The sequence below is a fragment of the Hanamia caeni genome (assembly GCF_003721595.1).
GTDB classification, from domain to species: domain Bacteria; phylum Bacteroidota; class Bacteroidia; order Chitinophagales; family Chitinophagaceae; genus Ginsengibacter; species Ginsengibacter caeni.
Map to the genome: position 1 here is coordinate 1 of NZ_RJJR01000006.1, position 57,671 is coordinate 57,671.

At 38.5% G+C, this 57,671-nt stretch carries 58 protein-coding genes and 2 tRNA genes (1 of these 60 running past the window's edge); 37 read left to right on the forward strand and 23 right to left on the reverse strand.

Going from position 1 to position 57,671, the window contains the following annotated elements:
- Window positions 1-253: 253 nt before the first annotated feature.
- Together EFY79_RS08955 and EFY79_RS08960 are read left to right on the forward strand one after the other, a co-directional pair.
- Entirely contained in the window at window positions 254-1,135 is an 882-nt protein-coding gene (locus EFY79_RS08955; RefSeq protein ID WP_123120367.1) for an inositol oxygenase family protein, read from the forward strand.
- Window positions 1,136-1,369: 234 nt separating this feature from the next.
- The gene (locus EFY79_RS08960; RefSeq protein WP_123120368.1) at window positions 1,370-2,437 is read left to right on the forward strand and encodes an AOC03_06830 family ribosome hibernation factor; all 1,068 of its coding nucleotides are present in this window, start codon (window positions 1,370-1,372) and stop codon (window positions 2,435-2,437) included.
- Window positions 2,438-2,570: 133 nt separating this feature from the next.
- Here EFY79_RS08960 and EFY79_RS08965 read toward each other — a convergent pair whose 3' ends face one another.
- Both EFY79_RS08965 and EFY79_RS08970 read right to left on the reverse strand, forming a co-directional pair.
- The gene (locus EFY79_RS08965) at window positions 2,571-2,915 is read right to left on the reverse strand and encodes a GIY-YIG nuclease family protein (RefSeq protein WP_123120369.1); all 345 of its coding nucleotides are present in this window, start codon (window positions 2,913-2,915) and stop codon (window positions 2,571-2,573) included.
- Between the two features lie 38 nt (window positions 2,916-2,953).
- Window positions 2,954-3,025 (reverse strand) — tRNA-Met (locus tag EFY79_RS08970).
- A gap of 77 nt (window positions 3,026-3,102) precedes the next feature.
- On the opposite strand from EFY79_RS08970, the gene EFY79_RS08975 reads away from it, so the two are divergent.
- Window positions 3,103-3,882, forward strand: a complete 780-nt coding sequence (locus EFY79_RS08975; RefSeq protein ID WP_123120370.1) for an alpha/beta hydrolase-fold protein — start codon at window positions 3,103-3,105, stop codon at window positions 3,880-3,882.
- A gap of 6 nt (window positions 3,883-3,888) precedes the next feature.
- Here EFY79_RS08975 and EFY79_RS08980 read toward each other — a convergent pair whose 3' ends face one another.
- Entirely contained in the window at window positions 3,889-4,596 is a 708-nt protein-coding gene (locus EFY79_RS08980; RefSeq protein WP_123120447.1) for a head GIN domain-containing protein, read from the reverse strand.
- Between the two features lie 244 nt (window positions 4,597-4,840).
- Here EFY79_RS08980 and EFY79_RS08985 point away from each other — a divergent pair, with 244 nt between their 5' ends.
- The 3 genes from EFY79_RS08985 to EFY79_RS08995 all read left to right on the forward strand — a co-directional run bounded on the left by EFY79_RS08985 (window position 4,841) and on the right by EFY79_RS08995 (window position 7,908).
- Entirely contained in the window at window positions 4,841-7,003 is a 2,163-nt protein-coding gene (locus EFY79_RS08985; RefSeq protein ID WP_233577962.1) for a TonB-dependent receptor, read from the forward strand.
- A 198-nt stretch (window positions 7,004-7,201) separates the two neighbouring features.
- On the forward strand, window positions 7,202-7,519 hold the full coding sequence (locus EFY79_RS08990; protein ID WP_123120372.1) for a nucleotidyltransferase domain-containing protein: 318 nt from the start codon (window positions 7,202-7,204) through the stop codon (window positions 7,517-7,519).
- Entirely contained in the window at window positions 7,516-7,908 is a 393-nt protein-coding gene (locus EFY79_RS08995; protein WP_123120373.1) for a HEPN domain-containing protein, read from the forward strand. The genes EFY79_RS08990 and EFY79_RS08995 overlap by 4 nt, the downstream gene beginning before the upstream one ends.
- 45 nt (window positions 7,909-7,953) lie before the next feature.
- Here EFY79_RS08995 and EFY79_RS09000 read toward each other — a convergent pair whose 3' ends face one another.
- Entirely contained in the window at window positions 7,954-8,607 is a 654-nt protein-coding gene (locus EFY79_RS09000) for a protein-L-isoaspartate(D-aspartate) O-methyltransferase (RefSeq protein ID WP_123120374.1), read from the reverse strand.
- Window positions 8,608-8,791: 184 nt separating this feature from the next.
- On the opposite strand from EFY79_RS09000, the gene EFY79_RS09005 reads away from it, so the two are divergent.
- From EFY79_RS09005 to EFY79_RS09015, 3 genes are all read left to right on the forward strand, one after another.
- Window positions 8,792-9,787, forward strand: a complete 996-nt coding sequence (locus tag EFY79_RS09005) for a polysaccharide deacetylase family protein (protein ID WP_123120375.1) — start codon at window positions 8,792-8,794, stop codon at window positions 9,785-9,787.
- Between the two features lie 31 nt (window positions 9,788-9,818).
- A complete protein-coding gene (locus EFY79_RS09010; RefSeq protein WP_123120376.1) occupies window positions 9,819-11,060 on the forward strand; it encodes an MFS transporter in 1,242 nt (413 codons plus the stop codon).
- Window positions 11,061-11,197: 137 nt separating this feature from the next.
- Window positions 11,198-11,270 (forward strand) — tRNA-Gly (locus EFY79_RS09015).
- Window positions 11,271-11,280: 10 nt separating this feature from the next.
- Here EFY79_RS09015 and truB read toward each other — a convergent pair.
- From truB to EFY79_RS09045, 6 genes are read right to left on the reverse strand one after another with little or no spacing between them, the layout of a single operon-like run.
- Window positions 11,281-11,961 carry a tRNA pseudouridine(55) synthase TruB gene (truB, locus tag EFY79_RS09020; RefSeq protein WP_123120377.1) on the reverse strand — a complete coding sequence of 227 codons (681 nt, stop codon included), beginning with the start codon at window positions 11,959-11,961 and terminating at the stop codon, window positions 11,281-11,283.
- A 15-nt stretch (window positions 11,962-11,976) separates the two neighbouring features.
- Window positions 11,977-13,320: a DUF58 domain-containing protein gene (locus tag EFY79_RS09025; RefSeq protein WP_123120378.1), complete on the reverse strand. Its 1,344-nt coding sequence runs from the start codon at window positions 13,318-13,320 to the stop codon at window positions 11,977-11,979.
- 15 nt (window positions 13,321-13,335) lie between these two features.
- Complete coding sequence (locus EFY79_RS09030; protein ID WP_123120379.1) at window positions 13,336-14,313, reverse strand: AAA family ATPase; 978 nt, start codon at window positions 14,311-14,313, stop codon at window positions 13,336-13,338.
- Entirely contained in the window at window positions 14,313-15,551 is a 1,239-nt protein-coding gene (locus EFY79_RS09035; RefSeq protein WP_123120380.1) for a hypothetical protein, read from the reverse strand. Before EFY79_RS09035 ends, EFY79_RS09030 begins: the two co-directional genes overlap by 1 nt.
- A gap of 8 nt (window positions 15,552-15,559) precedes the next feature.
- Window positions 15,560-16,372 carry a hypothetical protein gene (locus tag EFY79_RS09040; protein ID WP_123120381.1) on the reverse strand — a complete coding sequence of 271 codons (813 nt, stop codon included), beginning with the start codon at window positions 16,370-16,372 and terminating at the stop codon, window positions 15,560-15,562.
- A complete protein-coding gene (locus EFY79_RS09045) occupies window positions 16,362-17,399 on the reverse strand; it encodes a stage II sporulation protein M (protein ID WP_123120382.1) in 1,038 nt (345 codons plus the stop codon). The genes EFY79_RS09040 and EFY79_RS09045 overlap by 11 nt, the downstream gene beginning before the upstream one ends.
- Window positions 17,400-17,541: 142 nt before the next feature.
- Between EFY79_RS09045 and EFY79_RS09050 the strand changes: the two genes are divergently transcribed.
- On the forward strand, window positions 17,542-18,336 hold the full coding sequence (locus tag EFY79_RS09050; protein ID WP_123120383.1) for an RDD family protein: 795 nt from the start codon (window positions 17,542-17,544) through the stop codon (window positions 18,334-18,336).
- 86 nt (window positions 18,337-18,422) lie between these two features.
- Here the strand turns inward: EFY79_RS09050 and EFY79_RS09055 are convergent, their stop codons facing one another.
- Entirely contained in the window at window positions 18,423-19,430 is a 1,008-nt protein-coding gene (locus EFY79_RS09055; RefSeq protein WP_123120384.1) for a mechanosensitive ion channel family protein, read from the reverse strand.
- 162 nt (window positions 19,431-19,592) lie between these two features.
- Here EFY79_RS09055 and EFY79_RS09060 point away from each other — a divergent pair, with 162 nt between their 5' ends.
- Both EFY79_RS09060 and dapA read left to right on the forward strand, forming a co-directional pair.
- Complete coding sequence (locus EFY79_RS09060) at window positions 19,593-20,561, forward strand: acetyl-CoA carboxylase carboxyltransferase subunit alpha (RefSeq protein WP_123120385.1); 969 nt, start codon at window positions 19,593-19,595, stop codon at window positions 20,559-20,561.
- A gap of 95 nt (window positions 20,562-20,656) precedes the next feature.
- The gene (gene dapA / locus EFY79_RS09065) at window positions 20,657-21,553 is read left to right on the forward strand and encodes a 4-hydroxy-tetrahydrodipicolinate synthase (RefSeq protein ID WP_123120386.1); all 897 of its coding nucleotides are present in this window, start codon (window positions 20,657-20,659) and stop codon (window positions 21,551-21,553) included.
- Between the two features lie 91 nt (window positions 21,554-21,644).
- Here the strand turns inward: dapA and EFY79_RS09070 are convergent, their stop codons facing one another.
- Both EFY79_RS09070 and EFY79_RS09075 read right to left on the reverse strand, forming a co-directional pair.
- Window positions 21,645-22,547: a ribonuclease Z gene (locus EFY79_RS09070; protein WP_123120387.1), complete on the reverse strand. Its 903-nt coding sequence runs from the start codon at window positions 22,545-22,547 to the stop codon at window positions 21,645-21,647.
- 68 nt (window positions 22,548-22,615) lie between these two features.
- Window positions 22,616-22,981, reverse strand: coding sequence for an STAS domain-containing protein (locus tag EFY79_RS09075; protein WP_123120448.1), 366 nt, complete (start codon window positions 22,979-22,981; stop codon window positions 22,616-22,618).
- Window positions 22,982-23,283: 302 nt separating this feature from the next.
- Between EFY79_RS09075 and EFY79_RS09080 the strand changes: the two genes are divergently transcribed.
- From EFY79_RS09080 to EFY79_RS09110, 7 genes are all read left to right on the forward strand, one after another.
- A complete protein-coding gene (locus EFY79_RS09080) occupies window positions 23,284-25,824 on the forward strand; it encodes an ATP-dependent Clp protease ATP-binding subunit (protein WP_123120388.1) in 2,541 nt (846 codons plus the stop codon).
- A gap of 92 nt (window positions 25,825-25,916) precedes the next feature.
- Entirely contained in the window at window positions 25,917-26,606 is a 690-nt protein-coding gene (cmk, locus tag EFY79_RS09085) for a (d)CMP kinase (RefSeq protein ID WP_233577963.1), read from the forward strand.
- Between the two features lie 122 nt (window positions 26,607-26,728).
- Window positions 26,729-27,103, forward strand: a complete 375-nt coding sequence (locus EFY79_RS09090; protein WP_123120389.1) for a hypothetical protein — start codon at window positions 26,729-26,731, stop codon at window positions 27,101-27,103.
- Between the two features lie 69 nt (window positions 27,104-27,172).
- A complete protein-coding gene (locus tag EFY79_RS09095; RefSeq protein ID WP_123120390.1) occupies window positions 27,173-29,452 on the forward strand; it encodes a TonB-dependent receptor in 2,280 nt (759 codons plus the stop codon).
- A 35-nt stretch (window positions 29,453-29,487) separates the two neighbouring features.
- On the forward strand, window positions 29,488-30,711 hold the full coding sequence (locus tag EFY79_RS09100) for a sialidase family protein (RefSeq protein WP_123120391.1): 1,224 nt from the start codon (window positions 29,488-29,490) through the stop codon (window positions 30,709-30,711).
- Window positions 30,712-30,908: 197 nt separating this feature from the next.
- Window positions 30,909-32,186, forward strand: a complete 1,278-nt coding sequence (locus tag EFY79_RS09105; protein WP_123120392.1) for a sugar MFS transporter — start codon at window positions 30,909-30,911, stop codon at window positions 32,184-32,186.
- Between the two features lie 142 nt (window positions 32,187-32,328).
- Window positions 32,329-32,784 (forward strand): DUF983 domain-containing protein, encoded by a 456-nt coding sequence (locus tag EFY79_RS09110; protein WP_123120393.1) that lies wholly within the window; start codon window positions 32,329-32,331, stop codon window positions 32,782-32,784.
- A gap of 2 nt (window positions 32,785-32,786) precedes the next feature.
- Here the strand turns inward: EFY79_RS09110 and EFY79_RS09115 are convergent, their stop codons facing one another.
- Entirely contained in the window at window positions 32,787-33,620 is an 834-nt protein-coding gene (locus EFY79_RS09115) for a CvfB family protein (protein WP_123120394.1), read from the reverse strand.
- A gap of 101 nt (window positions 33,621-33,721) precedes the next feature.
- Between EFY79_RS09115 and EFY79_RS09120 the strand changes: the two genes are divergently transcribed.
- A complete protein-coding gene (locus EFY79_RS09120) occupies window positions 33,722-34,018 on the forward strand; it encodes a DUF3175 domain-containing protein (protein WP_123120395.1) in 297 nt (98 codons plus the stop codon).
- Between the two features lie 9 nt (window positions 34,019-34,027).
- On the opposite strand, the gene EFY79_RS09125 is transcribed toward EFY79_RS09120, so the two are convergent.
- The 3 genes from EFY79_RS09125 to xth form a co-directional block, all read right to left on the reverse strand.
- Window positions 34,028-34,816 carry a hypothetical protein gene (locus EFY79_RS09125; protein WP_123120396.1) on the reverse strand — a complete coding sequence of 263 codons (789 nt, stop codon included), beginning with the start codon at window positions 34,814-34,816 and terminating at the stop codon, window positions 34,028-34,030.
- A 163-nt stretch (window positions 34,817-34,979) separates the two neighbouring features.
- Window positions 34,980-35,609: a type 1 glutamine amidotransferase domain-containing protein gene (locus EFY79_RS09130; RefSeq protein ID WP_233577964.1), complete on the reverse strand. Its 630-nt coding sequence runs from the start codon at window positions 35,607-35,609 to the stop codon at window positions 34,980-34,982.
- A 124-nt stretch (window positions 35,610-35,733) separates the two neighbouring features.
- Window positions 35,734-36,504 (reverse strand): exodeoxyribonuclease III, encoded by a 771-nt coding sequence (gene xth, locus EFY79_RS09135; RefSeq protein WP_123120397.1) that lies wholly within the window; start codon window positions 36,502-36,504, stop codon window positions 35,734-35,736.
- Between the two features lie 63 nt (window positions 36,505-36,567).
- Here xth and EFY79_RS09140 point away from each other — a divergent pair, with 63 nt between their 5' ends.
- The gene (locus tag EFY79_RS09140; protein ID WP_123120398.1) at window positions 36,568-36,849 is read left to right on the forward strand and encodes a hypothetical protein; all 282 of its coding nucleotides are present in this window, start codon (window positions 36,568-36,570) and stop codon (window positions 36,847-36,849) included.
- Between the two features lie 89 nt (window positions 36,850-36,938).
- Here EFY79_RS09140 and panD read toward each other — a convergent pair whose 3' ends face one another.
- Together panD and EFY79_RS09150 are read right to left on the reverse strand one after the other, a co-directional pair.
- Window positions 36,939-37,283: an aspartate 1-decarboxylase gene (gene panD, locus EFY79_RS09145; RefSeq protein ID WP_123120399.1), complete on the reverse strand. Its 345-nt coding sequence runs from the start codon at window positions 37,281-37,283 to the stop codon at window positions 36,939-36,941.
- A 65-nt stretch (window positions 37,284-37,348) separates the two neighbouring features.
- On the reverse strand, window positions 37,349-40,063 hold the full coding sequence (locus tag EFY79_RS09150; RefSeq protein WP_123120400.1) for an alpha-L-rhamnosidase-related protein: 2,715 nt from the start codon (window positions 40,061-40,063) through the stop codon (window positions 37,349-37,351).
- 236 nt (window positions 40,064-40,299) lie between these two features.
- Between EFY79_RS09150 and EFY79_RS09155 the strand changes: the two genes are divergently transcribed.
- From EFY79_RS09155 to EFY79_RS09180, 6 genes are all read left to right on the forward strand, one after another.
- Window positions 40,300-40,932 (forward strand): deoxynucleoside kinase, encoded by a 633-nt coding sequence (locus tag EFY79_RS09155; protein ID WP_123120401.1) that lies wholly within the window; start codon window positions 40,300-40,302, stop codon window positions 40,930-40,932.
- Window positions 40,933-40,944: 12 nt separating this feature from the next.
- Window positions 40,945-42,183 (forward strand): MFS transporter, encoded by a 1,239-nt coding sequence (locus EFY79_RS09160; protein WP_199727499.1) that lies wholly within the window; start codon window positions 40,945-40,947, stop codon window positions 42,181-42,183.
- Between the two features lie 195 nt (window positions 42,184-42,378).
- On the forward strand, window positions 42,379-42,849 hold the full coding sequence (locus EFY79_RS09165; protein WP_123120402.1) for a hypothetical protein: 471 nt from the start codon (window positions 42,379-42,381) through the stop codon (window positions 42,847-42,849).
- A 131-nt stretch (window positions 42,850-42,980) separates the two neighbouring features.
- Window positions 42,981-43,709 (forward strand): SIMPL domain-containing protein, encoded by a 729-nt coding sequence (locus tag EFY79_RS09170; protein WP_123120403.1) that lies wholly within the window; start codon window positions 42,981-42,983, stop codon window positions 43,707-43,709.
- A gap of 91 nt (window positions 43,710-43,800) precedes the next feature.
- The gene (locus EFY79_RS09175) at window positions 43,801-44,199 is read left to right on the forward strand and encodes a GNAT family N-acetyltransferase (protein ID WP_233577965.1); all 399 of its coding nucleotides are present in this window, start codon (window positions 43,801-43,803) and stop codon (window positions 44,197-44,199) included.
- A gap of 45 nt (window positions 44,200-44,244) precedes the next feature.
- Complete coding sequence (locus EFY79_RS09180) at window positions 44,245-45,147, forward strand: DUF5996 family protein (RefSeq protein ID WP_123120404.1); 903 nt, start codon at window positions 44,245-44,247, stop codon at window positions 45,145-45,147.
- A gap of 77 nt (window positions 45,148-45,224) precedes the next feature.
- Here EFY79_RS09180 and EFY79_RS09185 read toward each other — a convergent pair whose 3' ends face one another.
- The 4 genes from EFY79_RS09185 to hisS form a co-directional block, all read right to left on the reverse strand.
- Window positions 45,225-46,415, reverse strand: a complete 1,191-nt coding sequence (locus tag EFY79_RS09185) for an FtsX-like permease family protein (protein ID WP_123120405.1) — start codon at window positions 46,413-46,415, stop codon at window positions 45,225-45,227.
- Window positions 46,416-46,480: 65 nt separating this feature from the next.
- Window positions 46,481-47,122 (reverse strand): ATP-binding cassette domain-containing protein, encoded by a 642-nt coding sequence (locus EFY79_RS09190; protein WP_123120406.1) that lies wholly within the window; start codon window positions 47,120-47,122, stop codon window positions 46,481-46,483.
- Window positions 47,123-47,146: 24 nt separating this feature from the next.
- The gene (locus EFY79_RS09195; protein WP_123120407.1) at window positions 47,147-48,799 is read right to left on the reverse strand and encodes a DUF4836 family protein; all 1,653 of its coding nucleotides are present in this window, start codon (window positions 48,797-48,799) and stop codon (window positions 47,147-47,149) included.
- A 63-nt stretch (window positions 48,800-48,862) separates the two neighbouring features.
- Window positions 48,863-50,287, reverse strand: coding sequence for a histidine--tRNA ligase (gene hisS / locus EFY79_RS09200; RefSeq protein WP_233577966.1), 1,425 nt, complete (start codon window positions 50,285-50,287; stop codon window positions 48,863-48,865).
- A 257-nt stretch (window positions 50,288-50,544) separates the two neighbouring features.
- Between hisS and EFY79_RS09205 the strand changes: the two genes are divergently transcribed.
- The 10 genes from EFY79_RS09205 to nuoE form a co-directional block, all read left to right on the forward strand.
- Entirely contained in the window at window positions 50,545-50,796 is a 252-nt protein-coding gene (locus EFY79_RS09205) for a hypothetical protein (protein ID WP_148041891.1), read from the forward strand.
- A complete protein-coding gene (locus EFY79_RS09210; RefSeq protein WP_123120410.1) occupies window positions 50,793-51,725 on the forward strand; it encodes a PstS family phosphate ABC transporter substrate-binding protein in 933 nt (310 codons plus the stop codon). The genes EFY79_RS09205 and EFY79_RS09210 overlap by 4 nt, the downstream gene beginning before the upstream one ends.
- Window positions 51,726-51,770: 45 nt before the next feature.
- A complete protein-coding gene (locus EFY79_RS09215; protein WP_123120411.1) occupies window positions 51,771-53,447 on the forward strand; it encodes a tetratricopeptide repeat protein in 1,677 nt (558 codons plus the stop codon).
- Window positions 53,448-53,617: 170 nt separating this feature from the next.
- On the forward strand, window positions 53,618-54,019 hold the full coding sequence (locus EFY79_RS09220) for an NADH-quinone oxidoreductase subunit A (protein WP_233577967.1): 402 nt from the start codon (window positions 53,618-53,620) through the stop codon (window positions 54,017-54,019).
- 138 nt (window positions 54,020-54,157) lie between these two features.
- On the forward strand, window positions 54,158-54,742 hold the full coding sequence (locus EFY79_RS09225; RefSeq protein WP_123120412.1) for an NADH-quinone oxidoreductase subunit B: 585 nt from the start codon (window positions 54,158-54,160) through the stop codon (window positions 54,740-54,742).
- Window positions 54,743-54,768: 26 nt separating this feature from the next.
- Entirely contained in the window at window positions 54,769-55,299 is a 531-nt protein-coding gene (locus EFY79_RS09230; RefSeq protein ID WP_123120413.1) for an NADH-quinone oxidoreductase subunit C, read from the forward strand.
- A gap of 305 nt (window positions 55,300-55,604) precedes the next feature.
- Complete coding sequence (locus EFY79_RS09235) at window positions 55,605-56,825, forward strand: NADH-quinone oxidoreductase subunit D (protein ID WP_123120414.1); 1,221 nt, start codon at window positions 55,605-55,607, stop codon at window positions 56,823-56,825.
- A gap of 57 nt (window positions 56,826-56,882) precedes the next feature.
- Window positions 56,883-57,089, forward strand: a complete 207-nt coding sequence (locus EFY79_RS09240) for a hypothetical protein (RefSeq protein ID WP_123120415.1) — start codon at window positions 56,883-56,885, stop codon at window positions 57,087-57,089.
- On the forward strand, window positions 57,073-57,546 hold the full coding sequence (locus EFY79_RS09245) for a nucleotidyltransferase (protein ID WP_123120416.1): 474 nt from the start codon (window positions 57,073-57,075) through the stop codon (window positions 57,544-57,546). The genes EFY79_RS09240 and EFY79_RS09245 overlap by 17 nt, the downstream gene beginning before the upstream one ends.
- Window positions 57,543-57,671 carry the start of an NADH-quinone oxidoreductase subunit NuoE gene (gene nuoE, locus EFY79_RS09250; protein WP_123120417.1) on the forward strand. Its footprint extends 372 nt past the window's final position, so only the first 129 of its 501 coding nucleotides appear in the window; it begins with the start codon at window positions 57,543-57,545; its stop codon lies beyond the right edge, outside the window. The genes EFY79_RS09245 and nuoE overlap by 4 nt, the downstream gene beginning before the upstream one ends.

The window sequence follows — 57,671 nt, forward strand, 5'->3', positions numbered from 1 at the left end:
ACCAACGGTTGGAAAATCGGAGCGGTATAACGGGAGACTGTTACGTACCGTTCTAACAGAATCTCAGGCTGCGATGCCTGGGTTTACTTACTAGGAACGGCGGTTTAAAAAAAAGTTTAGAGTTTTTCTGAAGGTCTGTTAAGAGTCAGGATATTCAGAGTTATAATTTCCCGAAACCGGTTTCGTAATTAAAATCGAAACATATAACAAAAATGTGGAAATTGCCTTATAATTACTTTAAAATACCATAGTTATGCAAAATCAAAATAATTTTTCTTCTGTTGAAACAAATCCACTGAATAGCCTTGACGAATGGGAAGACGATGTGCTTGAAAGATATCCGGAGCCTGAGGTAAAGGCCAAGTCAAAAGAAGAATACAGAAATTATGAAACACCCGGCAGAGATACCGTGAAAGAATTTTACCGGCTGAACCACACGTATCAGACCTATGATTTTGTAAAAGAAAAGAAAAATAATTTCCTTCAGTTCAATAAAAAAGAAATGCCTGTTTGGGACGCTTTTAATTTTCTCAATCAGTTAGTAGACGATTCGGATCCGGATACCGATTTGGATCAGTTTCAGCATCTTCTTCAAACATCAGAGGCCATTCGCCAGGATGGTCATCCCGATTGGATGGTATTGACCGGCCTCATGCACGACATGGGAAAGGTGCTTTGCCTTTTTGGGGAGCCGCAATGGGCTGTGGTAGGAGATACTTTCCCTGTTGGATGCGCCTATTCGGATAAAATAGTTTATCCTGAATTTTTTCAAAATAATCCTGACTATAACAACCCGGCTTACAATACAAAATATGGCGTTTATGAAAAGAACTGCGGGCTAAAAAATGTGCATATTTCCTGGGGGCATGATGAATACATTTACCAGATGATGAAGGATTATATTCCTGAAGAAGGATTATACATGCTTCGCTATCATTCTTTTTACGCCTGGCACCGCGAAGGTGAATATGATTATCTGCTGGACGACCACGACAAGGAAATGCTGAAATGGGTAAAGCTGTTTAACCCTTATGATCTTTATTCAAAGTGCCCGGAACCGCCTGATATCAATAAGCTGAGGCCGTATTACGAAGATCTTATTAAAAAATATTTGCCGGCTACTTTAAAATTTTAAATGTAACAGTTTAAACTTTTCTTAATTAATATCTTCTTCCTTTACTTTAAAATTTTTAAGAAATACTTCGATATAGTTTGCTTTTTTGGCAGAATAAAAAAATCGATTAAAGTTTCGTTTACTGATTCACATACGATAAGCTGAATTTAAAATTATAAGTTAATAAAATTTCTTCCGCTCAATTCATAAGGTTATCTGGCATTTAAGGCTTAACTTAATGACAAAGCATAATTTATGAATACAACTTTAGAAGAATTAAAAAACGTGAAGTCTGATTGTTGCATTACAATCCTACTTCAAACACATCGTACGCTGCCGGAAAATGAAAAAGATCCCATCGTGCTAAAAAATCTTATAAAAGAAGCGGAACAGCGTTTAAAAGAAAGATTTTCTTCAGAATTTGTAGAACGGATGATACAGAAATTAAATCAGCTTGCTGAAAGTATCAATCATCGCCATAACAAAGAAGGCCTTGCGCTTTTTGTCAATGAAAACCTGGCAAAGTATGTTCGGCTACCGCTGAATGTGGAAAATAGAATAATTATAGATAAAACATTTGCTACAAGAGATTTGGTTCGCGCAGGGCATCGCCAAACGGGCTACTATGTTTTATTACTTAGCCGCGATAAAGCAAGATTAATTGAAGCCTTTAATGATAAAGTGGTTGAGGAAGTAAATACAGGATTCCCTTTGCTGAACCCCGATATCAATGAACTAAAGCGCCTGGAGGCTTCTTTTGGGAACCGCAGGACAAACCTCGCCAAAGAATTTTTTAACCAGGTTGGCAAACAATTAAATGAGATTCAGAAGCAAAATTTAATGCCCGTAATCATTATTACAGATGAATCAAATTATTCTGACTTTTTAAAAGTTACTGATAAGAAGGAAAGGATTGTTGCGAAACTTTTTGGAAACCGTATGAATGAAAAACCGCACAGTATCGTTGAAGCTGCATGGCCGGTAATGCAGAAATGGGTAAAAGATAGAAACAATGAACGGTTACAGGAACTTAAAAAAGCAGTGAACTCGCGAAATGTATTGACGGACTTTACTGAAATCTGGAAGGCTGTAAATAATGGCCGCGGCAAGACGTTGTTTGTGAAACAAGGTTATTTTCAACCAGCCAGGTTGCAAAATAACCACATTGAGCTGCTGCCACCGGATCAATCAGAAAATGCGGATATTGATGATGTAATAGATGAAATGATAGAGATAAATCTTCATCATGAGGGCGACTCAGTTTTCATTGAAGGAAATGAACTTGAAAAGTTCAATGGCCTGGCACTCATAACGAAGAATTAGAAAATTGCCTTTTGAAATCCTCTGGTTGGCTTATAAAATTACTCCGCCCAATTTTTTTAGTAATAGGGATTAGTGAGGCTGTCTCAAAAGGATAGCCTCTTTTTTGTGAACGGTAATAATTTCACAAAAAGATTTATAAATAAAAAGCCCCCGCAAAAAATTCCAGGGCTTTTGTTGCGAAGGGAGGGTTCGAACCTCCGTCCGCCAGCCGGCGGATATGAGCCCTTCGTTTATTTGCGAATAATTTTTTCCCGGATAAAATCTCTTGCTGCGCTGATTTTAATTGCTTTTCTCTTAAGAGTGCAAGAGCTTTCGAATCAAAAAGTTCCTGATGAACAATAATCCAGGGTCTAAAATTTTTTGTCCAGCCTTTTGTTGACAATTCATTATGAGAAAAGAATCGTTGCTCCATGTTGGAAGTCATTCCGATATAGATTTTATTAAACTTTTTTGAAAACAATACGTAAACAGTAAACATAGAAATAAAAAGCCCCGGAATTTTTTCCAGGGCTTTTGTTGCGAAGGGAGGGTTCGAACCTCCGACCTTCGGGTTATGAGCCCGACGAGCTACCGCTGCTCTACTTCGCGATTTAGGATTGCAAATGTAAGGGCTTAAGTACTTGCAACCAAATTTTAATACTTTAGCAAATCATAAATTTTTATCTATGAACCGTAGTATGAACTTCTTAATAGTGTTGGTTGTGGTAATATTTACATCCTGCCATTCTAAAATAAAGGAAAGAAGTGAGAAGATATATTCGCGACATCTGCAAAAGCACATTACGTTAACTATCATCAGTACGCCGCCTCCATCCAATAAAAGCGATTTTAATTTGTTGTTACTTAATAATGGTTTTGACCAGGACGGCACCATGAAAATTACAGACAGCCTTTACCGGAAAAAAGATATCAAAGCGTTATTAATAGTAGCCATCAAGGCATTTGATGCAAAGCAGCAATTTGGTGTTGCCGGCATAACGGATGGACAAAATAATGGGTCGCTCGCTTCAAAATATTCAGATTTTATAGTAAATGAATTGCTGCCTTATATCAAGAAAAAAGCAGCAGTCAGAAGTTTTAAATCAATAACTATTGCAGGCGTGGGCGATGGGGGCATTTCAGCATTTGATATTGCGTGGGACAATTGGCAAAAATTTGACAAAGTTGGAATTTTACAGGATTTTTCGAATCCAGGCAGGCTTACAGATTTTTCTGCTATAACAAACAAGATTGCGAAATCAAGAAAAAAACCGAAGCTTCAGTTTTGGCTGGAAGTAGAAAAAGAACAGGATGAATCTGTTAAGGAAGATTCTTCGCAAATCAATAATTTGATTGAGACGTTACGAATTAAGAATGTCACTCCATCTTCTGTCAATATCCAAACACCATTGAATAAACATCAGTCCCTTATTAATTTTTTGCTTTGGGTAAATAATGGCAATTAAAATTTTTTATTCTTTTGATGATATATTGCTGGCCCCATTGGAACTAATTTTTCTGACTTCCGGATTGCCTTTAAAATATAGATTGCTTGCACCACTTGCGGTTGCTGAAATCGATTTATTCACGGTCAGCTTTGCATCGCTTGCCCCTGAAAGCTGGGCAATGAGATTGCCAACCGTTAATTCATAATTCTTTAGATCACTGGCGCCACTTGCCTCCAGTTTTAAATTCGCAATTTTTCCACTTACAGAAATTGTAGAAGCGCCAGAAAGATCAAATTGAACATCCGAAATATTTACAATCCCTTTCATTTCGCAAGCCCCGCTCAACTTTACCTTTACGCTGGCTCCCGTTAAAGTACCTGTAATGATAAAATTGCAGGCGCCTGAACCTTCAATGCCTTCAATATTTTTAAAGGAAATATAGGCACGCAATCTTTTATTGCCGCGCAACCTAATGGAATTGTTATCATAATAAATATTCAATACGCCGTTCTTTACTTCTGTCCTGATATTATCGCGGTATTCCGGATCGGATGCGCTTACACCCACTGCATCTTCATTTCCCTGCGATAAATAAACATCGATGCCCCCGCTTACTTTTATTGCGGAAAATGAACCAATTTTTCTTACTTCAACATTTTTATCATTGATTACTGTCTGTGCGCTGATTTGCAAAGCCAATAATGAAAACAGGCAAACCAAAATAGATTTCATATTCTTTTTTTGTGTGTAACGAAATTGATGACAAAAAGTTACAAGTTTTTTTAAATGAATTTTCTGCACGTATCTTTGCTTTTCAAAAGTATTAAACCGGGGTGCACCTGGCCATTTTTATTATTAGGCCAGGTTGCTGAGAAAATACCCGCAAACCTGATCAGGATAATGCCTGCGAAGGAAGGACCAGATACCGATCCCCCTTTTCTTTTTCATGCATTGTATTGATCAAAAAATTACAAACATGAAAAAAGTCTTTTTAATTGCTTTACTGCTTATTTTACAACTTGCCACAAGAGCGCAAGACACTTCTACTCACAAGCTTAGTGATACATTGATGCTTGAAAATATTGAGATTACTTCTACACGTGCATCAGATAAAGCGCCGTTTACAAAAATCAACCTGGATAAAGATCAGATTAAACAAATGAACCTTGGACAGGATCTCCCATTTGTGCTGAACCAAACGCCTTCGGTAGTCGTAAATTCTGACGCGGGAAACGGTGTTGGTTACACCGGCATCCACATCCGCGGAACTGATGCTTCGCGCATAAATGTGACACTAAATGGAATACCTTACAATGATGCGGAAAGCCAGGGGACTTTTTTCGTAGACATGCCGGATATCTCTTCTTCAGTTAATTCTATTCAAATTCAGCGTGGCGTGGGCACTTCCACCAATGGCGCAGGTGCGTTCGGCGCTACTATTAATCTTTCAACCAATGTGGTGAACAAAGAAAAATATCTTGAATTAAACAATAGCTATGGTTCTTTCAACACCTGGAAAAACACATTAAAAATTGGCTCTGGTTTGATGGGCAATCATTTTTTGGTTGATGCAAGACTTTCACGCATCAGCAGCGACGGATATATTGACAGAGCTACCTCGAACCTTAAGTCTTTTTATGTAAGCGCTGCTTATATCAATGAAAAAAGCTCTTTGCGGTTCAATATAATCAGTGGTAAAGAAAAAACCTACCAGGCGTGGAATGGCGTGCCGCAAAGCTATCTGGATAGTGCGCGGACTTATAATTCGTCTGGTACGGAAAAGCCTGGCGCACCTTATGCAAATGAAACTGACAATTACATTCAAACACATTACCAGCTTTTTTACAATCACAAAATCAACTCTGTTTTGAGTTATAATATTGCTGCATTTCTTTCAAGGGGCAAGGGATATTATGAAAACTACAAGGCAGATCAGTCTTTCAAAGATTATTCTCTTTCGGATATTATTAACGGTAATGACACCATCACTTCAACAGATTTAGTGCAAAGACTTTGGCTTGACAATTATTTTTATGGGTCCATCTTTTCATTACAATATCATAAAGGAAAAACAAATATCACTTTTGGCGGCGGTTATACAGAGTATGATGGAAAGCATTATAATATTGTAACGTGGGCTCAGAAAGGTTTCCCAAAAAATTATAAATATTTCAATGCACCCGCTATCAAGAATGATTTTAATCTGTATGCTAAGCTGATGCAATCTTTTGGAGCAGGATTTACAGGTTTTTTAGATTTGCAGGGACATTTTATTCAATATAAAATTGATGGATTTGAAGATCGGCCCGACATCCGCATTAAAGAAAATTACAGCTTCTTTAATCCAAAAGCCGGAATTTCATTCAATCGAAATAATTACCAGGTGTATGCCTCATTTGCGGTAGCCACCAAAGAGCCTAACCGCGATGATTTTGAAGCCGGCGCCAACCAGATTCCAAAACCTGAAACGCTCTACGACCTCGAGCTTGGCCTTGAAAAAAAATATGCGTCATTTAATTATGGAGCTACATTATATTATATGAGTTATCATAATCAACTGGTTAATACAGGCAAAATCAATGATGTAGGCGCTTATACACGAACCAATGCGCCGCACAGTTACCGCGCCGGCATTGAATTACAGGGAAATTCAGTAATAAATCATTGGCTAAATATCGGAGGGAATATTGCCTTCAGCGAAAATAAAATAAAAGATTTTACGGAATATATCGATGATTATGACAATGGCGGCCAAAAACAAAATCATTACCAAAACACGGATATTTCATTTTCACCCGGTGTTGTCGGCGCAGCTTTAATAAATTTTATCCCGCTTAAGAATGCTGAAATCAATTTACAATCGAAATATGTGGGCAGGCAATTTTTGGACAACACCTCACATGTGAGCAGAAGTCTCGATCCTTATTTCGTAGAAAATGTAAAATTTTCTTACTCCATTTTTAGAAAGATTTTTAAAGAAGTAAATTTTATTTTCCAGGTGAATAATGTTTTCAATAATTTGTATGAGCCCAATGGCTACACGTATAATTATTTTTCGGACGGCAGGCTGCAAGTGGAGAATTATTATTTTCCTATGGCCGGGATAAATTTTATGGCGGCCATCAATATTAAGTTGTAGGGTGAAAGCAGGGTTTAGATTGATTAGAAGGTTTAGAAGGTTTAGATAGTTTAGATGGTTTAGTAATTCAGGTAATTATATTTTATAGTAAACGGATAAATAGGATTAATTTTTATTTTAGATTTAAGAATGATGAAAGATTGGGGTAAACCCAAAAGATACAGTTATCTTCTATACCAAAAAGCATAATTTTGAAGTATGCACAATGAATCTGACATCATAGAACGTATTAAATTGTCTCTAAATACAACAGAACCTGAAGCGACTGTTATTTTGTTTGGTTCTTATGCCCGCGGGGATCATAAAAGCGATTCGGATATTGACCTTCTCATTCTTCTTGATAAAGACAAAATTACTCATGATGATGCAAAAAGAGTGGCCTATCCACTATACGATATTGAGTTTGAAACTGGTAAAATTATCAGCCCTTTGATACTTTCAAAAAAAAGGTGGGAGACCAAACATAGAATTACTCCTTTTTATAAGAATATTTTAAAAGAGGGAGTGGTGCTATGACATCAAATGAGCGAAAAGAGTTGGTCAATTACAGGATGAATAAAGCCAGAGAAACCTTTGGTGAAATAGATTTACTTATTCAACACAAACTTTGGAACACCGCTATCAACAGATTATATTATGCTTGCTATTATGCAGTAATCGCATTGCTAATTGACAGGAAAATCGAAACGCTTACACATACTGGCACCAGGCAGATGTTTGGACTTCATTTTATAAAAAATGGATTAATCGAGAAAGATATTGGGAAATTTTATTCAAGAATATTTGATTTGAGACAGACGGGCGATTACGAGGACTTTGTTGATTTTTCGATGGAGCAAGTAATCGAACTTTTAGAGCCGGCTGAAAAGTTTATTAGTCATATCGAATCTATTTTAAAAACTTAATCGCCTGAAATAAATTATTAGTAAGAGTAGACATTAAAAACTATTTCAGCTTCTGCCTTTCAGCATTGGCACAAAAGAAAAATTTGAGAAAGCTTCTTCATCCAGCGTGCCATCGCTATTTTTTGTAATCCGCATCATTTTTTGAATGCCATTACCTTCAAGCGGAATCACCATTTTGCCGCCGGTTTTTAATTGGTCAATTAGTTTAGGCGGAATAAATGGAGCAGCAGCCGTAATGATTATTTTGTCAAAAGGAGCATAAGTGGGCAGGCCTTCAAAGCCATCACCATAAAAATATTTGATGGAGGGATAGCGTTGCCTTAATTTGAAATTCTTATTTGTATCAAATAATTTTTTTTGCCTTTCAATGGTGAAAACATTGGCGCCCATTTCTGCCAGCACCATTGCCTGGTAAGCGCTTCCGGTTCCTATTTCCAGAATTTTTTCATGAGGCTTCACCTGCAGCAGTTGCGTTTGATAGGCTACCGTGTAAGGTTGGGAAATCGTTTGACCTTCGCCGATAGGAAAAGCCCTGTCCTGGTAAGCGATATGTTCCAAAGCGGTATCCATAAAGAAATGGCGGGGAATATTCATCATGGCATTCAGCACGTTTTCATCCGTAATTCCTTTATCCCGAATAGAATCAATCAGTTTTTTTCGTAAACCTTTGTGGCGATAAGTGTCTTCAAAATTTCGCATGGCTGCAATTTAGAAATTGTATTGATGATTTCGAAAGAATAAAATCGGGATTATGTTATAAGTGCAACGACACGCAACCGGAAATATTTATTTTCTTACTTTCATGGATTGAAATTTTGCACCGGTTGAAGCTTATTATTAAATTTAACGCCGGATGTTTTAAACATCTCCTGAATTGCTTTTTATGAAAAAAATTTTTCTTTTTATTTTTCTTGTGGCAATTTCTTTTTGCTCCAAAGCGCAGGACAGCACTTATGCGCAACGCCTCGGATTTCCAAAAGATGCCCGCGTGATTATTCTTCATATGGATGATGCGGGTATGTCTTTAAGTTCTGATCGCGGCGTCGAAAAAGTTTTTGAAAAGGGCGTAGCTAATTCCACGAGCGTGATGATGCCCTGCCCGTGGGTGCCTCAAATGGTTCGTTATATCAAGGCTCATCCGGGCATTGACGCAGGATTACATCTGACGCTTACTTCAGAGTGGAAAGACTATCGCTGGGGGCCGCTGGCAGGCGCTGCGGTGGTTCCTGGCCTCGTGGATTCCACAGGTAGTATGTGGCGTGGTGTTGCCGACGTAGTTAAACATGCAAGTGCTGAAGAGGTAGATAAGGAAATGAGAGCGCAGTTGCAACGCGCAGAAAAAATGAATTTTCATCCTACCCATTTGGATTCGCACATGGGCACTTTGTTTGCCACGGATGCATTTCTTCAAAAATATATTCAATTAGGCATCGAAAAACAAATTCCCGTAATGTTTCCCGGTGGCCATGACACTTACATTAGTGATGAGATGAAAATTCCGGATAACGTACTTCATTCTTATCAAAACCTGGGAAAAAAAATTTGGGACGGCGGCTTGCCTGTGCTTGATGATTTGCTCAACAGTAGTTATGATTGGAACCCTCCGGCTGATATCGTAAAAAATGAGAAAGCTTTAGCCAAATGGAGAGTAGATCTTTATGAAAAAGCAATGCTTAAATTGAAGCCTGGCGTTACCATGGTAATCATGCATTGCACAGATCCTTCTTCAGTTTTTTCAGAAATTTCTGATAGCGGCGATAAAAGAAGGGCTGATATGCTGGCGATGCTGGATGCAGGATTTAAAAAATTTCTAAAAGATAATGGGTTCGTTTTAACTACCTGGCGCGAGCTTATGGAACGAAGACAAAAGATAAAATAAAGTTTTTAAAAAGAATCACACTTCCACGCTTATGAAAATTGTTCAGTCTGAAAGCCAGGGCAAATTTATGGTTACAGCCGCCGTGTTGGTAGCTGCTTTGGGCTATTTTGTAGATATCTATGATCTTCTATTGTTCAGCATCGTAAGAATTCCAAGTTTAAAAGGGCTTGGATTTTCGGGACAGACTTTAACGGACAACGGAATTTTTTTGTTGGATGTCCAAATGATGGGATTGTTGCTGGGCGGTATTTTCTGGGGAATTTTGGGCGACAAAAAAGGCCGGCTTTATGTTTTGTTTGGCTCAATATTTTTGTATTCAGTAGCCAATATTGCAAATGGATTTGTTAACTCAATCGAAAGTTATTCTGTTTGGCGTTTTGTTGCGGGCTTTGGATTAGCCGGTGAATTAGGCGCAGGCATTACATTAGTGGCCGAAATCATGCCTAAAGAAAAGCGTGGTTATGCTACGACCATCGTAGCGGCTGTAGGCGTTAGCGGTGCGGTGGTTGGTTTTTTTGTGGCTGAATTATTCAACTGGCGAACGTCATTTTTTGTGGGCGGAGGATTAGGGCTTTTATTATTGTTTCTGAGAATAGGCGTAAGTGAATCGGGTATGTTTGGAAAAGCGAAAACGCAGGATACCAGGCGCGGCGATTTTTTATCGTTATTCATCAACAGGAAAAGATTAATGAAATACCTGCGCATAATAGTTATCGGAATTCCAACGTGGTATGTAGTGGCTATTCTCATCACCTTATCACCTGAATTCGGAAATATATTAGGTGTAAAAGGAACTGTAAATGCAGGCGCTGCGGTAGCGTATTGCTACGGCGGCCTGGTGTTGGGCGATATTGTAAGTGGATTGCTAAGCCAGTTGCTTAAGAGCAGGATAAAAGTCGTTTACATATTTCTCGGGCTCACTGTCATTTCCAGCGCCGCTTATTTTTTGTTGCACAATATCAGCATGGCTGGCTTTTATGCTGTTTGTTTTTTCCTTGGATTTTCGGCAGGCTATTGGGTGGTTTTTATGACCATTGCTACAGAACAGTTTGGAACGAATATCCGGGCAACAGTTACAACAACAGTTCCCAATTTTGTAAGAGGTTCAGTGGTGCCTGTTACACTGCTATTTCAATACCTGCGCGGCTTGTTTAATGGCTCGCTGATATATGCCGGAGTGGTAGTAGGCGTGATAACCATTGGGCTATCTTTTTGGGCCTTGCATTATGTACAGGAAACCTTTCATAAAGATTTGAATTACCTGGAAGAATGATAATTGTAGTAAACGAATAAAAAATTAATTTTTTTATTTCGTAAATAATGAACAACGATTCTTCTAGGCAGCGATAAGATTTAAAGAACAGAAAATTAAAAATTTGTCCGACAAGAATTTTTTATATTGCACAAAAAGCGGAAGTAGCTCACCTGGTAGAGCGACAGCTTCCCAAGCTGTAGGTAGCGGGTTCGAGTCCCGTCTTCCGCTCAAAATAAATCTATTTTTCGTTTTCTAACGAAGCTTCAAACTTAACGATGCTCATAGCATCTTCTGCTTTAAAATTGCCAATGCGGGTTCTTCTCAGTTCTGACAAATGACCTCCACAACCAAGGGCCGCTCCAAAATCATTTGCCAGGCTTCGGATATACGTTCCGGTGGAACATACTACTTTGAAAGAAACAACGGGCATTTCAATTGCAGTAATTTCAAAGCTTTTAATCGAAATTTTTCTTGGTTCAATGATTACATCAATTCCCTTGCGGGCCTGAAGATACACAGGTTTGCCTTTTTGTTTTATCGCTGAATGGATAGGAGGAGTTTGTAAAATTTCACCAATAAAATTTTGGGCGGCTTCTGCAATCAGCTTGGGTGTTATGCCATCAATAGATTTAAAATCGCGCGGTTCACTTTCCAAATCGTACGTTGGCGTAACGGCTCCTAAAGTTATTTGTCCCGTGTATTCCTTTTCCTGGGCCATAAATTGATTTATCTTTTTGGTAAATTTTCCGGTGCATACAATTAAAAGGCCGGTAGCCAAAGGATCCAGTGTGCCGGCATGACCAACTTTTTTTATTTTTATTAAATTCCTGATTTTTCTTACCACATCAAATGATGTCCAGTGTAGCGGTTTATCAATTAATAAAACTTTTCCTTCCTCAAATGTTTCTTGTGTCGTCATCTTAATTTATTTTCATCAGATTGCCTGTCTTGCTTTCAGTTCTAAGTATTTGTTGATAGCGTTTATCGTAAGGTTCTTCGGGGAAGATAAAATAGAAAGTATCCCATATTTGGAAAGTTCCTTAGCGATAATTCTTTTTTCAAAAGCGAATTTTTCAGCAATCGTTTTTATATAAACTTCCTCAATGTTTTTCGCGTGCGAATTGCGCAGATGGTCCAATTCGGAATTTTCAAAAAATATTACCAGTAATAAATGATTGCGTGAAATGGAGCGCAGATACTCCATCTGCCTGTTTAACCCCGATAAAGATTCGAAATTGGTAAATAGTATCAGCAGGCTGCGATGCTTGATTTTCTTCCTGATTTGCAGATAAAGCATTTCAAAATCACTTTCGAGGAAATCAGTTTTTTGTTTATATAATAGTTGCAAAATATTTTCAGCCTGTGAAACTTTTCTGTCTGCCGCCAGGATGTTTCCAAACTTATTTGAGAAAGTGATGACGCCTATTTTGTCTTGTTTTTTTAAACAGACATTGCTGAGCACGAGGCAACTGTTGATGGCATAATCCAGGAGCGTCATTCCATCAAAAGACATTTTCATCAACCTTCCCTTATCAATTATGCAATACACCTGTTGCGACCTTTCTTCCATAAAGCTGTTAATCATCAAACCACCTTTTCGGGCAGAAGCTTTCCAGTTCAGCGTGCGGATATCATCGCCCGAAACATATTCCTTTATTTGTTCAAACTCCATGCTTTGCGCTATTTTACGCATTCGTTGATTTCCTGATTCAGCATTCAGAAAAGTACCTGAAAATAATTCGTAATTACGTAATTGTAAAAAGGCCGGGTAAACAGGAACATCCAGGGCCGCGCTGGTGGTAAATCTTCTTTTGAAAATTTGTAAAGGAGTTGAAATGAAAAGATGGATGTCGCCAAAATGATATTCCCCTCTTTCCAAAGGCTTAAATTTCCACGAAACTTTTCTTTGCCCCTTTGCTTTTAGCTTAATCTTTTTTCTGAGGTTTCTTATTTGTAATTGTTCAGGCAGCTCGTCTATCAGCTCTGCCGAAACAGGAAATCTAAAATCATTTTTTATTATCCATTGAATCGTATTAAAATCGCCATTGCTGAAACGGTGTGGGGTAATTCTTTGCGCTGTGGGAAACTTTTTGGTGAAAAATAAGAGCGAATAATCCAGGCAACAAAAAATGATAAATACAAAAAATATCGCTATGGAAAAAGATTGCAATGCCGGCACGTAAAATGAAAGAATAAATAATGCTACTAAGCTGCCCAGGCCAATAAAGAAGCGGTTACCGGGAAAAAGGTCGACAAAATATTTTTTTAATTTTTGCAAAATATGGCGCTAAAGTTAACGGGGTACTTCAATTTTTGAAATGATATCGTTTATCAGTTCGTCAGGTGACAACCCTTCCATTTCTTTTTCCGGCGTTAAAATAATCCGGTGCCTCATCACCGGAACTGCCATTTCAATGATGTCTTCCGGAGTAACGAAATCCCTTCCCATCATAGCCGCGTGCGCTTTCGCAGATTTTAAAATAGCAAGAGATGCGCGGGGAGAAGCGCCGAGATATAATGAAGAATTACTCCTGGTCTCATTCACAATTTTTGCAATAAATTCTACCAGTTTCGCATCGATAATTACCTGGCTTGTTATATTTCTATATTCTGTAATCTGCGCTGGAGTTACTAATGCCTTCACATTTTTCAGCAGCGTGGTTTGTGATACTGATTGCTGGTTCAGCAGGATATTAATTTCTTCTTCTACGGTGGGGTAGCTCATGATGATCTTAAACAAAAAACGGTCGAGCTGCGCTTCTGGCAATCGATACGTTCCTTCCTGCTCTATCGGGTTTTGCGTAGCAATTACTAAAAAGGGAAAGTCCATCGGATGCGTGACACCATCAATGGTTACCTGTCTTTCTTCCATTACTTCAAACAAGGCAGACTGGGTTTTTGCCGGTGCGCGGTTAATTTCATCTATCAAAATTATATTGCTGAAAACGGGCCCGCGCTTAAAATCAAATTCTGCTACTTTTGGATTAAAGACTGAAGTTCCCAATACATCACTTGGCATAAGATCGGGTGTAAATTGTATTCGCGAAAAATTAGTATTAATAATTTTCGAAAGCAATTTGGCGGTTAATGTTTTTGCCACGCCGGGCACGCCTTCTATCAAAACATGACCATCGCATAATAGCGCAATCAACAGAAGGTCTACCATTTTATGCTGGCCCACGATTACTTTGCTTATTTCGGTCCTGATATTAATGACGGCGTTGTTTAGCGCAGTGATGTCAACACGTTGTTCAAATAAATTTTCTTCCATCAACTTTTTACTTTTTTAAAATTTTCAATCTTTAAATTTAAGGCAAGTAATTCTTCATTGCTTACTTCCTCCTGTTGTTGAATATGAGTAATCAATTCAAATAATTCTGCAGTTTCTTTTTTATCAACGCCGCTTTTTCCTGAAACAGAAGTTATAAAATCGTTATCGATTACAGAGGTATTGATAAAATATTTTTTCCGAAGGTAATCGTAAAAATAGGTTATGATTTTTTCTGAAATATTTTGGTTGTTCTGGTGTTGTAAATAAAGCCTGCCCACTGTTTCTGTAAATTGAACCGCAGTGTTTTTATTAGTTTTTATTATATCAATTTGTTTTTGTTTTCTTTTCAGATTAAATAATACAAACAACAAAATTCCCACCAGCCCGGTGATGAAAGCCCAGAGCAACGGCGGATGCTGCTTTACCACCTGCAATGAAGAAAAATTATCATCATGCGTTATATTTTTTTTGTTTCTTGTTGAGGAAAATTCTTTATAATATTCATCCCAGTAAACATATTGCGGGCTAAACCGAAGATAAGCTGTGGCGTTCTCGAAATAATGATAGTTATCTTTTGTGAGTAAAAAATAATTGCTGAAAATGCGGGGCGCAAGATGGAGATACAATCTTCCCTGGCCTGAGAAAATTACGATGTAGTTCGGAAGATTCAATTCATTAACGCCCAAAACTCTTGTAATAGATTGATCATAGCTGGTAAAATAATTCAGGAAAGGAAAATAATAATAGCTGTATTTTTTTGAATTAAAATCATTTCCAAAAAACATGCTTACCCATGTGTCCTGCATCCTGCCATTTACTTCACTGATAATTTCTCCTTTCCGGTTTACGCTGCAGTTTGTGGCATCCAGTAATTTTGGGTCCACATAGTCGGCAGAAATAAACAAGTCGTTGCCTGCTTTCACATATTCAACCATTGCGTTCACTTCATCCACTGAGAGTAGAAGATTTTTAGTGATTAAAAAATAGAGCGAGTAGGTATTGTTTGCCTGGTTTTGCATGCTCTGCCAGGTTTTGGTGAATGGGCGCTCTGCAATATTTACCCAGTAATCCGGAAATTCTGACGTGAAGCCCTGGTAGGCAATGAAAGCCCCAAATGGAAGCTTATCTGTTTTGCGATAGCTTTCAGTGAGTGAAGGCAACTTTTTTTTATTTTGCCGGCAACCTGAAATAGTGATGAATGCCAGCAACAAGAGATTATATTTTAAAGCAGATTTCAAAATTTGAATTATACATTTTTATTGAAAAAATTGAAATCCTTTTTCAATTTTTGATAGGGTTCTTTATCTATAAAAAATTTTCCATACCATACATATTCGTAATCGCGCGTAAGTTTGCTGAAGTCCTCAAAATACCGGTGATGCTTCATTTCGGCCAGGTAATCATGATTCGTTTTTTCAGCAGCAAAGCTGATAATTTCTTTATCTGAAAGGTTTTTTAAAGTTTTCAAAAACAAGTAACGTGTTGCAAGGTTGAATTCATTTTTATTTTCCGCCTCAGATATGAGAGAATCATATTCCGATAATTCATTTAATTCCTGCAGCGAAATTTCTTCCGGCTCTATGTGCTCTTCCTTTTTCCTAACAAATAGACCGTTTTTAGAAAATATTTTATAGGAAAGAAATGCGATAAAAAAGATAGCAAGCGACCAGAAAAATATTGTAAGCGGCCAACTGTTAAGAGCGGCCGTGAGGGTTGTGGGCCGTCGTGATTGGTTAGGTTTTCTTTTAATCATTCCGCTTTTTTCGTCTACGCTAACCGTATCAAACCTCATATCTTTTTGATTTCGCAACAGGCTATCGAGATAATGCATGTAGGCAAATTCCCTGTTTTTTTTCCAATCCAAAATATCAAGGCTGTCTTTCAAATGCTGCATGGAAAGCGAGGTATCGCTATTTTCTGCAGAGTCATCCTGGAAAGATTGGTAAATTGAATCGCTGTGGTTGGTGTTTACAGAATCCCTCGTTTGTGCATTTGCGTTTACGAAAAAAAACATGCAGGCCGGCAGTAAAGCAATAAAAAAACAGGTTTTATATTTCATAAGCAATCCCATCCTTTAAGATTTTTCCATCCTGCAGGCTAAAGCCTGAATTGCGCAGCCTGATTGGATACAAAACAAAGTACCATAACATTAATAGCAATGAACCGGCGAGAATCATTATGCTGAAAGGAACCGGCAAGCCAATATCGCCAGAATTTTTTTCAAAAGTATTGCTCATAAGGTGAGTTACGTAGCTTTCAAAAAATGCAGCAATTATAAAAAAAGGGATGAGGCTTACACAAATCCTGACAGCATCTTTTGCGCCCCGTAAAAAGGATTCTTTCCGCGAATAGGTGCCTGGAAATAACCACCCCGTTCCTAAAATAATTCCTGCACAGCTTGCAATTACGATAGAAGAAATCTCAATTGTGCCGTGAATCCAGATGACTAACACTGACTGCCAGCCTAATCCCTGCGAAAAAAATATATATTGAAAGCAACCTAACATCATCCCATTGCTCCACATAAACAATATCGTACCAATGCCGAATATAATTCCAAAAATCACCGTTTTGAACGCCACGCTGATGTTGTTGTAAGCAATCATAACAAACATTGAAAATGGATTATCGTCTTTATATACCCCAAAGGGATCGCCTTTTTGGATGGACGCAATTGTCTGGTCATAATATCCGCGCTGAACCCGGTGGTCAAAATACTGGCGTGCAAATTCAGGGTCGCTGGCGGAAGAAACCACACCGATAAATACAAATGAAAGAAATAGTAAAAAAGTGAAAAGGAAAATTTTGTGATAACGGCGAAATAACAAAGGCAGCTCATACTTCCAGAATTGTATTATCCTTGCGAAATTGTGCCGTTTATTTTGAAAGATATTTTGGTAAATGGAAGCTGCGATTCCATTTATCCACCGCGTTACTTTGCTCCCCGGGTAAAAAGTTTTGGCGTAAGAAAGGTCATCCAGCAGCGTAATAAAGCGATCGGCCATTTCATCAGGGTCTTTTGTCTCTTCGTGCTGGTAACGGTTCCATTTGTCCACATTTTTTTTAATAAACCTTGCTTCACGCATAAAATAAAAATTGAAACAACCGTTTTATGGGTCGTTGTTGTCCTACAACGGATACGGCAAAAACTTATTTGAACCCAAAACAAATTAATCATTAATAGAAATAAAATGACAATTTTTATTTTAAAATAATAAATTGCTCCTGATGCCACTGATACAAATTGAAACTCCTTTTAATATTGAGCTTGAGTTTGAAATCGCCGAAGCCTATAAGCGGCTATTTGCTTACCTGGTTGATTTTGCCATTTTGCTGGTGTTTTTCATCAGCATGAAATATTTTTATTATGGCGGCTTTAACCTGGCGGGGGTAGAAAGTCTGAAAAGCCATGTGGGGCTGGATATACTTACTATTTCTATTCCTATGCTATTGTATTCGCTGGTTTGCGAAGTGATGATGCATGGGCAAACAGTTGGGAAAAAAATCTTCAACATAAGAATTATCAGTGTGGCAGGCGGCGAGCCATCTTTGAGCCAATATACCACGCGCTGGATTTTTAAAGTATTTGAATGGCCATTTTTTTTCGGCTATACATTTTTTAGCCTTCAGAATATTGCTGCTTATATTCTCCTTACCGGCTTTTGGGGAATGGTAGTGTTGATTTTTATTGCAGTGAGCAAAAAAAACCAAAGGTTGGGAGATATTGCCGCCAATACAGTGGTGATTAACACCGTTTCGCCCTTCTCTGTGAAGGATACTGTTTTTAGAGAAATCAGTGATACGAATTACCACGTGAGTTTTCCGCAGGTTTTAAAATTAAGTGACCGCGATATCAACACCATCAAAAACGTAGTGAATTCATACCACCAGGAACATAATGCCGATACCTGCGACCGCCTGGCCTGGAAGGTGCAGGAAGTTTTGCATATTCAAACGGATATGTATTCCATCAGTTTTTTAGAAACTCTTTTGGCTGACTATAACTACCTGGCTACAAAATAAGGCGATGTAAAAAATTTGAAATTTATCAGTAGAGCCATAAATACTTCAAATTATTATTTTGCTTCTTTGGTAAATTTTCATTGCGGCTATCTTGAATCTCCTTTTGGAAATAAGACTTTTTCAGGCGCTTTGTTCAATTCTGCTAATGTTTTATTTATGATAAGCGTACGAAACCGCGATGCTTTTTTTGGAGAAACCAGGTAAGTTACCGATACTTCAACCCAGGTGTTGGCGTTAATATTATAAGTTATATATGGGTATTCTTTTATTTCCAAATCATCCACCGGCGAATTTTTCACCATCTCTTTTAAGTTTTTGATATTGTCAGTCATTTGCGGCCCTAATTCTGCAGTGGTTATTCGCCTGATAGTTGTCGCTACAAAATCCAGGTCGCTTGTAAAGGCCACATAAAAAGGAATCTGGTTCCAGATGTATTCAAAATTTTCCCATGAATAATTAAAAACAGCGGCTTGAAGAACGAGGCTGTTTGGAAAGCGAATCAGGCGGCCACTGGGCAAGTCATTTGAGAGGTAATCGCCACCAAATTCCCAAAGCGTAGTATCCAGATAACCTATTTCTATTACGTCGCCTTTAAAGTCGTTGATCTGGATTCTATCGCCAATTCTGTAAGGATTCCTGATGATTATATATATCCAGCCGATGAACGAACTGATAGGATTTTGCAGGGCAAAGCCCAAAATAAGGGAAATCAACCCGAGAGAAACAGCCGCTGCATACCAATTGGTGAAAAGAAAGGATATAAATATAATTGCTACTAAAATAATACTAACGAGCCTTGTAAAATGAATGAGATTGTAGCGCGAATACCTGCCTGACTTTTTGTGAATCAATACTTCAACGAATTTAGCAAGTGCTAAAACCACCACGGCAAAAAATGTGGCGAGCGAAAGTCGTTGCAATAGCAGCCTGTATGTTCCCAGCAAATCAAAAATGTGTAACCGGAAAAGTATGTAGGCGGTGAGCGCTAAAAGTGAAATGGTGATATAGGTTCCAAACCAGATAAAAGAATTTTGCTTTTTAATTTGGCTTTCTTTGTTATCAGCATCAGCTACCTGGTTTTGATCAATTTTCATAAAGTGCTTTCTAATCCCAAATTTTAAAATTTACAATAATAAAGCCAGATTGGTTAGAAATTAAGCTTTTCAGCATTATTTAAATTTGGCGCCTTAACTTTATCGCCCGAAAAAAAGTGGGGATTAGATAAAAGTATTTATAGATAAAACTTTTTACAAAAAATGGCAGCACCGGCACGACAGTTTCTCGATTTTGAGCAACCGATAAAAGAACTTTACGACCAGATTGAAGAGAATCAAAAGCTCGCTTCAAAAACGGGTAAGGATAATTACAAAACAATCATTAAAGAGCTTGAAGAAAATATAATTCAGAAGAGAAAGCAGATAACCGAAAATCTTACGCCCTGGCAGAAGGTACAGTTGAGCCGCCACCCGGACAGGCCTTACACTTTAGAATACATTTTAAAAATGTTTACCAACTTCCAGGAGCTGCATGGCGACCGGAATGTGCGGGACGATAAAGCCATGATTGGTGGTTTTGCGCAAATGGATGGCGAAACGCTGATGGTAATAGGGCATCAAAAAGGAACCAATACCAAGATGCGCCAGATGCGCAATTTTGGAATGGCCAACCCCGAAGGATACCGGAAAGCACTGAGACTGATGAAACTGGCCGAAAAATTTAATAAACCGATACTGACATTGATAGATACTCCCGGCGCTTATCCGGGGCTGGAAGCGGAAGAACGAGGCCAGGGTGAGGCTATCGCCAGGAATATTTATGAAATGGTGCGCCTGAAGGTTCCTGTGGTTTGTGTAGTGATAGGCGAAGGCGCCAGCGGTGGCGCTTTGGGAATTGGCGTTGGCGATAAAGTTTTAATGCTGGAAAATTCATGGTACACTGTGATTTCGCCGGAAAATTGCAGCTCTATTTTGTGGCGAAGCTGGGCGCAAAAGGAAGTGGCTGCCGAACAATTAAAGCTTACATCGCATGATATGCTTGAGTTTGGCCTGGTGGATGGCGTAATTCGCGAACCGCTTGGAGGTGCACATTGGGATTATGATGAAGCGGCTGCCAACCTGAAATCGTATATCAAGCCCATTTTTAAAAGTCTCGAAAAAATCGATCCCGAAAAAAGGATAAAGAACCGGATTAATAAATATAATAAGATGGGTTTTTGGGATGAGTGATCTAAAAGATGAGTGATCTAAAATCTGATAATCATTAGCTTTTAACAAGAAGCAAATTTCAACCGAAAAATTACAGACTAACAACAAACAAAAAAATGTCTTTAATAAATATACTAACAGGCACCGGGGTTGCAATCGTAACTCCTTTTAAAAAAAACGCGGAAGTGGATTTGGATTCGCTGGGCAAATTGATTGATTTTATAATTGATAACGGCGTTGAATATATCGTATCGCTCGGCACTACCGGAGAAACTCCTACGCTGTCAAAAAAGGAGCAGGCTGAAATTGTTGATTTTACTTCAGAAAAAATTAACGGCCGTGTACCGTTGGTTTTGGGAATTGGTGGCAACAATACAAGTGCTATTATTGACCATTTTGCCGATTTCAAGCTGGAAAATATTACGGCCATTTTAAGCTCAAGCCCGAATTATAACAAGCCTTCGCAGGAAGGGATTTTTCAGCATTATAAGGCCATTTCACAACAATCGCCCTTACCGGTTATTTTATACAATGTGCCTGGCCGCACAGGAAGCAACATTACTGCAGAAACCACTTTGCGCCTCGCCAATGAGTGCGAAAACGTGCAGGGAATAAAAGAAGCCAGTGGCAATATGGTTCAGTGCATGCATATTCTGAAAAACAAGCCCGGCGATTTTTTATTTGTGAGTGGTGACGATCATATTTCTCTGCCCCTTGTTGCATGTGGTTCCAAAGGCGTAATAAGTGTTGTGGCAAATGCTTTTCCAAAAGATTTTTCAGAGATGATAAGGCTGGCATTAAAAAATGATTTCGAAAACGCGCAGAAGTTGCACTATAAACTGTTACCAGCGTATGATTTATTGTTCATCGAAAATAATCCCGCAGGTGTTAAATCATTTTTATCTGAATTGAAGTTATTAGAGAACGTTTTGAGGCTCCCGCTGGTTCCGCTTTCTGAGCCGAATCTGAAAAAGGTTAAAGATTTTTTGAGCGCTGTTTCAGACGTGAATTAACACAATAAAATCCCCGGTATTTATTGGTTTACTGCTTTGCCCGTGCAACTGCATGGCCAACTCATATTTTGCTAAACCGGTTATACCCGTATCAGGCTAAATAGCAAACACCTTCCTCCGCAATTTCGGTATTCTCAAAAGTGCTTTGCGCTTCAGTTTTGAACTCATCAAGGTTTTCGTACATAGAGGAGAAATGTCCTAGTAAAAGTTTTTTTGCTCCGGCTTTGGCAGCAATCATTGCTGCCTGCCTGGAAGTTGAATGGAATCGTTCGCCTGCTTTTTGTGAAAGCTCGTCCAGGTAAGTACTTTCATGATACACTAAATCAACACCATGTATTTTTTCGGCAATCGGATCGTAAAAAGCGGTATCCGCGCAATAGGCATACGACTTTGGAGGTTCTACGGCCACGGTCAATATTTCGTTTTTTATCACCTGGTTATGCTCATTAATAAAATCCAGTCCTTTGTGCAATTGTTCGTAGAACGATTGTGGCACATTGTATTTTTTTGTTTGTTGTGGAATTATCTTCCTCAGATTTTTCTTTTCCCTGAACAAAAATCCCCAACATTCTATGCGATGGTTTACTTTAAAGCATTCAACAGATAACGTTTTGTCATCAAACAAAATTTCTTCCTTCTCTAAATTATGAAACAAAAGTTGATAGGGAAACCGCGTTTCTGTTACCTCCATTTGTATTTCTATAATTGATTTCAATTTTGCGGGGGCATAAATATGAAGGTCATTCGTTCGATGGTTTAGGGCGAAAGTATTTAATAAGCCCACCAAACCAAAGTAATGATCGCCATGCAAATGCGAAATGAATATATGATTGATCCTGCTTTTTCTGATTTTATACTGTCTCATTTGCATCTGCGTGCCCTCACCGCAATCAATAAGCACAAAATGTTCAGCGGTTTGCAAAACCTGCGCGGTTGGGTGTCGGTTGTGAGCGGGAACAGCAGAATTATTTCCTAATATAGTTACTGCAATCACTTGGTGGAATGGTTTTCTATGGGTATTGTGTTTTTCAAAATATGTACAGGGTTTACACAAAAAGTTATTTAAAGATATTCCCTTTCAATCTCTTCCATCTGCACAATATCTGAGGCTTCACTTTCTGTGGGGGTCACGTTCAGAATCTCCAACACATCTATGCTATCTAAAAAATCAGCAACTTCCGGCTTAAGGTGGCAGTACACCAGGGAATGATTTTCATCGTAAAACCTTTGTTGGATCACAGCCAGCAATTTAGCTATTTCCAGTTCCATTTCATTTACCTGCCTGAAATTAATAATAACATTCGCCGGCGTTTCTTTCAGGTAATTGAGAAGTATTTTACGTAAGTCTTCTGTCATATTAGCAGTCAATTTGTTCTCCTGTAATGTAATGACGTACATTTTTTCTTTGGTATCAATTTTGACTTTCATTTTTACCGTTTTAATGATCACCCGAAGGTTATATTCAAAGGTATTAAAATTAAAAACGAAAAATGAGGGGCAGTTTTCTGAGAATGAAGTGAATCGTGAAATTTCCGAAAAAGTTTAAGTTGTTCAATTCGCCCACAATTACCACCTGCATTTTTTAATTTTAAAAGTTTAGTTTTTTTCCTTTAAATAAACATGCTTTTTAACAACCTGTGATTCTTTTAAACGTTATTTAGTAAAATTTATTTATTATTATTGTATAGGCTTATCGTTATTGAAAAGCGTTACATTAAATTGTTAATTAAATGGACAACAATTTTTCAACACAAGTAAAAGAAATTATTTCTTATAGCCGCGAAGAAGCTTTGCGCCTTGGAAATGACTTTATTGGAACAGAACATTTGGTGCTGGGCCTTATAAGGGATGGCGAAAATACTGCAATGAAAATCCTGAAATCGCTGAACGTGGATTTATATGAATTACGCAAAGAGATTGAGCTTGCAGTAAAGGATAAAACCGGTAAAAATATCGCTAACATTAACTCGCTACCGCTCACCAAACAAGCTGAAAAAGTAATAAGGATTACGGTTTTGGAAGCCAAGACCAACAAAAGCCCCCAGGTGGAAAGCGAACACCTGATGCTTTCGATTTTGAAGAACAAAGAGAATATCGCTACACAGATTTTAAACCAGTTTGATGTGGATTATGACATGTTCAAAAGTGAGTTGGGATATGTAAAAACAGATCCAAAGGCTGACTTTCAGGATGAGGAAAGTGAAGATTTTGAAGAAGAAAGAAAATCGTATTCCCAGCAATCGCGTGCTTCAAAGGGTTCTTCGGCCCAGGCAAAAACAAAAACGCCGGTGCTGGATAATTTTGGCCGGGATATTACCCGCCTTGCAGAAATGGGAAGCCTTGATCCGATTGTAGGACGGGAAACAGAGATCGAAAGAGTTTCGCAAATACTTAGCCGTCGTAAAAAGAACAATCCTATCCTGATTGGCGAACCAGGCGTTGGTAAAACGGCTATTGTAGAAGGCCTGGCGCTACGAATTATCCAAAGAAAAGTAAGCCGGGTTTTGTTTGACAAGCGGGTCGTTTCCCTTGACCTTGCTGCGCTCGTGGCCGGTACCAAATATCGTGGCCAGTTTGAAGAAAGAATGAAAGCGATAATGAACGAACTCGAAAAAAACCGGGATGTAATATTATTTATCGATGAAATTCATACCATCGTTGGCGCAGGGGGGGCGAGCGGTTCGCTTGATGCCTCCAATATTTTTAAACCTGCACTCGCACGTGGAGAGCTTCAATGCATCGGCGCTTCAACTTTGGATGAGTACAGGATGTATATCGAAAAAGACGGAGCATTGGATCGCCGTTTTCAGAAAGTAATAGTTGATCAGCCAAGCGTTAATGAAACCATTGAAATTTTAAACAACATTAAAAGTAAATACGAGGATTATCATAATGTAATTTATGATAACGAGGCGATTGATGCTTGTGTGAAATTAAGTGATCGGTACATGACTGACAGGTTGCTGCCTGATAAAGCGATCGACGTTCTTGATGAAGTTGGCGCACGTGTTCACCTGAAAAATATCAATGTACCCCAGGAAGTTATTGAACTTGAGAAAAAAATTGATGAGATAAAACACGAAAAAAATAAAGTAGTAAAAAGCCAGCGTTTTGAAGAGGCCGCTTCGCTTCGCGATACAGAGAAGCATTTGCAGGAGCAATTGGAAAAAGCAAAAGCGGATTGGGAAGAAGAAAGCAGGAACAAAAGATATCCGATAAACGAAGAAGCCATTGCAGAAGTAGTAAGCATGATGACTGGAATTCCCGTAAAACGGATGGTGCAGGAAGAAACAGACAAACTTCGCAAGATGGGAGAAGATCTGAAAGGCGCGGTAGTAGGCCAGGATGAAGCTATCACGAAAGTGGTGAAAGCTATTCAAAGAAACCGCGTAGGTTTAAAAGATCCTAAAAAACCTATAGGTACATTTATTTTCCTTGGCCCTACCGGTGTGGGTAAAACTGAACTGGCAAGAGCATTAGCTAAATACATGTTCGACAGTGAAGAGGCATTAATACGGATCGACATGAGTGAGTATATGGAAAAATTCACTGTTTCAAGATTGATAGGCGCCCCTCCCGGATATGTTGGTTATGAAGAGGGCGGCCAGTTAACTGAAAAAGTAAGGCGCAAGCCATACTCTGTAATTCTTTTGGATGAAATAGAAAAAGCACACCCCGACATTTATAATATTTTGTTGCAAGTGTTGGATGATGGCGTTCTTACAGATGGCCTTGGAAGAAAGATTGATTTTAAAAACACCATGATCATTATGACTTCCAATATTGGGGCGCGACAGCTTAAAGATTTCGGCGCGGGTGTTGGATTTACAACAGCATCCAGAATTCAAAACGCTGAAGAAAACAATAAGGCGGTGATTGAAAAAGCGCTGAAACGCACGTTTAGCCCTGAATTTTTAAACCGGATTGATGATGTTGTAATCTTCAACTCACTTTCAGAAGATAATATTTTTGAAATTATAGATATTTTAATGAAAAGTGTGACGATAAGATTAAATAACCTTGGTCTTAAACTTGAATTAGCTGAAGAAGCGAAAAAATTTATTTCTGAAAAAGGGTATGATTCGCAATTTGGCGCAAGGCCATTGCACAGGGCCATTCAGAAATATCTTGAAGATCCTTTAGCGGAAGAAATATTGAACATGAACGTGAAATCCGGAGATGTTTTAATCGCTTCTCTTGATAAAGAAAATTCAAAAATTGTTTTCCGGGTGAAAGGCACACCGGCCACTAAAAAGAAATCAGAAGTATAAGCTACGACGTAATTTAGCATCATAAATACCACCCGGGCAGGGTGGTATTTTTTTTAATTTGATATTTTATTCTATTTTTAATTGATTTTTTTATGATGCTACCAGATATTATTATAACAATAGATGGCTTTTCATCCTGCGGAAAAAGCACTTTGGCAAAACAGCTTGCCCGCAAATTACATTACACCTACATAGACAGCGGAGCAATGTACCGGGCCATCACTTTATATTTTTTACGGAACAATGTCAATTGGGCAAACGAAAATGAAATCGTGAGTGCGCTTGATAATATTACAGTCGAATTTCTGCCAAACATCCATACCGGCAATACCGAAATATACCTCAATAATGAAAACGTGGAATACATTATCCGCGACCTTGTGGTAGCGGAAAAGGTGAGTGAAATTGCTGCCTTGCCGGAAGTCAGAAAGTTTGCTGTTGCAGCTCAACAAAAGATCGGCGCAAAAAAGCGTATCGTGATGGATGGAAGGGACATTGGAACTACCGTATTTCCGGATGCTGAAGTAAAAATTTTTATGGTAGCAGATGAGGCAGTACGGGTAGAAAGAAGATTCACTGAAATGTTTGACAAAAATCCAAATATTACGCTGGAAGAAGTGAGGAACAATATTGCGATGCGTGATTATATCGATGCGAATCGGAAAGTAAGCCCGCTAACCAAGGCAGAAGATGCTATTGAGCTGGACAATACAAATCTTACCCCGAAAGAACAGTTGGATTTCGCACTGCAATTGGTTCAAAAGGTGGTTGAACCGGTATAGCCTCATTTCAAATTTCTTTTGAATCATTCCGATTCCTGATTTCGATCAGGTTTAAAAAATATCCTGTTTATTTTTTCTGATTTACCTTTGTGCCATTCCAATGATTTTTATTTCAAAGCCAATTGAAAGTTTTTTCTACCATATTTTTATTAACTACCATTTTCATACAAACGTTCAGCACGTATTTTATTAAAGCAGAATTTTATCTGAATCAATCTTACATAGCCGAAACTTTGTGCGTGAACCGCGATAAACCTATGATGCATTGCAACGGTAAATGTTATCTGTCTAAAAAAATTACGGAACAGCAAAAAAAAGATCATTCACCGGTTTCAACAACAGAAAAGTTTGACGTGCAGGTGTATTTTCTGCCTGTAGAAATTGAAGTGCCGCATTCCTTTACAATTCTTTCCAAAACTGGATATTTAATGCAGGAACCAAACCTTGCTACAGCCAGGCCTCATTCCATATTTCATCCACCCACAGCTATTGTTTAATTATTTTTTAATTAATGTGTGACTCTCTGCAAAGGAGCCACGGTATTTATTACTTCAAATTAAACAACGATGAATAAGCGTGTATGCTTAACTGTGATGTCATGGATGATATTCAGCATTGCATTTTCTCAACATAGGATTGATGTGACTGTGGTTGACGGCTCTACCAATCAGCCTTTACAAGGTGCAACCATCTCAGATTTACAAAACCACGTACAAACCATCAGTAACGTAAAAGGAATTTTTACTTTACCGCAACCCAGTGACAGCGTCAAAATTTCTTCAATAGGTTATACGCCGATAACCAGTGCAGTAAGCGAACAAAAAAACCTGATTTATATTTTTCCTTCTTTTGCAAATCTGAACGAAGTGATTGTATCCGGAAACAGGGAGGTTCAGAAGAGAACCGAAGTTCCCGTAGCGATTGATGTCATTTCGAAAACCCAGATAAATGATACAAAAGCATCCCGGTTAGATATGCTGGTAAATAAAGTTCCAGGTGTTTTTATGGTAGACCTTGGAAATGAGCAGCACAGTATGTCTGTCCGACAGCCATTAGGCTACAGCAGTATTTTTCTTTACCTGGAAGATGGCATTCCGATAAGAGCAGTTGGTGATTTCAATCACAATGCTTTGATAGAGATTAACCAGGCTTCTCTGCAAAGAATAGAAGTTATCAAAGGCCCGGCCTCATCATTATATGGCAGCGATGCGATTGGCGGTGCGTTGAATTTTATCACCCAGTCTCCTTCTCCATTTTTGTCCGGTAAAGTACAGGTAGAAGCAGGAACGAGGGGTTATAAGCGCACTGACTTTAGCCTCAGCAATACATATAAAAAATTGGGCCTTTACCTTGGAGGATATTATGCAGATCAACGTCAAAATATTAAAGAGCACAACAATTTTGACAAAACCGCGCTGACAGCAAGGGCTGATTATGATTTTAATAATAAAACAAAGCTAACGACCGTAGCGGATTATATCAATTATTATACAGATCAGAAAGGCGGACTTGATAGTGCTCATTTTTATAATGAAGATTATCTGAGCTTTTACCGTTTTACCTACAGGAAGGTAAATGCCTTCAGGCTCAGAAGCACGCTTTCAAAAAAATGGAACGATAACAGCCACACTAATTTCACGCTTTTTTATCACCATTCTGCAATCGGTCAAAATCCTTTTTATTCTATTGCAGACAGCCGCGAGAATCCTTCCAAAGCCAGAGGCCAGGTAAATGTAGATGCCTTTAACAGCTATGGTGCAATCGTGCAACATACCATGAAATTTGATGCGATTCGAACAAAGTGGATTACAGGTATCAGCGCTGATTACAGCCCCGCAACCTACCTGGCTAAATACATCAATATTCATAAAAATGATGAAGGGGTATATGATCATTACAATGTAACAGACAGTCTTTTGACAGATTACCGGGTGGATTTATTAAACACTGCAGTTTATACCCAGTTGGAATATAATCCATTGTCAAAACTGCGTGTAGTGCTGGCCGCGCGGTATGATCGCCTTGATTATAATTTTAATAATCATCTTTTGCCTGGCGCTTACACAGGCGCTCCTGATGCAGTAAATCATTATGATCATTTTACGCCTAAGCTGGGCTTCACGTATGACTTTGGAAACAATCGCGGAGTGTATGCAAATTACAGCGTTGGTTTTTCTCCGCCTGATATTACTGATTTATATCGAGGTGTGCAGGTGCCGGTATTACAACCTTCTACCTATAAAAATTATGAGGTCGGCGGATGGATTGCGTTTGCTCAAAATAAAGGCGCCATAGAATTGTCGCTTTACCAGTTAAATGGAAAAAATGAAATTGTGAGCACCAGGTTATCAGACGGAAGCTATATCAATGCCAATGCCGGTGCTACAAGTCATAAAGGCATTGAGTTGAATATTAAATACAGCCCTGTAACTCAGGTTAATTTTCGTGTAGGCGGCACCGTTGCAAGGCATGAATATGTAGATTATGTTGAAAAAGGAACTTCTTATTCCGGAAATAAAATGCCGCAGTCACCGGCCTATATTCTAAATGGTGAAATTTCTTATAAGCCGCATTACATAAAAGGTTTCAGGATTTCACTGGAAAGCGAAAGCATGGGCTCTTATTTTACAGATCCGCAAAACACTTCCAGGTACAAAGGCTTTACAGTATTCAATGTACGCTCAGGATATAAATTCAGCCACTTCGAAACTTTTATAAACTGGATAAACATCCTGAATAAAAACTACGCAGTTACGGTTGAGAAAAGTGCATACGGAACTTCGTACAGGCCGGGCCAGCTATCGACTGTGAATGTCGGAATTGCGTATCATTTTAATAAACAATAGAACAGGATTGCCCTGTTGTTTTAAAATTGTCAATCATGAAAAAAATCATATTCTTTGTTCTTATTTTTTCAGCGGTATTGTTGTCATCATGCAATGAGGATAATTCAAAAGTAAAGATAACCGCTTCAAACGCCACGCAAATAGACGCATCAGAGGGTTCGTGTCCTTATCTTTCTAAAGACAATAAAGGAAATATTGTGCTAAGCTGGATAAAAAAAGTGGATACTGCTACATCTGAATTTTGTTATGCGGTTTCCACTGATGGTGGTAAATCGTTTGGGAAAACTACCATCATTCCGGGCAGCACCAACATTCATCCGCACGGTGAAAATATGCCTAAGATTATTTTTAAGCCTTCGGGAGAACTCATCGCGGCGTGGGCATCTGCAAATGCCAACCCTAAAAATGCTTACTCGGATATAGTGTATTATTCCAAATCATTCGACAACGGAAAATCATGGACAAATCCTGAAAAGCTGGTGAAAGATACAGCAGGGTATGATCAGCGGTATTTTGATATGGCTATTTTATCAAACGGCGAAGCAGCCATTATATGGCTCGATAACAGGAAGCGTACGCCGGAAGATGGGTCCGCTTTATATTTTGCTGAAACCAATGGCGATTCCGGTTTTCGAAATGAGCGGCTCATTACAGAACCGTGCTGCCCGTGTTGCCGCACAGATTTGTTTGTGGATAAAGCAAAAAATATTCATATTGTTTACCGGGCCATCATACAGGATAGTATTCGCGATATGGAACATATTGTATCTGCGGATGATGGAAAAACATTTTCCAATCCAGAAAGAATCAGTGATGATAATTGGGTAGTTTTTGGATGCCCGCACACGGGCCCGGCAATGACGGAAAATAAAGACGGCATCCAGTTTACCTGGTTCACCGGCGGAAATGAAGGTGGAATTTATTATTGCAGTTCGCCTGATAACGGTAAATCATTCTCAAGCCGCCAGATGGTGAGTGGAAAATCTTCAAAACATTGCCAGATAGTTTCGCTGAATGAAGATGATTTGGCAATTGTGTGGAATGAAAATTTTATGGAAAAAACCGGCCCCTGTTCGCGCATAGGAATAGAAATCAGGAATGCAGACGGAGCTGATCCGGTGAAAAAATATATTACATCAGAAACTGGTAATGCAACTTTCCCTACCATAAAAAGTATCAATAAAAACACAGCATTAGTGGCCTATACGGAATCTGAAAATAATAAAGATTTTGTTAAGTATAAACTCGTGAGCTTGTAGATTGAAACATATTCATTGACTGTGCTGACAGTAAACGAACAAATAAATGTGTTTTATTCTCAGATGATGCCAGATGGATGGTTTAAAGATGTTTCTTTGAATCGAAAAATAATATTGTCTTTTCTATTATTAAATTACCCGGATAAGATTAAATATTATATTTTCACAAATCAGGATATTACTAAAAAAGATACATCATGGACCAAAATCTTTCCGATTCCCAAACCAACTACACGCCGCAAATCGTAATTATAGGAATCCTGTTTTTTATATTTGGATTTGTTACCTGGCTCAACAGTACGCTGATCCCGTATTTACAGATAGCCTGTGAATTAGAAACCTCGCAAGCTGTTCTGGTAACTTTTGCTTTTTATATTTCCTATGCGTTAATGGCATTCCCTTCTTCATGGGTTTTAAAAAAGACCGGCTTCAAGAATGGGATGATGTGGGGATTGGTTTGCATGGCTATCGGCGCCCTGATATTTATTCCCGCGGCCATGTCAAGAACCTACGGCACTTTTTTAACGGGCTTATTTGTAATTGGTACCGGCCTGGCTTTATTGCAAACTGCCTCTAATCCCTATATCACTATTCTTGGCCCGATGGAAAGCGCAGCAAAAAGAATGAGCGTAATGGGTATTTGTAACAAAGGTGCAGGCGCTCTGGCGCCTTTAATTATGGGTGCATTCTTACTCAAAAATTCAAATGAGCTGATTGAAAAATTAAAAACGCTGGATGCTACGCAGAAGGCAATTGAACTGGATGCGTTGGCGTCAAGGGTTATCGTTCCTTACATTATTATTGCTACTGTGTTGATCGCGCTTGCAATATTTATTTATTTCTCCAACCTGCCTGAAGTAAAAGCAGAAGGCGAGGATGATGTGAAAGATGTGTCTAACGCCAACAGGCAAACGATTTTTAGTTTTCCCTATTTGTGGCTCGGTTTTATCGCCCTGTTTTTATATGTAGGCGTAGAAGTGATGGCAGGCGATATTATCCAGATTTACGGAAAGGCAATTGGTATCAGCCTCGATATCGCAAAACATTTTACCACCTACACTATGATTGGAATGCTCGTGGGATACCTGATTGGAATCGTAACAATCCCAAAATACATTTCCCAAACCACGGCGTTGAAATTTTCCTCTGTTCTCGGAGTTATTTTTGCAATATTGGCCATTTTTACGTCAGGATATACTTCTGTATTATTTATTGCTTTACTGGGCCTGGCCAACGCTATTATGTGGCCGGCCATCTGGCCGTTAACCATTCACGGTTTAGGCAGATTTACAAAAATGGGTTCAGCCTTGCTGGTAGTCGGTATCGCCGGGGGAGCCATTTTACCAAAATTGTGGGCAAGTATTGGCGAAAGCTATGGCTACCAGGAAGCATTTTGGATTATGGTGCCCTGCTATCTTTATATTCTTTATTTCGCCATTTCCGGCCATAAGGTAGGAGTAAAAAGTAAAAAGTAAAAAGTAAAAAGTAAAAAGTGGAAAGTGGAAAGTGAAAGAAACAGTATCCACAACAGCCTGACAAATGTGATTGGATTGAATGTTAATTCTCTTAACTTCTTTGCTCAAAATCTTAAATTTGCATTTGGAAATACCAATCGAAATGAGTAAACATCGCGACGCAGAAAGGCCTGGAATTTTAAATCTATTGCAGAGCAAATGCCCGCGTTGCCGGATTGGTGATATGTTTGAGAAAAAAAATCCCTATTCCAGGGGGTTTATGAAAATGCACGACCGGTGCCAAGTTTGTGGGCAATATTTTGATTTGGAAGTTGGATTTTATTACGGCAGCGGCTATGTTAGTTATGGGGTTGGCGTGGCTATCAGCGTTGCTACTTTTATAGCCTGGTGGGTAATCATAGGGATTTCATATGATGACAACCGAATTCTCTATTGGCTTATTTTTAATTCAATATTAATTATCGCATTGCAACCCTGGCTGATGCGATTATCCCGAACGATATGGCTCGCCCTGTTTGTAAAATATGATCGCGAATGGGGAAATCATCCTGCAAAGGCGCCTGAACGAATCAACAATGAGCAAAAAAACAATTGGTAGCATCATGCTTCTGTTTGCATAATACCTGTTTTGGTAAAAGTGATAAGGTGTTGTTTATATAGCTTTCCGGTTGTCATCTTAAAAGTTTTCTTACTCATTCCAAAAAAGGAATAAATCTCTTCGGGAGAAGATTTGTCATGATAAGGAAGATATCCCTCGTTTTCCTTTAATAACCTGAGAATTTTATCAGCTTCGTCTTCTACCCGTTGATAGCCTGGTTTTCCTGCGGCTACATCTATTTTATTTTCAGGCAAAATGTTTTTAATAAATCCCCGGAACTTATCACCAATAGAAATATCTCTGTAAATTTCATTGTTATGCAATACCCCTTTATGCAGATTATTAATAATTACTTCGTAGCCGATATCTGTTTTGCGGTAAACAATAAGATCTACAATTTCTTTTTCTTTTACTGTTAACTGTTCATTTGATAAATAGGGTTCTAATTTTTCAGTGGCGGTAAGCCTTCCTGTCCGTTCGTCCATAATGATTTTTACCAGGTATTCGCCGTTTCTCACCATGAAGTTTTTCATATTAGATTTGGGAATAAAAAGATCTTTCATTAATCCCCAGTCTAAAAACGCACCGTGATTCATAACATCCACAACTTTTAGTTTTACAATATCCCCTAAGATTCCGTAAGGCTTTTGGGTAGTGGCTATTGGCCTGTCTTCACTGTCGTGATATAAAAAAACATTTAACTCATCTCCTGTTTTCGTTCCGGGGGGCACAAAGCGTTTTGGTAAAAGAATTCCATCATGCCCGTCATCCAAAAAAACACCCGGGGATTTTTCTTTAATCACTTTTAAAACATTGTATTTGCCTATTTCAATCATTATCTTATTTTGTTTATCGCGAAGTTAGGCCAAGGTTCTCTCAGGAGGCGACAAATATTATTCCTGGTAATTAGTGGTACTATCATTGTGTCTGATTTAACATGGCACATAAAAAAGAAACAAAAGAGAAGTGGTCATCTGAGGTGACCGAACACAGCGATGCGCTGGATTTGGAAGAAGGTGTTTTTACCTGGAACGATCCCAAAAAAATTGCTGAATCTTTAAAAAATTCTGCAGAAAAAAGTAAGCGCAAAAAGGGAACGCCTTATCAATCAGCAATGTCAATGCTTACGTTTTATATCAACCGGGATGGTAAAAACCTCAGTAAAAAACAAAAGAATATTCTTGAAGATGCCAAAGAGGAACTTCGCGAATTGTTTGGCAGAGAAAAAGAGTAATCAGCAAAATTATTTATTCGATTTTAAACGCTCATAATATTCAACGGTTTTTGAAGAATCCGGATGAGTGATTGTTTGAACATACTTGTCACTGCCATCAAATTTTACATCAATCAAAAATGATTCTCCGGCTATTATTGAATAGGAGGAGTTGAGATCTGTTTCTTTCATTTGATTATCGCCTTCCATCGAATAGGTTCCGAAACCCACGCCAGTGGTTACTTTGCCTGTGGAATCCTTATCAGTTAATCCAAACATAAAATAGCCATTGTAGAACGCTTTATATTCCGTCCGGTTGTAGGGAAGAGTGTCATTGCCTCTCAAATCGTATGATTTGGTTTGTTTCCAAACGCCATCAAGTGGTGTGCTTTGTTTTTTACCAACCGTTATGTAGGTTTCTGTCAGCTTGGATGGTGCATTATTAATAACTATATCGGGAATAATTTGATTATAGCCATCCGCAGTGGGCGTTATGGAAAGTTTGTACGTTCTGAGGCTATCATTAAAAGTAGTATCTGCAGATGTATAAGAAAGATTTTCTGTAACACCACTTGTGTCCGACGAATAAGTTCCCACTCCAAAGGAGGCAGTTGAGTCAGAAGGAATGACTTGCGAAAACATAAAATATTTATCTGTATAAATCTTTAATTGCTTCACCTCGGTAAGTTTTGTTTTAGTAGTTCCATCAAAAATGGTTTGAGATACCATTAAATACGCTCCGGGCATGTCAGGAGCTTTTTTGGTAGAAGAATTGCAACTGATTGCAAAGCCTACAAGTAAAAATTTTAGATATTTCATGACATAGGAGTTTATTTTAACATAAATTTAATGTTTATTTTTTATACTGCGAAATCGCTTCTGGGTTGGCAGTAAAAGAACAAATAGTATATTTTTTATTTAAAAAAAATATCCTTCCGGGGCCGAAAGGATATCTGAAGTTTAAAAATGTTAGATGTAAGAATTAAGCTTCCTGGTGCATTCCTTCTTTCACTTCCTCAATTAATTTCTTATTAAAAGCTTCCAAATCTTTTGGGCTGCGGCTTGTTACCAGGCCATTATCTACCACAACTTCTTTATCTACCCAAATTGCGCCGGCATTTTTAATATCGGTGCTTATGGATGGATAAGAAGTCATCTTTCTATCCCGCAGAAGCCCGGTTTCTATCAGCAATTGCGGGCCGTGGCAAATAGCGGCCACTGGCTTTCCGGCTTCCATGAAACTTTTTGCAAAATTCACATATTCATCCTGCGCACGCATCTTATCAGGATTAAGAACGCCTCCCGGAATCATCAAGGCATCGTAATCATCAGGGTTTGCATCTGATAGGTTTACGTCCACCGGCAAAGTGATGGACCAATGGTCGTGGTCCCACGCCTTTACATGGCCCGTTTCAGATGATACGATATCTACTTTAAATCCCGCATTTTCCATTGCTTTTTTGGGGCTCGTCAACTCCACTTCTTCGAAACCATCTTCGGTAAGAATAGCTACTCTTTTACTATTGTTGTCTTTCATAATGTATTTTTTTAAGATTAAATAATCAGGAAAGTAATCGCAACAAACATGCCCGATAGATTCTCGGAATGCCATTAAATACTTATAGATTCAAAATATAACAGGGATAGGAATCCCCCGGAAAAATTTGGTGAAAAATTTCCATAAAATATCCAGCGGGAGTAATCACTTCGATGGGAGATTTAAGAAAAACTGCCCATCACTTCAGCTCAATCCAAACCGGGGCGTGATCGCTGCTTTTTTCCCAGCCACGGACATCGCGATCAACGCCTGCGGCCACGAGGCGATCTTTTAGCTGCGGACTCAACAGAAAATGATCAATTCTCATTCCCGCGTTTCTGTCATAAGCATTTCTGAAATAGTCCCAGAAAGTATAAATATTTTCTGTAGGATATAATTCCCTGATGGCATCAGTCCATCCTTGTGACACAAGATTTTTAAAAGCGCTTCTTGTTTCGGGAAAAAATAAAGCATCTTTTTTCACCCGCTCCGGTTTGTACACGTCTGCCTCTGTAGGAATCGCATTATAATCACCGGTTAAAACCACCAGCTTACCGGATGAAAGCAGTTGTTCTGCATGTTTGGTAAGTCTTTCAAACCATTTTAATTTATAATCAAATTTAGGCCCTGGTGCAGGGTTACCGTTGGGAAGATAAAGGCAGCCAATAATAATTCCATCCACCGTCGCTTCAATGTACCTGCTATGCAAATCTTCTTCGTCGCCCGGAAGTGCGCGTCGAATTTCTTCGGGTTGGGAGTGGCGCGCCAGAATGGCTACTCCATTCCAGCTTTTCTGGCCATGCCAAATAGCATGGTAGCCTGCATCTTTAATAGCCTGTTCCGGAATTTTTTCCCCGGGAGCCTTCAATTCCTGGAGGCAAACCACATCGGGCTGTTTTTCATCTAACCAACGCAGCAAAACCGGCAACCGGCCATTTATGCCATTTACATTGTAAGTCGCTATTTTCATCGTAAATATTTTTAGTGTTTCTAATCTGCAATTTATGATCTTTAGCATACAGATATTAATTCGATGATAAAGTTAGAGCCGGATAAGAAAAAACATTTTTGGGTAGGGATGCTGATGGGCGCAATCTTTCACATTCTTGTCATTTTTTTTATTCCGCAAAATTTCTGGCTAGGTATATTAATCACATTTATTTTGATTGTCGCTTTGTGTTACGGCTTTGAGCTTTTTTCGCTCATCACTAAATTAGGCCATTATGAAGTGATGGATGCGGTAGTCGGAATCATCGGGGGAACCATTGGAATGGGCGTTATTGTATTGATACAATACGTTCGTATTACGGCTTAAAGCAAAGGCTTTGAGCCTCGACTTCTTTGGCAGTAAAGCAATATATAATGATGATTTTTATTCTGCTGATTGCAGATAGAAGTAATAAACTACAATTTATTTCCTTCTTTAGGAAACACCACTGAAGGTTGAAATTTTTTGGCTTCTTCAAAATCCATTTGGGCATAAGAAATGATAATAACTACGTCGCCTTCACTTCCTTTCCTGGCGGCAGGCCCATTCAGGCAAACCACGCCACTGCCTCTTTTTCCTTTAATAAGGTAGGTTTCGAGCCGCTCGCCGTTGTTGGCATTCACAACAGTTATCTTTTCGTTTTCAATCATATTGGCCGCATCCATCAGGTCTTCGTCAAGGGTTAAGCTGCCTATATAATTCAAATTTGCTTCGGTAATAACTGCCCTGTGAACTTTTGATTTGAGAATCTCTATTTGCATCCTGCAAAATTAGGAAATAAGGCTAAAAATGCTTTTCATTGATGATTTTCTTAACAAAATGCATCTTATTTTTTGTCAATCTGAATCAGCCGTGCGCAATCCAGCATTGCCTGGTTTACTTCACCATTCATATTTTCATTCCATGATTCTAAAAGAATGGAAAATTGATGCACACCTTTGGAAAGATGGATTTTTAATGAATTGCTCCAGCCCCAGTTGCTCCATTCGTCTTTGCCTCGTTGGGGAAAAACAAGCGTGCCCGCCTTTTTGGAATCAATAGCAATTGACCGGAAGGCACATTTATTTTCGGTATTTACCGGTCCGTTTCCGTTTGCATATTTTACATCAAAAATATAATCGCCGTCTTCATTAATGTTGATGGAAAAATTAAGCTGTTGATTTACCGACTTGCTGATTTCAACAAAACCATCTCCTGAAAAACCTTTATACCGGTTATTTGATTTGGAAGCAAATTTTTCTAACTGGATAATTTGTTCTTTTTGTGGTGGATAAATCTGCAAAGGTTCAGAGGCAAATGACTCAAATTTATTTTTGTCCACGGCAATGATTTGATAATCTCCATACGACCCTGAATCTATAGCCAGGGCGCTGTCTGCCTCATTTTTCAATAATTCTCCGTTTTTTAAAATTTTGATTGAAGCAATGTTTTTTGAAGTATCTGCCCATGAAATCCGGCCGTTTTGCCAGGTGACAGCAGGCATTTGGGGACTGAAAAGATTTTCAACACTATTGATTTCTCCAATGGGCAAAATGGTATTGGCTAATTTAATGGTAACGTGGTGAGGGCCTACCAGATTTGCCGGAACTGCATAATCAGACGATTCTTTGCCATCAATCATAAATGAAGCAATCCTGTTTCCATGCCCTGTCATTTCAATATTCAGAATCGCCTTTCTGTATTTGAAATTTGTAAGGGTTCTTTTTCCCTCAAAAGCTTTAGGGACAAATGGAGAAAATGAAAGTTTATTCGCGTTAAACCGCATACCAAATAAAAGCCTGTAAACAAGGCTGATATTTCCCGACAGGCTCCAAAGCATATTGCTCGAGTTAATTTGGGTGCCGGCATAATCGCCATCAGACGCTAAAAAATTTTCTTTGTTGGTAAGAAATAAAGCTGCCGGACGATATACCGCACACATCGCCCGCACCACCGATTGTTCATTTCCTGCTTTTGCTGAAGCGAGTGCCCAGTAAGACTCTACAAATGGCCATACCGCATCATTGTGGTAAGGAGGAATGCCGGGAATTTGAGGATAGATGCAGGTAATTCCAAAAGGCGTTACAGGCGTGTTTGAAATAATACTTTTTTGTTTCCCTTCATCTGCCAAATCAAAATAAACAGATAAAGCTTCGCCCAGCGCTTCTGATTTTGGCGAAAGAATCTTAAAGTTTCTTCCGTACAAATACTGGCCAAAATATCCTTTGTCTTTTTGCCACAAATATTGATTCACTCCTTTTTTGATTTTGTCAGCTACGTCACGGTATTTTTTTTCATCTTCCGTATTCCCGAGTAACGCAGCCATTTCGGACAACACTATGTTGGCTTTAAAATGAACTGCATTTGTTCCGAGGCATTCTGATTCATAAATATCTGCAGGCTGCATCCAGGCGGGGTAAGTTTGCTCGCGCCAATCAAGAAAGGAAGATTCACCTTTTGCCATCCCTGTGATGGGGTCATAAATATTTTGCAAATCGTCATTGATAGAATTTTTGATTACCTGGTAGGCATAGCTGAGCCATTCATTGTCGCCCGTAACTTTATAAACTTCCCACGCCGCCACTGCCCAGATTTCCCTGTCGGTAGAAATGGGATAAGCGCCGCCGGTTCCCGTGTCCTGGATAATTTTGCCATTTTTTACTTTCTTCTTGAGGCTAATCATGGCCACGTCGGGCTGCAAAATCGCCATCGATAAAATAATGCTGTAGCTGATGTCGCGTGTCCAAACGCCCGCCCATTCCTTGCCCGTGCGAAAAGTACTGTCAGGCTCAATGGCATTTAGCATTTCTTCCAATGAAAGATTGTATATCGCGTCAGGCAATACGTCCGGAGACTCATATTGGGGAAAAGACCTGATGTCCCGTGATAATCTCCACGTTCCTGCAGTTTTGTTTTCATCGGGATGTTGGTTTAAGGTGAGGCGAATCTCATAAATCCCATCGTGATTGCTGTCAGACATTTGCAGCTCTTTGTGGGAATACAAATTGTTCCAGTCCCATGTAAGAGGCGAAACATTTCCGGCAACAAAAACGCCCCGGAAATCATTTTTAAAAATTTTCGTGCCGTCAAACGTTTGATAGTAGCCTTTGGTTTTGAAAGATTTCCGCACATCGGTCATGTCTACACGTAAAATGAGTTGTACGCCTTTCTTCAATTCAGCGTTGCCTGCCTGTTTTGTGGTATCGATGTACTGGCTGCCAAATTTGATGACTGGTGATTCGTAAACTTCTTTATCGCCGGCGCAGAGAATGCTATTGTCTTTGCCAGCCGGTGCAGAGTTGTCGCCGCCATTGATGCTGAATTTAAATTTGACAACAGGGCTTATTTTATCAGCCGGGCTTGCATAGTTAGAAATAATATGATGCCTTGAAAGAGCTTTGGCTACAAAAGCGCCCTGCACCACGCTATCGTTATAGACAGTGAATTCCCGCGACTGGTAAAGAATTTTTGTATTAACTACATCGTCTATCTCTTTGTTCATCTGATGACAACTGCTAAGAATAATTCCTGAAAACAATAAATAGTAAATGTGTTTCTTCATTCATAAAGATTATAAGTTATTTTTCTCAAATTATGGAAGTTTGGTAAGAATGGAAAATTAAAAATCGGTTTATTTGTTGATTTACTACCTATAATAGTTTCAATTCCATGATTTTTTTAAGATATCACATTTTTCCTGCCGGAAAATTTTTTTAGTCCGATTTTCAGTAATTCCTTTTCTTCAATTAAGGTTTCAGGTGTTATTTTTGAAAAATGTTCTGCATTTTAATTTAAAGAATGAAATATAATTTCATCACCATCGAAGGAAACATTGGCGCCGGAAAAACAACGCTGGCGCATCTGCTAAGCAAACATTTTAATGCGCGCTTAATTCTTGAAGAGTTTGCTGAAAATCCCTTTCTTCCTAAGTTTTATGAAAACCGGCAGCAATATGCTTTTCCGCTTGAGCTTTTTTTTATGGCTGAAAGATATAAGCAGCTAAAAGAATTGTTACAAACCAAAGATTTGTTTCAAAACACTACCATCTCTGATTATCTTTTTACCAAATGCCTCTTGTTTGCCAAGGTAAATTTGCCGGAACAGGAATTTTCATTATACCAAAAATTATTTGATATCATCAATCCGCAACTCATTCAACCCGATTTACTCATCTATCTTCATGCGCCAATTTCTAAATTGAAAGAAAATATAAAAAAACGAAATCGCCTTTATGAACAATCAATTAGCGCTGATTATCTTTTTTCATTGCAGGAAACCTACACTGAATATATTCGTCAACACAAAATAAAAACATTGTTTATCGATGTATCTGATGCGGATTTCCTGGGAAATGAAAAACACTTCCAGGCCCTCGTAGAGGCGCTCGGCAAAGATTATGATATCGGTCAAAATATATTAACGCTGCCTTAATTCAAGAATTAGATGCACCTGAAATCAGATCCGTTTGCCTCCGTAAAAGTCGTTGAATACCGGAATTTAATCATTGGCCGCTTTGGCTTTATTATGGGCCTGAGAATGATGTCAACTTTAATTGGCTGGTGGATTTATCTGTTGACGAATGATCCTTTCGCGATTGGATTGGTGGGCTTGTCAGAAGTAATTCCCGCGCTGTCACTGGCTTTGTACGCGGGCCATGTAATTGACCAGAGCGAGAAAAGAAGATTGCTTTTAAAAGGAGTGATGCTGTATTTTTTAGCGTCTCTTTGCCTCGTTTTTATCTCCACAAAATTTACTTCTTCTCACCTAAGCAAACATGGCGTGGCAGTTTGTATTTACTTCGTAATATTTTGTACAGGAATTTTCAGGGCATTTACCGGCCCGGTGTTTAGTGCGGTAATCGCCTACATTGTTCCAAGAAATGATTTGCAAAATGCTACTACCTGGAGCCAGGGAACCTGGTTGTCAGCGTCAGTTACCGGCCATGCTACGGGTGGTTTTCTAATTGCAGTGGCGGGCATTACCAATACGCTGGTGGTAATTTGCGGATTGATTGCCGTTTCATTTATTTTTTTATTTAAGCTAAAGCCCAAACCAGCCGCTACAGTGAAGGGCGCAGTTCGCACATGGGAAAGTGTGAAGGAAGGTTTGCGCTTCGTTTATAAAACAAAAGAACTTTTTTCATCCTTATCTCTTGATCTTTTCGCTGTACTATTTGGCGGGGCTGTAGCGTTGATTCCGATTTATGCGAGGGATATTTTAAAAGTAGGTTCAGAGGGATTTGGAATTTTAAATGGTGCTGCAGATTTGGGTTCAATTTTAATTGTAATTATTCTCACATTGTTTCCCGCCAAAAAAAATCAGGGTAAAAAATTCATTCTGGCAGTGGGAGGTTTTGGATTGTGCATTATTGTATTTGGTATCTCCAAAATATTCCTGGTTTCTTTTTTCGCCTTAATGATTTCGGGAATGCTTGATGGAATCAGCGTGGTAGTGAGAGGAACAATTATGCAGCTTAAAACCCCGGATTTTATGCGTGGCCGTGTGATGAGTGTCAATTCGATGTTTGTGAATTCCAGCAATGAGCTGGGCCAGTTTGAAAGCGGCATCACGGCTAAACTAATGGGGACCGTGCCTGCAGTAGTTTTTGGCGGAAGTATGACATTGCTTGTCGTGATATATACATGGTTTAAATCTCCCACGCTGCGAAAAATGCAGTATTAACAAAACGACTTGACAATCATTTCCGTAATTAGCCAAAGAAGTAAAGTGAAGGCATGCATGCAATATTTTAGACCTGTTTCCGTTGTAAGAATGGTTTTTGATAAATAGCTTGCCAGATGATGGCAACTTGCCCGAAACCATATAATACCGGGTAATTTACTTTGCCCTAATAGCCCTATATAAACTGAAAAACCATTGAAAAGTCATTTCCTGATTTTGGCGTTGCTACTTGCTTTCGGGCGATCAGCCAAAGCGCAGGAAGTTATCAGGCAGGCTTCTTGCTTTAATGCTACACTTCAATCGCAATCAGATAGTATAAAAAAAGAAATGGCTGCACAGGGCTTTATCCTGGTGCGCGAGGCCAGCATGTCAATGGAAAGCGGATATGAAATGCCGGTAATAGTTCCGCTAACCCAGGGAACGTGGTATCATTTTGCATTTATCGGGGATTTGTCTTCAAAATTGTATGAACTGAGGATGTACGATTACAATGAAAAGCAGGTAATTTATCAAAAGCACTACGGCGACGGCATGGAAAGCAACATCATCAGTTTTTCTTACATTCCGCAGTTTACAGAATACCACATGATAAAACCTGTGCAGGTAAATAAAAAGAAAAAAGAAGATATCTGTGGCTACATAATGATGTTTAAAAAGGTAAAATAATTTTTCGCTTCTTCGATCTTTAGTCAAATCCTTCGCCTTTATTAGAATAAAAAAACTGTTATTTATTTATTTACTGGCTTAAGTTCCATAAAATATTTTTTTAAAAGAATATCTTTATCAAAACGGCCATTATGCGAATCATCTCTTCAGCCATTATAGGTATAGCATTTATTATCGGGCTTTTTATTGTGGGCAATGCGTATAAATCCCGCTCAAAAGCGCAGGAAACTATTAGCGTTACAGGCTCTGCAGAAAAAGATTTTGTAAGCGATTTGATAGTTTGGAAAGGCACCTATTCAAGGAAATCCATGGATTTGAAAAGCGCCTATGCGCAGCTAAAGGAAGATGAAAATACGGTCAGGGCTTATCTTGGTAGCAAAGGAATTGAAAGCAGCGAAATGGTTTTTTCCTCAGTTAATATCATGAAAGAATTTGATTATCCGTTGGATGAAAACGGCCGCTCACTCGGACAAAGATTTTCAGGATACAATCTTACACAAACAGTCAGGATTGAGTCGAAAAACGTGGACAAGATTAACCAGATTTCAAGAGAAGCCACAGAACTGATTCAAAAAGGAATTGAGTTTAATTCGCAGGCCCCCTTATTTTATTATACCAGACTAACAGAAATAAAAATGGATTTGTTGGCTAAGGCCAGCGCCGATGGCAAGCAGCGTGCAGGTATAGTTGCGAAAAACGCAGGCAGTTCATTAGGCAAATTAAAGAAAGCCACTCTTGGAGTATTCCAGATTACAGGGAAAAACTCTGATGAAGATTACACTTATGGCGGCGCTTTCAATACATCAAGCCTTAATAAAACCGGCTCTATCACCATCAGGATGGAATTTGCAGTGGATTAATATTACCAACCCGGCTAATTTTACTTTCCATCATTCGATTGCTATACAGATTAATAGCATAGTGCTGTTTGAAAAAAACGCTCAGATTATTATGACAACTCACTACCATCCATACATGGAACAGAATTGGGTATCTTTAAATATACATCCGAAATTTAATCGTATGAAAGACGAAAATATTTACACAACTGAGCCCGTGCAACTCGAATGGGACGACAAAAACAGGGGCCGCTTTTTTATCACTATGAATGAACAGGAAGTGGCTGAAATGATTATTGGCCGTGACGGCAACGACGTAATAGTGTATCATACAGAAGTGTTACCAGAAGCAGAAGGGAAAGGGCTGGCAAAGAAATTATTGGAATCAATGGTAGCTTATGTAAGAGAAAATAATTTGCAGGTTGTTGTGCTTTGTCCGTATGTGTTTGCACAATTCAGAAGACATCCTGAAACGTACGCAGACATTTGGAAAAATAAACCGGGGCAATAAGAAAGTGGACATACAAATTTTATAGTTGAATAAAATAAATTTTTTATGGATACAAAATGGCCGGTGCTTTCTTACAAAAAAGGCAAAGCTAGTTATGATACTTTGCACATGTTTACCCAAATTGTTGGCAAAATAAAACTCGCAACGCTTCCGTGGGTCAATCATTCATGGCACATTACCTTGCACATTACTCCTGTGGGACTCACTACTCACACAATGCCTTTTAAAAATAAAAATTTTCAGATTGATTTTAATTTTATAGACCACGAGTTGAAAATTACGACCGATAAAAATGAATCTGCAAATTTCGCGATGCACGGAATTTCAGTTGCTGACTTTTATAAAAAGATTTTTGAATTACTAAATGATCTTGAAATCCACGTTAAGATAAAACCGGTTCCTGTTGAATTGGCCAACCCGATTCCGTTTGAAGAAGATACGATTCATGCCACTTATGATTTTGGTCACGTTACTGCTTTTCATGCTGCCTTGTTGAAAATCCAGGACGTGTTTATGGAATTCCGAAGCGGCTTCAAAGGAAAATCAAGTCCTATTCATTTTTTCTGGGGAGGTTTTGATCTGGCGCTTTCATTTTTTTCCGGACGTCGCGCACCGAAACATGCGGGCGGCGTTCCAGGCATGCCTGATTGGGTGGCAGAAGAAGCTTATTGCCGGGAAGTCAGCAGCGCCGGCTTTTGGACAGGGAATGAAACCTTTCCTGAGCCCGCATTTTACGCTTATTTATATCCTGAGCCGGAAGGTTATAAAACAGCAAAAGTGCTTCCCGAAGGCGCTTATTACCATACCACTTTAGGCGAATTTATCTTGCCCTATTCAATAGTGCAGCAATCAGAAAATCCTGGAGAAAAGTTATTGGATTTTCTGCACAGTACCTACAATATTGGAGCAGATTTGGCACATTGGGACAGGGACATACTCGAAAATTAAATGATTAGGGAAAAGAAATAACCGCTGAGATTTATTCTCCAATCTTCAAAAGCGGTAATAAGATACTTTTTATTTTATTAGAAAATTTTTTCTAATTCTTTTTTAACCAGCCGCCCGTTTATAAAAATAGTTAAGGCCAGTAAGAAGATTGCTGTTATCCAAACTTTCCAATCCAATATATAAGAGAGCTTACCGGCCTGTGCAAATGGCAATTGTATAAACAGCCAATGAATTATTTCAGTGAATATGATTGAAATGATTATAATGAAAAGATAGACCGGTAGCCATGTTTTCGCCACGCTTTTCGCCAGCCATTTTGGTGAGTAGCCCAGTGTGAGCAACAGTTGCAAATTGTCTTTGCTTTTGGCTATTATCAATTGCAGGTAAAACGAAAAAAGCATCAGCGCCAAAATGATCACGAGAACACCGAAGGCTCCAATCACGCTCACAATATTTTGTAAAAAACCTTTGATGCGGCTGAATTTTACTTTGTCTTTATTGAGATGGTATCCCTGTTGGTCGAGATATGAAATTAATTTGGGATCGTTGGCATCTTTCGTTTTTATGTAAACCCTTGAGGCATGTACTGCCGTGTCTTTCATAAAATATCCGTTGCTCCAGTTCAAAAATGATTTTGGAACGAGCAAGGAATTAATGCGATCACTAAGGCCAACAATATGTCCTTTAAAGTTTTGCGTTCCGAAAGGCCCTGAGCATTCTAAAATAATATTTACTGATGATATAGTTTTTGCAGAAAGTTGTGGCAATCCCTGCGCCGGAGCAAATACATTATACATTTCTAAAAAATCTGAAGAAAAAATTATGGGCACCGTTAACTGCCCGGGCTGCCAGTTAAAATCCGGAGGAAGAGTATCAATATAATTATTATCAATACTTTCTAAAAAAAGATCAGTACTGAAAGGAATAATATCGCCTGCAGTGGCGCGCACCCTGAATTTGTTGGAGATTAATGGTGCCACGCCTGCGATACCAGGTGCCTGTTCCAAATGCAGGATATCCGCGTTGGTAAAACTATTATCCTTTCCCATATTGTCATTGGTAATGGTTTTGGAAATAGAAATAAAATCATAGCCGCCGCTCTTTCTCGGACTATTTTCCTGTAGTAGTTGTTGGATATTTACAAACATCTGCACCGAAACCAGTAAAAGGAATACTCCGATTCCCAAACCAAAATAGCCAATCCATTTTGAAAAAATATTTTTCACCGGCATGATGAAAGGCTTGATATTTTTGTAGGATAAGGGCATTGGTGGTTGAGAGTTGAGGGTTTAGTGGTTTAGTGAAGCCATAAATAAATTGATTTTTTATTTTGTTACAGGTAGATAATTTTTTCTTCTTTAAAAAAATCCAAAGGTTTCAAATCGGCGAAAATCATGGCGGCGTTGCGTTTTACACATTCTTCATAAATTAATTCCATCGCTTTTTTCCGGTTGTCTTCATCAAGATGGCTGTAAGGCTCATCTAATAACAGAAAATCAAAGGGCTGCATCAAAGCGCGTATGATAGCAATGCGTTGTTGCTCGCCATAGCTACATGTTTTTACCTGCTGCTGAAGCTTGCTTTCGATGCCCAGCCTTTTGGCCATTACAGTGATTTGTTCCTTGGTATGGAAAGGATCTAAGATTCTTTTTATCTCAATATTTTCCATGACTGTATGTTTTTCAAACAAACGCAAATCCTGGAAAATAATACTAATCTTGTTTTGCCTGAATGCAGAAAATCTTTCAACTGAAAGATTTTTTATATCCTCATCATCATAAAAAACTGAGCCTGAATAGTCTTTTCTTAATCCATATATAAAATGAACGAGGGAAGTTTTTCCACTGCCTGATGGGGCTACGATATGCAAATGTTCCCCCTTATGTATGGCAATTTTTTTTTCCCACACTTCTGAATTTTCCCAGTTTTCTTTGCTGATATATTTAGGAGCAACATTATTCAGAGTTATCGTCATCCTGCATTTTTTAAAACAGTAATTCTATTTAACAGTATCCACGGGAGGCACAACCAGCAAGGAATCCAACTGGCTCATATTATTTGCCTGCTCAGCTTTTTCCTGCTGGTGAATCAGATACAGTTGATCAATATAATGGCTTAATTGTTTTAGGCTATTGCTGTCTTTATTTATAAAATTGATATTGGTGTGAAAGCTGAAGCCGCCATCATTAAATTCGCCGCCGGTTGAAATAATATTATTCCACAAGTTCAGGCTTTGTTCAATTAATTGTTTTCTGCCAGGTTTTTCATTTGCAACAGCAGAAAATTGTGCAAGAAGTTTATGAACATCAAAATAAAAAGCAACGGGATGTCCGGAAAGTTCTTTATCAAAATCAAATTTACTATTGGACTTTCCTTCGAGGTATTGACTCGCAAAAGAAGCTGAATTGCTTATCGCTAACAGTTTGTCATTTGTTTGAATATTTACCAGCGAGTCTTTGCCAAGAGCACCTGAAGTTTTCATGGCGGCCGCCAAAAGCTTATTCATGCTCGGTTTGTCCGCTACGCCGGCTGAAAAGAGAAACCTGAAATCGGGATTTATTTTGGAGGAATCTTTGCTGATTTTTAAATCTGTAATAGCTGCCAGCCAATTGCCATCGGTTGCTTTGGAAAAATCATCCAGGTTAAATCCCATACTCTGCGTGTAGGTATTTATCATACCGTCCATTCCGGTTAATTTTATCATCTCTGTAATACCGGCTGGTTTAAAGTTTGCGGCCAGCAATCCTATCACATCAGTTGAAGGAATTTTTGCTATCATATCCATATTGATATTGTTGCCCAAATTCTTTTTTACAATATCTGTTAATTCCTTGCCCAAATAAAATTTCTGTGACACGTCAACATGGCCATTTTCAAAATTAATTGCATAAGTAGTTTGATTGTCTTTCACAAATGCATCTAACTTCAGCATTCCCAACATGCCAAGATTGCCGGAATTCCTGATTAGCGCATCATTGTTTTGGTAAACATGGATATCTCCTTTTTCTTTTAAAAGCGAAGCGTAGATTTTATTCTCTGCAAGCGAGCTGTCCGCTTTTAAAGAAAATAATTTTTTGCAAAGGGATATAAACTCTGCGCTCCTGTCTGCCGGGGGAGTATTGATTGGGGTATCACCTTCATTTTCCCCTTTCTCAAAATGGTATTTTCCATTTTCAGGATTCATTACATAAATAAAATAATTTTTATTCCAGCCAACCACATTATTTTCTTTGAGGTTCATAATACTGAGCTCGCCATCTTTTGTGGCAGGCTGCCCCGTTGAAAAGTTATTATTGAATTGGCCAAAATCACTTTCATGGTTGATTTTGCCTTCGGCGGCTACATATCTTTTGCCATTGTGTACTGCAGTAAAAAATACTAATCCATTGTCGAAATCAATGCCGCTTGATGCCGGATTTTCAAGAAGTTTCCTGCTCCATTCCTGCATTGATGAATCAGCAATAATTTTTTTATATACAGCAGTTTGTTGAATATCATTCCACGACATTTTCTTACTCAGCGACTGCAAATCTATTTGTGCGACAAATCCTGCATTTTCAGGAATCATTTTTCCTGCTTCATTTTGCTTGCCGCAGGAAGAAAAGAATAAAACGATTAGGCTCAGGATGGCTGCGGATAAAAAAGATTTCATTGAATTATTTTTAAGTAAAGAAATTAATGTTTATTTAAATGTAAGTGTATTTTTTTAAAGACATCAGAACCGAAGGAATGCTGCGGTTAAGTATTTAAATAAATCATTCTGGGCAATTGTTTCCTGGGTTCCTTTCTCAAGATTTTTTATCACGCAGCTTTTGTCCTGCATCTCTTTTGAACCGATGATAACCGCATAACCGATATTTTTTCTGGTCGCATATTTAAATTGTTTTTCCATTTTTGAATCCTCATAAAACAGTTCGCATTTTATATCGTTGCGCCGCAGTTGCTGCATTAATTGATACGCGTTTTTGCTTTCTTCTTTTCCAAGGTTAAAAAACAATACCTGCGTGGGCTCATATATATTTTCCGGGAAAAGATTTAGTTCTTCCAACACATCATAAATCCGGTCAAGCCCAAAGCTAATGCCAACGCCGGGTACACCCGGAACGCCGAATAAACCCGTTAGATTATCATACCGGCCTCCGCCGCCAATGCTTCCCATCTGTACATTTTTTGCTTTCACTTCGTAAATAGTTCCGGTATAATAATTTAATCCGCGGGCTAAAGTAAAATCTACTTTAATTGTTGCTTTACTGTCTTCGCTTAAAGAACTATTGAGATAACTGAGTATAAATTCTAATTCTTCAATTCCTTTTTTTCCCGAATCAGTGGCGCCCACAATTTCTTTCACGCGGTCTAATTTTTCATGGTTTGTACCATTAAGCGACACATAATTTTCAATGACTGACATATTTTTTTCAGAAAAGCCTGCTGCAGAAAGCTCTTCCTTTACTTTGCTGATTCCTATTTTTTCAAGCTTATCGATCGCTATCGTCAGTTCGTTTAATTTATCTGTTGACTGGGTAACTTCAGCCAGCGCAGCAAGAATTTTTCTGTTGTTTATTTTTAAATCTACCGGAAGCTTTAATTTCTTAAACACATCTATATAAATTTCTGTTAGCTCGGTATCACTTATCAGGGAGTGCGTACCCGCTATATCTGCATCACACTGCAGGAATTCTCTGTAGCGGCCCTTTTGCGGCCTGTCGGCGCGCCACACAGGTTGTATCTGGTAGCGTTTAAATGGCAGAGTAAGTTTTCCAAAATTCATCGCCACGTATCGTGCAAACGGGATGGTGAGATCATACCGCAAGGCCCTTTCAGTAATTTGCTTATTGTTTTTTCCTGCCAGCACATGTTCAAAATTCAGTACCGCCTGTGCTCTTTTTGAGGGATTGTCTAATCCATTATTTAAAATTTTAAAAATCAGTTTATCTCCTTCTTCTCCATATTTACCCATCAGCGTTTCCAGGTTTTCCAGTGATGGAGTTTCTAACGGGTCAAAACCGTATAGCTCGAAAATATTTTTAATGGTATCTGTGATATATTTTCTTCTGCGCAGGGTATCTGCCCCAAAGTCGCGTGTTCCCTGTGGTAATGATGGCTTCATAATATTCTTTCCGGCTGATTTTCTTTTTGGCAAAACTATTATTTAATTGTTGGAATGTTTATTGTTTGTCCTTTCGGGGGCGAAGCGATCCCATTATTGCATGAGAAGCCGAAATATGGAAATTGAGTGATTATGCATCTTTTAAGGAAAGTAAGTTTAACAGTTTTATTGCATCGCCATAAAAATTATAGGCATCTTTATTTTAAACGAAATTAAAAATAGCAGGAGCGTGTAAAGTGTGGGAATTTCTCCATTTTATTATATCTTGCCGTTTGTCAAAAAAAAGTGATATGAGTTTGGAAGAATTCGAAAACACGCCTGATACAAAAACCAAGCGGTATGTTTTGATGAGGACTATTACTGATTTGGGTATGGGAATTATTTACGTAGGAGTAGGAGTCGTAATTTTATTGGCTAAGCAGTTTAATTTTCAAAGTGTTTTTACAGTTGGAATTCTTGCAAAGATTTTTGCTGTGATGGTTATTATCTACGGAAGCTGGAGAATATACCGCGGACTCAAAAAAAAATATTTCAAGGAATGATGATTAGGAAGAATATAAGGATTTCAATAATTGCCGGTTCTCTGATAGCGCTTTTTTCTATTTTTTTTATAAGTTGCCATCAAAGTAAAAGAACCGATTTAGATACGCCAAGCAGTGGAACTATTCATATCAGCGTAGATGAAAGTTTTAAGCCGGTTATTGATTCTCAAATCAAAGTTTTTGAAGCATTATATCCTAAGGCAAAAATCATTGCCGAATATAAACCGGAAGCAGAATGTTTCAAAGATTTGATAAAAGATAGCACCCACATGATAATTGTTACGCGTGGGCTTACTCCCGAAGAAGAAAAATTTTATAAGGATAGTTTAAGTTATTCGCCCACATGGTCTAAGGTAGCCAATGATGCTATTGCCGTGATAGAAAATCGTGAGTCAAAAGATTCATTGCTTACTATGGAGCAGATTAGGGGCATATTAGACGGAAGTACCGGCGATACAACACTCGCCGTTTTTGATGGTCTGAAAGAGACCAGCACTGTGAGGTTTGCGGTAGATTCTATTTTAAGGGGAAAACCTTTGGATCCTAAAAAAGTTTTTGCAGAAGATGGAAGCCAGCAGGTAATTGATTATGTTTCTACTCATACGGGAGTTTTGGGTTTTGTAGGCGTAAGCTGGATTGGGAATCCCGAGGATAGCAGCCAGTTATCTTTTCTTAATAAAGTAAGGATAGCTTCTATTAAATGTTCCTGCCCTGAAGAATCTTATATTCAACCTTACCAGGCAAACATTATTTTAAAAAGATACCCAATGGTACGCGGTTTGTATTATATTTTAAAAGAAAATTATAATGGACTGGGAAGCGGCTTTGCTACTTTCCTGGAATATGAACGGGGGCAATTGATATTTAGCAGGGCTTATCTTGCTCCGGCAAAAATGAATTTCACCATACGCAAGGCGAACAACGAATAGATTCGAAATCAAAACCAGTAATTATAAAAAGTAAAATTTGAAAAAATGAAAAAAATCGGACTTGTTGCATCTTTAATTTTAATGGCTAATTTCTTGTTTGCTCAAAGCGTTAGCGACGGAAGAAAATTATTGGCCCGTGAGAGGTATCAAAGTGCAGAGGATGTTTTTAAGCAAATCCTGGCGAAAGATCCTAAGAATACAGAAGCGGCCTACTGGCTCGGCCAGACTTATCTTGACGAAGACCGGCCCTATGTGGATACAGCGGCTGCCAAGGATTTGTATCAAAAAACTCTTCAGGCCAATCCAAATGATGCCTTGCTCATGATAGGCATGGGGCAGATTGACATTATGGAAGGAAACAAAGATGCTGCGAAAAACAAATTTGAAACCGCCATCGACAATACCAAAAAGAGAAATCTTCCGGACATATTATATGCGGTGGGAAGAGCTAATATTGAACCGAAAGGTGGCGATATTATGTATGGCATTGAAAAATTAAAGGAAGCCGCAGAAAGAGATAAAAAAAATGCGGAAATCTATAATGAAATCGGGCTTGGCTATTGGAAACTTCATGATGGAGGAAACGCAACTTCAAATTTCCAGACTGCCTTATCCCTTGATCCTTCTGATGCCATGGCCAACTTTTACATCGGTAGAATTTTTGAAACCCAGGGATATGGCCAGGAGCCTATCTACATGAGATATTATCAAGATGCAATCAAAGCAGACCCCGCTTATGCACCGGTTTATTATTGGTTGTATTCTTATTATTACACACGTGACGTAAACAAAGCCGCCGAATATCTGAACAAATACATTGCAAATGCAGACAACGATTCAAGAAACTGTTATGCAAAAGCGTCTTTATTATTTGTATCGAAAAAATACCAGGAATCAATTACACAGGCAGATGCGTGTATCGATTCTACCGGCAATAAATCTGATCCAAATTTATACGGTTTGAAAGGTTACGCATACAATGAAATGGGCGATTCACTGAAGGCAAAAGCAGCATTTGAACAATTTTTCTCTGTAGCAAATCCTGATAAAATCGGTCCTAACGATTATAAAACTTATGGCGAGATATTATTAAAAATTCCAGGGCAGGAAGCCGCGGGCATAAGTTATATTAACAAAGCGATTGAGCTGGATACGTTAAAGGCTAACAAAATCAAATATGCTAAAGACGTCGCGCAAAACCTGGCAAATGCCAAAAAATATGCAGAGGCGGGAAAATGGTTTGGGAGAGTTTTGCAACTTGACAGCAGCTACGGTAAAACAGATCTTTTTTATGCAGGATACAATGATTTACTCGGTCAGAATTACGTAACCGCAGATTCTGTTTTTAAATTATATCAGCAAAAATACCCTGAAGATGCTTATGGCTGGTATTTGGGCGGACATGCTGTAGAAGGAATTGATACAGCAGAAACAGGAATGGCTAAGCCTCTTTATGAAAAAGTGATTGCCATTGCAGATACTACCCAGGATAAGGCTTCCATAAAAGATAAGCTAGTGCCATCTTTAAGATATATGGTGGCTTATTATTATAATATTCAGCACCAGGTTGATTCTGCAATTATGTATAATAATAAGATTCTTGAGATAGAACCTACAGATGCAACCGCTTTAAAAACGAAGGAAGCTTTGGACACCGTACAAAAGCAGCAAAAATCAGCGGCCGATAAAGCCCAAAAGCCTGCAGCCGATACTAAGAAATAATATTTTATTCTTTTGAATTAAAAAAACTTCCGCCAGCCGGAAGTTTTTTGTTTATGCAGCCATGACTAATTAGAAAAATCTTTCAATTTGACAATTAAAAACTGCGATATGATTTCTGTCATGGATTATTGGCAGAGCTATCTTACTTTTGCAACATTAAACTTCAAGTTTTGATATACAATTTGTTACAGATCCAGGCCGTGAACAGCACCTCCAATTATCTACCAATCGGCATTCAGTTAATATTTGCTTTGGGACTTTTATCGCTGATGATTTACGGCACCAGCGTGCTTGGGCCTAAAAGAAAAACTTCGGATAAGCTGATCAACTTTGAAGGCGGGATTGAAATAAAAGGTAATGCAAGAAAACCCATTGCGGTTAAATATTTTCTTGTAGCTATCTTGTTTGTTTTGTTTGATGTAGAAGTAATTTTCTTCTATCCTTATGCTGTAAATTTCAGGGAATTGGGCTGGAGGGGTTTTGGTGCAATTTGTATGTTTACTGGCTTATTTCTTACCGGATATTATTATGTCATTAAGAAAGGAGGATTAAATTGGGAAGATGAAAGTTAATGTGACGATGTGATAATTAGCTAATGTGCTAATGTTGAAAATGTGAAATGGAAGAGTCTATAAAAAAATATATTTCAAAAAATGAAGTTAGCTAATTAGCAAATAAGCTGATTAGCTAATTGGCTAATTAAAGAAATTATGGCACGTCCTGTTCAATATAATATAACCAACAAACCACTGGAAAAACCAATTTCAATTGTTTCTTCTCCCGAGGGATATGAGGGCCAGGGATATTTTTCCTCAAAGCTCAGCGACATCGTTGGGTTAGCAAGAAAAAATTCAATCTGGCCTTTGCCGTTTGCTACAAGTTGTTGCGGCATTGAATTTATGGCGCTTATGGCGTCTCATTACGATCTGGCCAGGTTTGGTTCTGAAAGAGTCAGCTTTACGCCACGCCAGTGTGACCTTTTAATGGTGATAGGTACTATTGCGAAGAAAATGGCGCCCGTAGTTAAGCAGGTTTATTTGCAAATGGCAGAGCCGCGTTGGGTGTTGGCAATGGGTGCCTGCGCCAGTAGTGGAGGCATATTTGATACCTATTCAGTGCTTCAGGGTATCGACCAGGTGATCCCCGTGGATGTATATGTGCCCGGCTGCCCTCCGCGCCCGGAAGCTGTAATTGACGGAATCCTGCGTGTACAGGAGCTTGTAGGGCACGAAGATTTAAGGAGAAGACATTCGGATCAATATAAAGAGTTGATGGAAACTTATGGGATTCAATAAATAAAGAACCATTACAAAATGTAGTTATGGCTTTAACGAACGAGATAATCAGGGAAAAATTAATAGAGAAATTCGGTGAAGAACTAACTTCCTGGGAAGAACCTTACGGAATGCTTTCCTTTAGTTCAGATAAAAACCTGAATCTTAAAGTGCTGCAATTTTTATATGATGAAAGCACTTTGCAATTTCGTTTTCTTACCGATTTGTGTGCGGTTCACTACCCGGATAATGCAGGTAAAGAGTTGGCTGTCGTATATCATTTACATAATTTGAAAGAAAATATCAGGCTGCGGTATAAAATATATACGCCCATTTCCAAACCTGACGTTTTCAGCGCTACGGCATTGTATTCTGCTGCCAATTGGATGGAGCGGGAAACTTATGATTTTTTCGGGGTGAATTTTGTTGGCCATCCGAACTTAAAAAGAATTTTGAACATTGACGAGATGGAATATTTTCCACTTAGGAAAGAATATCCGCTGGAAGATCAAAAGAGAACAGATAAAGACAATGAGATGTTCGGCAGGGAAGGACGTACTCCCGCATTTGTTACTTAATATGTTAGCCGGATAAAATAGTGAAGCAACAAATAAGTAACTTTTTATTTTGACAGCAAAATGGCTGAATGAATATTATAGCATGAAAATAATTTTTACGAGCAATCACTTAGTGATTAGGAATGTGATGATAATTTTTATCTTAATATACTCTTTGTTTTTTCCTGACAACACAGCCAAATATATATTAGTTGGAATGGGAGTTATAATGGCCATATTAAATTTGCGGCAGGAGTACGTTAGTAAAAATTACGAAAAGTAAAAAAGAATGAACTTTTGCAGAGAGTGTGCTAAAAATTAAAATCATGAATGAACACGTTACCTTACCTGAAGGAAATGTTGAAAAGCAAACTACTACCATAAACCTGGGGCCAACTCACCCTGCTACTCACGGCGTATTTCAAAATGTGATAGAATTAGATGGCGAAACAATTGTAAGTGCAGAACAAACAGTTGGTTACATTCACAGGGCATTTGAGAAAATTGCCGAATTCAGAACGCCTTACCAGATTACAACGCTTACTGACAGACTAAATTATTGTTCCGCACCGCTGAATAATATGGGCTGGCACATCACGTGCGAAAAACTATTAGGAATCAAAACCCCGAAGCGTGTTGATTATTTGCGGATTATTATCATGGAATTATCACGGATATCAGATCACCTGATTTGTAATTCCATAGTTGGTGTGGATTCGGGGGCATTCTCTGGATTTTTGTATGTAATGCAATACCGCGAACTTATTTACGAAATTTATGAAGAAATCTGCGGCTCGCGGCTTACAACTAATATGGGCAGAATAGGCGGTTTTGAAAGAAACTTCACACCCCAGGCATTTGAAAAACTGGAGAAGTTTATAAAAGAATGGCCGGGGGTATTAAAAGAATTTAATGATCTGTTTATTCGCAACCGCATTTTTATTGATCGTACAAAAGGCGTAGGGCCTATTTCAGCAGAAAGGGCGTTGAACTATGGTTTTACCGGACCCAATCTTCGGGCAGCGGGAGTAGATTATGATGTAAGAATTCATACGCCTTACAGCAGCTACGGGGATTTTGATTTTACCATCCCGGTGGGCTCTACCGGAGATTGTTATGACAGGTTTTTGGTACGCGACCAGGAGATGTGGCAGAGCCTGGAAATCATTAAGCAAGCTTATCAAAAAGTTCAGGAATTCAAAGGAGCAGAAGCCGAAATTTTTCATGCTGATGTACCTGAATATTATCTTCCTGACAAGAAAGATGTATATTCTAAAATGGAAGCGCTTATTTATCACTTTAAGATAATAATGGGCGAAACCAAAATACCGGTGGCGGAAGTTTATTCATGCATTGAAGCAGCTAATGGCGAATTGGGATTTTATTTAATCACTGATGGTGGCCGGTCTCCTTACCGGCTTCATTTCAGAAGGCCTTGTTTCATTTATTACCAGGCTTATTCTGAATTGACCAAAGGACAGCTATTAAGTGATGCGATAATAACTATGAGTAGTTTGAATTTGATTGCAGGGGAGTTGGATGCGTGAGAAAATTGATGAACAAAAAGTTATCAGGATGAGAACAATGCAATTTTAAATTGTAAAATGGAAAAACAGAGAAAAATAAAATTGGTTGTAAAAAAAGTAACTTTCGCAGAGGCTGAGAAGGCAGATGATGAATATTGGGCAAACGCATCTGCCGAAGAAAGATTGCAGGAATTAATTGAGCTTAGGAGTATTTTTTTTGGGAATACAGGAAAAAGAATAAAGAAGGTAGTTTCGAAAAGAAATAGATATGAAGAGGAAGATTAAGCTTGAAAAAGATATTCTTGATTTTGTAGAGTTGTGTAATAAACATGAAGTAAGGTATTTAGTGATTGGTGGATATGCCGTTAGTATTCACGGTCATCCAAGATCAACAAAAGATATCGATGTGTGTATTGAAATGTCGGAATTAAATGCTTCAAAAATGATTTCTGTTATTAATGAATTTGGTTTTGGTTCTTTAAAATTAGATAAAGAGGATTTTTTAAAAAAAGATTTAGTAACTCAATTGGGGTTTCCTCCCTTAAGAATCGACATTTTAAATGATCTTGATGGAGTTAATTTTGAAGAAGCGTGGAATAATAAAAAAATAGTGACTTTTGAGCATGTTCCTGTAAATTTTATTGGTTATAACGAACTTTTGATAGTGAAACAGAAATCCGCACGCTCACAGGACATTGCAGATATTGAAATGCTTAAAAAAAGAAATAAGGAAAGTAAATGAGTGTACAATTTTCACAGGAAAAATTAGACAAGGTAAATGAGCTAAAAAGCCATTACCCTGAGGGAAAACATAAAAGTGCTCTTATTGAAGTTTTGCACATGGCACAGGAAGAATATGGATGGCTG

Bases quoted from the DNA above. Each gene is read 5' to 3' on its own strand.
- EFY79_RS09055 (WP_123120384.1), bottom strand. From the start codon at position 19,430: ATGAAAATTGATCAAAACCAGGTAGCTGATGCTGATAACAAAGAAAGC.
- EFY79_RS09110 (WP_123120393.1), top strand. From the start codon at position 32,329: ATGAGTAAACATCGCGACGCAGAAAGGCCTGGAATTTTAAATCTATTG.
- EFY79_RS09225 (WP_123120412.1), top strand. From the start codon at position 54,158: ATGGCACGTCCTGTTCAATATAATATAACCAACAAACCACTGGAAAAA.
- EFY79_RS08980 (WP_123120447.1), bottom strand. From the start codon at position 4,596: ATGAAATCTATTTTGGTTTGCCTGTTTTCATTATTGGCTTTGCAAATC.
- EFY79_RS09060 (WP_123120385.1), top strand. From the start codon at position 19,593: ATGGCAGCACCGGCACGACAGTTTCTCGATTTTGAGCAACCGATAAAA.
- panD (WP_123120399.1), bottom strand. From the start codon at position 37,283: ATGCAAATAGAGATTCTCAAATCAAAAGTTCACAGGGCAGTTATTACC.
- truB (WP_123120377.1), bottom strand. From the start codon at position 11,961: ATGACGACACAAGAAACATTTGAGGAAGGAAAAGTTTTATTAATTGAT.
- EFY79_RS08995 (WP_123120373.1), top strand. From the start codon at position 7,516: ATGACATCAAATGAGCGAAAAGAGTTGGTCAATTACAGGATGAATAAA.
- EFY79_RS09185 (WP_123120405.1), bottom strand. From the start codon at position 46,415: ATGCCCTTATCCTACAAAAATATCAAGCCTTTCATCATGCCGGTGAAA.
- EFY79_RS09205 (WP_148041891.1), top strand. From the start codon at position 50,545: ATGAGTTTGGAAGAATTCGAAAACACGCCTGATACAAAAACCAAGCGG.
- EFY79_RS09080 (WP_123120388.1), top strand. From the start codon at position 23,284: ATGGACAACAATTTTTCAACACAAGTAAAAGAAATTATTTCTTATAGC.
- EFY79_RS09230 (WP_123120413.1), top strand. From the start codon at position 54,769: ATGGCTTTAACGAACGAGATAATCAGGGAAAAATTAATAGAGAAATTC.
- EFY79_RS08975 (WP_123120370.1), top strand. From the start codon at position 3,103: ATGAACCGTAGTATGAACTTCTTAATAGTGTTGGTTGTGGTAATATTT.
- EFY79_RS09105 (WP_123120392.1), top strand. From the start codon at position 30,909: ATGGACCAAAATCTTTCCGATTCCCAAACCAACTACACGCCGCAAATC.
- EFY79_RS09120 (WP_123120395.1), top strand. From the start codon at position 33,722: ATGGCACATAAAAAAGAAACAAAAGAGAAGTGGTCATCTGAGGTGACC.
- EFY79_RS09245 (WP_123120416.1), top strand. From the start codon at position 57,073: ATGAAGAGGAAGATTAAGCTTGAAAAAGATATTCTTGATTTTGTAGAG.
- EFY79_RS09175 (WP_233577965.1), top strand. From the start codon at position 43,801: ATGACAACTCACTACCATCCATACATGGAACAGAATTGGGTATCTTTA.
- EFY79_RS08985 (WP_233577962.1), top strand. From the start codon at position 4,841: ATGAAAAAAGTCTTTTTAATTGCTTTACTGCTTATTTTACAACTTGCC.
- EFY79_RS09050 (WP_123120383.1), top strand. From the start codon at position 17,542: ATGCCACTGATACAAATTGAAACTCCTTTTAATATTGAGCTTGAGTTT.
- EFY79_RS09180 (WP_123120404.1), top strand. From the start codon at position 44,245: ATGGATACAAAATGGCCGGTGCTTTCTTACAAAAAAGGCAAAGCTAGT.
- EFY79_RS09125 (WP_123120396.1), bottom strand. From the start codon at position 34,816: ATGAAATATCTAAAATTTTTACTTGTAGGCTTTGCAATCAGTTGCAAT.
- EFY79_RS09045 (WP_123120382.1), bottom strand. From the start codon at position 17,399: ATGCGTGAAGCAAGGTTTATTAAAAAAAATGTGGACAAATGGAACCGT.
- EFY79_RS09100 (WP_123120391.1), top strand. From the start codon at position 29,488: ATGAAAAAAATCATATTCTTTGTTCTTATTTTTTCAGCGGTATTGTTG.
- EFY79_RS09235 (WP_123120414.1), top strand. From the start codon at position 55,605: ATGAATGAACACGTTACCTTACCTGAAGGAAATGTTGAAAAGCAAACT.
- EFY79_RS09040 (WP_123120381.1), bottom strand. From the start codon at position 16,372: ATGAAATATAAAACCTGTTTTTTTATTGCTTTACTGCCGGCCTGCATG.
- cmk (WP_233577963.1), top strand. From the start codon at position 25,917: ATGATGCTACCAGATATTATTATAACAATAGATGGCTTTTCATCCTGC.
- EFY79_RS09030 (WP_123120379.1), bottom strand. From the start codon at position 14,313: ATGGAAGAAAATTTATTTGAACAACGTGTTGACATCACTGCGCTAAAC.
- EFY79_RS08955 (WP_123120367.1), top strand. From the start codon at position 254: ATGCAAAATCAAAATAATTTTTCTTCTGTTGAAACAAATCCACTGAAT.
- EFY79_RS09115 (WP_123120394.1), bottom strand. From the start codon at position 33,620: ATGATTGAAATAGGCAAATACAATGTTTTAAAAGTGATTAAAGAAAAA.
- EFY79_RS09130 (WP_233577964.1), bottom strand. From the start codon at position 35,609: ATGGCATTCCGAGAATCTATCGGGCATGTTTGTTGCGATTACTTTCCT.
- dapA (WP_123120386.1), top strand. From the start codon at position 20,657: ATGTCTTTAATAAATATACTAACAGGCACCGGGGTTGCAATCGTAACT.
- EFY79_RS09210 (WP_123120410.1), top strand. From the start codon at position 50,793: ATGATGATTAGGAAGAATATAAGGATTTCAATAATTGCCGGTTCTCTG.
- EFY79_RS09190 (WP_123120406.1), bottom strand. From the start codon at position 47,122: ATGACGATAACTCTGAATAATGTTGCTCCTAAATATATCAGCAAAGAA.
- EFY79_RS09150 (WP_123120400.1), bottom strand. From the start codon at position 40,063: ATGAAGAAACACATTTACTATTTATTGTTTTCAGGAATTATTCTTAGC.
- EFY79_RS09140 (WP_123120398.1), top strand. From the start codon at position 36,568: ATGATAAAGTTAGAGCCGGATAAGAAAAAACATTTTTGGGTAGGGATG.
- xth (WP_123120397.1), bottom strand. From the start codon at position 36,504: ATGAAAATAGCGACTTACAATGTAAATGGCATAAATGGCCGGTTGCCG.
- EFY79_RS09095 (WP_123120390.1), top strand. From the start codon at position 27,173: ATGAATAAGCGTGTATGCTTAACTGTGATGTCATGGATGATATTCAGC.
- EFY79_RS09005 (WP_123120375.1), top strand. From the start codon at position 8,792: ATGAAAAAAATTTTTCTTTTTATTTTTCTTGTGGCAATTTCTTTTTGC.
- EFY79_RS09170 (WP_123120403.1), top strand. From the start codon at position 42,981: ATGCGAATCATCTCTTCAGCCATTATAGGTATAGCATTTATTATCGGG.
- EFY79_RS08965 (WP_123120369.1), bottom strand. From the start codon at position 2,915: ATGTTTACTGTTTACGTATTGTTTTCAAAAAAGTTTAATAAAATCTAT.
- EFY79_RS09240 (WP_123120415.1), top strand. From the start codon at position 56,883: ATGGAAAAACAGAGAAAAATAAAATTGGTTGTAAAAAAAGTAACTTTC.
- EFY79_RS09160 (WP_199727499.1), top strand. From the start codon at position 40,945: ATGCACCTGAAATCAGATCCGTTTGCCTCCGTAAAAGTCGTTGAATAC.
- EFY79_RS09155 (WP_123120401.1), top strand. From the start codon at position 40,300: ATGAAATATAATTTCATCACCATCGAAGGAAACATTGGCGCCGGAAAA.
- EFY79_RS09010 (WP_123120376.1), top strand. From the start codon at position 9,819: ATGAAAATTGTTCAGTCTGAAAGCCAGGGCAAATTTATGGTTACAGCC.
- EFY79_RS08990 (WP_123120372.1), top strand. From the start codon at position 7,202: ATGCACAATGAATCTGACATCATAGAACGTATTAAATTGTCTCTAAAT.
- EFY79_RS09195 (WP_123120407.1), bottom strand. From the start codon at position 48,799: ATGAAATCTTTTTTATCCGCAGCCATCCTGAGCCTAATCGTTTTATTC.
- EFY79_RS08960 (WP_123120368.1), top strand. From the start codon at position 1,370: ATGAATACAACTTTAGAAGAATTAAAAAACGTGAAGTCTGATTGTTGC.
- EFY79_RS09000 (WP_123120374.1), bottom strand. From the start codon at position 8,607: ATGCGAAATTTTGAAGACACTTATCGCCACAAAGGTTTACGAAAAAAA.
- EFY79_RS09215 (WP_123120411.1), top strand. From the start codon at position 51,771: ATGAAAAAAATCGGACTTGTTGCATCTTTAATTTTAATGGCTAATTTC.
- EFY79_RS09075 (WP_123120448.1), bottom strand. From the start codon at position 22,981: ATGAAAGTCAAAATTGATACCAAAGAAAAAATGTACGTCATTACATTA.